General features: G+C 68.8%; 62 protein-coding genes (1 of these 62 only partly in view). 3 read left to right on the top strand and 59 right to left on the bottom strand.

All coding sequences use genetic code 11. The annotated features are described in order from the left end of the window. The 30 genes from ABT170_RS13695 to ABT170_RS13550 form a co-directional block, all read right to left on the bottom strand. Window positions 1–169 carry the beginning of a hypothetical protein gene (locus tag ABT170_RS13695; RefSeq protein ID WP_351866827.1) on the bottom strand. 1,259 nt of this gene lie to the left of the window's left edge, so the window shows 169 of its 1,428 coding nt (coding positions 1–169); it begins with the start codon at window positions 167–169; its stop codon lies off the left edge, out of view. A 185-nt stretch (window positions 170–354) separates the two neighbouring features. After that, window positions 355–1,200, bottom strand: a complete 846-nt coding sequence (locus ABT170_RS13690) for an N-6 DNA methylase (RefSeq protein WP_351866824.1) — start codon at window positions 1,198–1,200, stop codon at window positions 355–357. Between the two features lie 131 nt (window positions 1,201–1,331). Next, window positions 1,332–1,952 carry a cell envelope biogenesis protein OmpA gene (locus ABT170_RS13685; protein ID WP_351866821.1) on the bottom strand — a complete coding sequence of 207 codons (621 nt, stop codon included), beginning with the start codon at window positions 1,950–1,952 and terminating at the stop codon, window positions 1,332–1,334. Window positions 1,953–2,318: 366 nt separating this feature from the next. Beyond that, window positions 2,319–2,525: a hypothetical protein gene (locus tag ABT170_RS13680; protein ID WP_351866818.1), complete on the bottom strand. Its 207-nt coding sequence runs from the start codon at window positions 2,523–2,525 to the stop codon at window positions 2,319–2,321. Between the two features lie 236 nt (window positions 2,526–2,761). After that, window positions 2,762–3,268 (bottom strand): hypothetical protein, encoded by a 507-nt coding sequence (locus ABT170_RS13675; RefSeq protein WP_351866815.1) that lies wholly within the window; start codon window positions 3,266–3,268, stop codon window positions 2,762–2,764. Window positions 3,269–3,681: 413 nt separating this feature from the next. Beyond that, entirely contained in the window at window positions 3,682–4,386 is a 705-nt protein-coding gene (locus tag ABT170_RS13670; protein WP_351866813.1) for a hypothetical protein, read from the bottom strand. A gap of 251 nt (window positions 4,387–4,637) precedes the next feature. Next, window positions 4,638–6,944: an AAA family ATPase gene (locus ABT170_RS13665; RefSeq protein ID WP_351866810.1), complete on the bottom strand. Its 2,307-nt coding sequence runs from the start codon at window positions 6,942–6,944 to the stop codon at window positions 4,638–4,640. Further along, a complete protein-coding gene (locus ABT170_RS13660) occupies window positions 6,941–7,552 on the bottom strand; it encodes a hypothetical protein (protein WP_351866807.1) in 612 nt (203 codons plus the stop codon). The genes ABT170_RS13665 and ABT170_RS13660 overlap by 4 nt, the downstream gene beginning before the upstream one ends. Before the next feature lie 269 nt (window positions 7,553–7,821). Beyond that, window positions 7,822–8,700 (bottom strand): sortase, encoded by an 879-nt coding sequence (locus tag ABT170_RS13655; RefSeq protein WP_351866804.1) that lies wholly within the window; start codon window positions 8,698–8,700, stop codon window positions 7,822–7,824. Window positions 8,701–8,791: 91 nt separating this feature from the next. Next, the gene (locus tag ABT170_RS13650) at window positions 8,792–10,048 is read right to left on the bottom strand and encodes a SpaA isopeptide-forming pilin-related protein (RefSeq protein ID WP_351866801.1); all 1,257 of its coding nucleotides are present in this window, start codon (window positions 10,046–10,048) and stop codon (window positions 8,792–8,794) included. A gap of 89 nt (window positions 10,049–10,137) precedes the next feature. After that, the gene (locus tag ABT170_RS13645; RefSeq protein WP_351866798.1) at window positions 10,138–11,457 is read right to left on the bottom strand and encodes a hypothetical protein; all 1,320 of its coding nucleotides are present in this window, start codon (window positions 11,455–11,457) and stop codon (window positions 10,138–10,140) included. Window positions 11,458–11,618: 161 nt separating this feature from the next. Further along, window positions 11,619–12,110, bottom strand: a complete 492-nt coding sequence (locus ABT170_RS13640) for a hypothetical protein (protein WP_351866795.1) — start codon at window positions 12,108–12,110, stop codon at window positions 11,619–11,621. After that, the gene (locus ABT170_RS13635) at window positions 12,107–12,517 is read right to left on the bottom strand and encodes a hypothetical protein (RefSeq protein ID WP_351866792.1); all 411 of its coding nucleotides are present in this window, start codon (window positions 12,515–12,517) and stop codon (window positions 12,107–12,109) included. The genes ABT170_RS13640 and ABT170_RS13635 overlap by 4 nt, the downstream gene beginning before the upstream one ends. A 13-nt stretch (window positions 12,518–12,530) precedes the next feature. Then, on the bottom strand, window positions 12,531–12,950 hold the full coding sequence (locus tag ABT170_RS13630; protein WP_351866789.1) for a hypothetical protein: 420 nt from the start codon (window positions 12,948–12,950) through the stop codon (window positions 12,531–12,533). 276 nt (window positions 12,951–13,226) lie between these two features. Next, window positions 13,227–13,754, bottom strand: a complete 528-nt coding sequence (locus ABT170_RS13625; protein ID WP_332757056.1) for a hypothetical protein — start codon at window positions 13,752–13,754, stop codon at window positions 13,227–13,229. Window positions 13,755–13,981: 227 nt separating this feature from the next. Further along, on the bottom strand, window positions 13,982–14,617 hold the full coding sequence (locus ABT170_RS13620; protein WP_351866786.1) for a hypothetical protein: 636 nt from the start codon (window positions 14,615–14,617) through the stop codon (window positions 13,982–13,984). 206 nt (window positions 14,618–14,823) lie between these two features. After that, the gene (locus ABT170_RS13615) at window positions 14,824–16,857 is read right to left on the bottom strand and encodes a peptidoglycan DD-metalloendopeptidase family protein (protein ID WP_351866783.1); all 2,034 of its coding nucleotides are present in this window, start codon (window positions 16,855–16,857) and stop codon (window positions 14,824–14,826) included. Continuing rightward, the gene (locus ABT170_RS13610) at window positions 16,857–17,477 is read right to left on the bottom strand and encodes a hypothetical protein (RefSeq protein WP_351866780.1); all 621 of its coding nucleotides are present in this window, start codon (window positions 17,475–17,477) and stop codon (window positions 16,857–16,859) included. Before ABT170_RS13610 ends, ABT170_RS13615 begins: the two co-directional genes overlap by 1 nt. 103 nt (window positions 17,478–17,580) lie before the next feature. Beyond that, on the bottom strand, window positions 17,581–17,943 hold the full coding sequence (locus tag ABT170_RS13605) for a hypothetical protein (protein ID WP_325745555.1): 363 nt from the start codon (window positions 17,941–17,943) through the stop codon (window positions 17,581–17,583). Continuing rightward, window positions 17,903–19,063, bottom strand: coding sequence for a DUF2637 domain-containing protein (locus ABT170_RS13600; RefSeq protein ID WP_351866777.1), 1,161 nt, complete (start codon window positions 19,061–19,063; stop codon window positions 17,903–17,905). The genes ABT170_RS13605 and ABT170_RS13600 overlap by 41 nt, the downstream gene beginning before the upstream one ends. 250 nt (window positions 19,064–19,313) lie before the next feature. Further along, entirely contained in the window at window positions 19,314–19,814 is a 501-nt protein-coding gene (locus ABT170_RS13595) for a DUF6884 domain-containing protein (RefSeq protein WP_351866774.1), read from the bottom strand. A 166-nt stretch (window positions 19,815–19,980) separates the two neighbouring features. Further along, window positions 19,981–20,259: a hypothetical protein gene (locus tag ABT170_RS13590; RefSeq protein WP_351866771.1), complete on the bottom strand. Its 279-nt coding sequence runs from the start codon at window positions 20,257–20,259 to the stop codon at window positions 19,981–19,983. A gap of 137 nt (window positions 20,260–20,396) precedes the next feature. Beyond that, window positions 20,397–20,963 (bottom strand): hypothetical protein, encoded by a 567-nt coding sequence (locus ABT170_RS13585; RefSeq protein WP_351866768.1) that lies wholly within the window; start codon window positions 20,961–20,963, stop codon window positions 20,397–20,399. Window positions 20,964–21,372: 409 nt separating this feature from the next. Further along, window positions 21,373–21,915 (bottom strand): hypothetical protein, encoded by a 543-nt coding sequence (locus tag ABT170_RS13580; RefSeq protein WP_351866765.1) that lies wholly within the window; start codon window positions 21,913–21,915, stop codon window positions 21,373–21,375. Between the two features lie 256 nt (window positions 21,916–22,171). Beyond that, window positions 22,172–22,816 carry a bifunctional DNA primase/polymerase gene (locus ABT170_RS13575; protein WP_351866762.1) on the bottom strand — a complete coding sequence of 215 codons (645 nt, stop codon included), beginning with the start codon at window positions 22,814–22,816 and terminating at the stop codon, window positions 22,172–22,174. A 62-nt stretch (window positions 22,817–22,878) separates the two neighbouring features. Further along, entirely contained in the window at window positions 22,879–23,169 is a 291-nt protein-coding gene (locus ABT170_RS13570; protein ID WP_332757046.1) for a hypothetical protein, read from the bottom strand. Window positions 23,170–23,197: 28 nt separating this feature from the next. Next, on the bottom strand, window positions 23,198–24,364 hold the full coding sequence (locus ABT170_RS13565) for a hypothetical protein (RefSeq protein WP_351866759.1): 1,167 nt from the start codon (window positions 24,362–24,364) through the stop codon (window positions 23,198–23,200). A 237-nt stretch (window positions 24,365–24,601) separates the two neighbouring features. Beyond that, complete coding sequence (locus ABT170_RS13560; RefSeq protein WP_332757044.1) at window positions 24,602–24,865, bottom strand: hypothetical protein; 264 nt, start codon at window positions 24,863–24,865, stop codon at window positions 24,602–24,604. Window positions 24,866–25,068: 203 nt separating this feature from the next. After that, complete coding sequence (locus ABT170_RS13555) at window positions 25,069–25,305, bottom strand: DUF3263 domain-containing protein (protein ID WP_332757043.1); 237 nt, start codon at window positions 25,303–25,305, stop codon at window positions 25,069–25,071. Window positions 25,306–25,335: 30 nt separating this feature from the next. Beyond that, complete coding sequence (locus tag ABT170_RS13550) at window positions 25,336–25,584, bottom strand: hypothetical protein (protein ID WP_351866755.1); 249 nt, start codon at window positions 25,582–25,584, stop codon at window positions 25,336–25,338. Window positions 25,585–25,790: 206 nt separating this feature from the next. On the opposite strand from ABT170_RS13550, the gene ABT170_RS13545 reads away from it, so the two are divergent. Continuing rightward, entirely contained in the window at window positions 25,791–26,063 is a 273-nt protein-coding gene (locus tag ABT170_RS13545; protein ID WP_332757041.1) for a hypothetical protein, read from the top strand. Continuing rightward, window positions 26,060–26,380: a hypothetical protein gene (locus ABT170_RS13540; RefSeq protein ID WP_351866752.1), complete on the top strand. Its 321-nt coding sequence runs from the start codon at window positions 26,060–26,062 to the stop codon at window positions 26,378–26,380. The genes ABT170_RS13545 and ABT170_RS13540 overlap by 4 nt, the downstream gene beginning before the upstream one ends. A gap of 31 nt (window positions 26,381–26,411) precedes the next feature. On the opposite strand, the gene ABT170_RS13535 is transcribed toward ABT170_RS13540, so the two are convergent. The 7 genes from ABT170_RS13535 to ABT170_RS13505 all read right to left on the bottom strand — a co-directional run bounded on the left by ABT170_RS13535 (window position 26,412) and on the right by ABT170_RS13505 (window position 33,293). Continuing rightward, a complete protein-coding gene (locus ABT170_RS13535; RefSeq protein ID WP_351866749.1) occupies window positions 26,412–26,717 on the bottom strand; it encodes a hypothetical protein in 306 nt (101 codons plus the stop codon). Window positions 26,718–26,832: 115 nt separating this feature from the next. After that, a complete protein-coding gene (locus ABT170_RS13530; RefSeq protein WP_351866746.1) occupies window positions 26,833–27,111 on the bottom strand; it encodes a hypothetical protein in 279 nt (92 codons plus the stop codon). 266 nt (window positions 27,112–27,377) lie between these two features. Then, window positions 27,378–27,605, bottom strand: a complete 228-nt coding sequence (locus ABT170_RS13525; RefSeq protein WP_351866744.1) for a hypothetical protein — start codon at window positions 27,603–27,605, stop codon at window positions 27,378–27,380. Between the two features lie 248 nt (window positions 27,606–27,853). Further along, entirely contained in the window at window positions 27,854–29,260 is a 1,407-nt protein-coding gene (locus ABT170_RS13520) for a hypothetical protein (RefSeq protein WP_351866741.1), read from the bottom strand. Window positions 29,261–29,649: 389 nt separating this feature from the next. Beyond that, complete coding sequence (locus ABT170_RS13515; RefSeq protein ID WP_351866739.1) at window positions 29,650–30,798, bottom strand: AcrVA2 family anti-CRISPR protein; 1,149 nt, start codon at window positions 30,796–30,798, stop codon at window positions 29,650–29,652. A 190-nt stretch (window positions 30,799–30,988) separates the two neighbouring features. Next, window positions 30,989–31,237, bottom strand: a complete 249-nt coding sequence (locus tag ABT170_RS13510; RefSeq protein ID WP_351866736.1) for a hypothetical protein — start codon at window positions 31,235–31,237, stop codon at window positions 30,989–30,991. 133 nt (window positions 31,238–31,370) lie between these two features. Continuing rightward, on the bottom strand, window positions 31,371–33,293 hold the full coding sequence (locus tag ABT170_RS13505; RefSeq protein WP_351866733.1) for a vWA domain-containing protein: 1,923 nt from the start codon (window positions 33,291–33,293) through the stop codon (window positions 31,371–31,373). Between the two features lie 418 nt (window positions 33,294–33,711). Here ABT170_RS13505 and ABT170_RS13500 point away from each other — a divergent pair, with 418 nt between their 5' ends. Next, complete coding sequence (locus tag ABT170_RS13500) at window positions 33,712–35,022, top strand: ATP-binding protein (RefSeq protein WP_351866730.1); 1,311 nt, start codon at window positions 33,712–33,714, stop codon at window positions 35,020–35,022. An 888-nt stretch (window positions 35,023–35,910) separates the two neighbouring features. Here ABT170_RS13500 and ABT170_RS13495 read toward each other — a convergent pair. The 22 genes from ABT170_RS13495 to ABT170_RS13390 all read right to left on the bottom strand — a co-directional run bounded on the left by ABT170_RS13495 (window position 35,911) and on the right by ABT170_RS13390 (window position 54,646). Continuing rightward, window positions 35,911–36,321, bottom strand: coding sequence for a hypothetical protein (locus ABT170_RS13495; protein WP_351866728.1), 411 nt, complete (start codon window positions 36,319–36,321; stop codon window positions 35,911–35,913). A 369-nt stretch (window positions 36,322–36,690) separates the two neighbouring features. Further along, entirely contained in the window at window positions 36,691–37,428 is a 738-nt protein-coding gene (locus tag ABT170_RS13490) for a hypothetical protein (protein ID WP_351866725.1), read from the bottom strand. A gap of 342 nt (window positions 37,429–37,770) precedes the next feature. Then, window positions 37,771–38,238 carry a hypothetical protein gene (locus tag ABT170_RS13485; RefSeq protein ID WP_351866723.1) on the bottom strand — a complete coding sequence of 156 codons (468 nt, stop codon included), beginning with the start codon at window positions 38,236–38,238 and terminating at the stop codon, window positions 37,771–37,773. A 48-nt stretch (window positions 38,239–38,286) separates the two neighbouring features. Continuing rightward, window positions 38,287–38,562 (bottom strand): hypothetical protein, encoded by a 276-nt coding sequence (locus ABT170_RS13480; protein ID WP_351866720.1) that lies wholly within the window; start codon window positions 38,560–38,562, stop codon window positions 38,287–38,289. Window positions 38,563–38,850: 288 nt separating this feature from the next. Next, complete coding sequence (locus ABT170_RS13475; protein WP_351866718.1) at window positions 38,851–39,777, bottom strand: SRA domain-containing endonuclease; 927 nt, start codon at window positions 39,775–39,777, stop codon at window positions 38,851–38,853. 161 nt (window positions 39,778–39,938) lie between these two features. After that, on the bottom strand, window positions 39,939–40,289 hold the full coding sequence (locus ABT170_RS13470; RefSeq protein WP_351866715.1) for a hypothetical protein: 351 nt from the start codon (window positions 40,287–40,289) through the stop codon (window positions 39,939–39,941). Further along, the gene (locus tag ABT170_RS13465; protein ID WP_351866712.1) at window positions 40,286–40,582 is read right to left on the bottom strand and encodes a hypothetical protein; all 297 of its coding nucleotides are present in this window, start codon (window positions 40,580–40,582) and stop codon (window positions 40,286–40,288) included. Before ABT170_RS13465 ends, ABT170_RS13470 begins: the two co-directional genes overlap by 4 nt. 176 nt (window positions 40,583–40,758) lie before the next feature. Then, entirely contained in the window at window positions 40,759–41,514 is a 756-nt protein-coding gene (locus tag ABT170_RS13460; protein WP_351866710.1) for a hypothetical protein, read from the bottom strand. A gap of 213 nt (window positions 41,515–41,727) precedes the next feature. After that, window positions 41,728–42,423, bottom strand: a complete 696-nt coding sequence (locus tag ABT170_RS13455; protein WP_351866707.1) for a hypothetical protein — start codon at window positions 42,421–42,423, stop codon at window positions 41,728–41,730. Window positions 42,424–42,503: 80 nt separating this feature from the next. After that, entirely contained in the window at window positions 42,504–42,821 is a 318-nt protein-coding gene (locus ABT170_RS13450) for a hypothetical protein (RefSeq protein ID WP_351866704.1), read from the bottom strand. Window positions 42,822–43,877: 1,056 nt separating this feature from the next. After that, complete coding sequence (locus tag ABT170_RS13445) at window positions 43,878–44,441, bottom strand: HAD domain-containing protein (protein WP_351866701.1); 564 nt, start codon at window positions 44,439–44,441, stop codon at window positions 43,878–43,880. Window positions 44,442–44,460: 19 nt separating this feature from the next. Then, window positions 44,461–44,595: a hypothetical protein gene (locus tag ABT170_RS13440; RefSeq protein WP_351866698.1), complete on the bottom strand. Its 135-nt coding sequence runs from the start codon at window positions 44,593–44,595 to the stop codon at window positions 44,461–44,463. A 228-nt stretch (window positions 44,596–44,823) separates the two neighbouring features. After that, entirely contained in the window at window positions 44,824–45,363 is a 540-nt protein-coding gene (locus tag ABT170_RS13435) for a hypothetical protein (RefSeq protein ID WP_351866695.1), read from the bottom strand. Window positions 45,364–45,659: 296 nt separating this feature from the next. Next, entirely contained in the window at window positions 45,660–46,460 is an 801-nt protein-coding gene (locus ABT170_RS13430) for a hypothetical protein (protein WP_351866692.1), read from the bottom strand. Between the two features lie 805 nt (window positions 46,461–47,265). Further along, window positions 47,266–48,129, bottom strand: coding sequence for a hypothetical protein (locus ABT170_RS13425; protein ID WP_351866689.1), 864 nt, complete (start codon window positions 48,127–48,129; stop codon window positions 47,266–47,268). Window positions 48,130–48,554: 425 nt separating this feature from the next. Further along, window positions 48,555–49,118: a hypothetical protein gene (locus ABT170_RS13420; protein WP_351866686.1), complete on the bottom strand. Its 564-nt coding sequence runs from the start codon at window positions 49,116–49,118 to the stop codon at window positions 48,555–48,557. Between the two features lie 366 nt (window positions 49,119–49,484). Then, window positions 49,485–49,784, bottom strand: a complete 300-nt coding sequence (locus ABT170_RS13415) for a hypothetical protein (protein ID WP_351866683.1) — start codon at window positions 49,782–49,784, stop codon at window positions 49,485–49,487. Then, window positions 49,781–50,146, bottom strand: coding sequence for a hypothetical protein (locus ABT170_RS13410; protein ID WP_351866680.1), 366 nt, complete (start codon window positions 50,144–50,146; stop codon window positions 49,781–49,783). Before ABT170_RS13410 ends, ABT170_RS13415 begins: the two co-directional genes overlap by 4 nt. A gap of 114 nt (window positions 50,147–50,260) precedes the next feature. Further along, the gene (locus tag ABT170_RS13405; protein WP_351866677.1) at window positions 50,261–50,605 is read right to left on the bottom strand and encodes a hypothetical protein; all 345 of its coding nucleotides are present in this window, start codon (window positions 50,603–50,605) and stop codon (window positions 50,261–50,263) included. Between the two features lie 151 nt (window positions 50,606–50,756). Next, the gene (locus ABT170_RS13400; protein ID WP_351866675.1) at window positions 50,757–52,004 is read right to left on the bottom strand and encodes a hypothetical protein; all 1,248 of its coding nucleotides are present in this window, start codon (window positions 52,002–52,004) and stop codon (window positions 50,757–50,759) included. Then, window positions 51,994–52,830: a ParA family protein gene (locus ABT170_RS13395; RefSeq protein WP_351866672.1), complete on the bottom strand. Its 837-nt coding sequence runs from the start codon at window positions 52,828–52,830 to the stop codon at window positions 51,994–51,996. The genes ABT170_RS13400 and ABT170_RS13395 overlap by 11 nt, the downstream gene beginning before the upstream one ends. Window positions 52,831–53,908: 1,078 nt before the next feature. Continuing rightward, window positions 53,909–54,646, bottom strand: a complete 738-nt coding sequence (locus ABT170_RS13390; protein WP_351866669.1) for a hypothetical protein — start codon at window positions 54,644–54,646, stop codon at window positions 53,909–53,911. Between the last annotated feature and the right edge of the window lie 554 nt (window positions 54,647–55,200).

Below are 55,200 nucleotides of genomic sequence, written 5' to 3'. Positions count from 1 at the left end.
CCGACGGGTGGAGGTCGGTGAGGGAGATCTGCTGCGGCTCCTGGATGGTCGTCGCGTTCACTGCCTCGGCGTGTGAGGTGCCGACGCCGGTGATGCGAATGCGGGAGCCGCCGTCAGGGCTGCACGACCAGTACACCTGCTCAGGTGCAACGTGGTGGTCAGAGGTCATGGTGGCGGTGCTCCTGTGAGGTCTGCGGTGCTTTCTGGGTGGTGAGCCGTTCGAAGGATGGTTCCGGGCAGCTTAGGAGGAGGTGGTGCCACCTCCTCCTCCTGGCGAGTTTCCGCTGAGCGCTGTCGGCGGGAGAACCTCGCCGGCGGTACGAAGGGAGCTGACGGCCAGCCGCCTGCCGTCGGTCACGCGGGCCAGTGCACCGGCCTGGTTCGCGTGGGGTACAGCACCGGTCTGCGCCGCTGCTCGCTGATAGCCCGGTCGGCGCGCGCCTGGGCGTCCTTCTCGAGTTCGCCCACGTCCTGGAAAGCGTCGCCGCGGGACACGGTGACGTTCGGACCGAGCCGGAAAAGCACGGCGTTGACGGCACAGCACGCGACGTGGATTTCGTCGATGTCGTTCATCCACCACCGGTAGTCGGCGGGATCCTTCCCTTGGAACCGCAGCGTGGCTGCTGCCGCACGGACCATGGTTCCGGTTCCGGCGCACGGCTCGATCAGCCGGGCGCCAGGCGGGACCGGATCGGTGAGGAGGATCTCCGCGTGGTGGTCGGCCGCGATCGCCGGAGTGAAGAACTGGCCGGCCTTCTGCCGGTCGGCGTAGCTCCGCATCCGTTGGACCAGAAGACCGATCAGGTCTTCGCCTTCGCAGCGTGTGAGATCGCTGGCGTACTCCAGCAAGCCGGCACGGACCAGGATGCGGATGTAGTCGCTGAGCCCGCGGATGTCGCCGTCACCCGGCTGGGCGAGCCATTCGTGGAGAGGGCGGGCTGCCTCGGTCAGGACAGGGCTGTAGGCCCACATGTTGTTCCACACCGAACGCAGGACGTCGGTGGCTTCCTGGTCGTCCAGCGGGAGGAGCAACGGACCGTAGTCAGGGCCGGCGGGGGTGTGGGGGGCTGCCAGAGCGAGGGCGGAGAGCGCGCCAACGGCAATCGGCAGCTCGCTGGTACCCCCACGGTTCTCGAACCACCAGGCCAGTGCGTCTCCGATGATCCGACGGGCGTGGTCGGGACCGTTGTCTGGTGCCATGGCGCGGCGTATCGAGGCGGGCGGTATCCCGTAGTGAGTCATGTCGAGGTCTCCGGATGTGTGGCGGTCTGGGGCTCGCGGGGGCTGGCAGAGCCCGGCCCCGGGGCGTAGGCCGCCCGAGGTCGGTGTCGTCAATCGGTGAGGCCGAGCGCGGCCTGCAGCAGGTTGAGCAGCTTGGTTTCCTCGTCGCCGAGGGCCGCTTCGCGCAGGATCCGCTTGCGGAGGATGGGCACGTTCACGTCGATACCGACCGGCCTCTTGGTGCCCTCTGCGGCGATGATCCGGTAGTTCCGACTATCGATCATCCACGCCTCGTACCGGTCGGCGGGGCGGCCGAGCCGGGCAGAGGAGTCGGCCGCAGCAGTCTGGGAGGGGCATGGGCAGGTGGGGTCGGCGCAGGGCCGTCCGGCCGGGTGTGTGGCCATGACAGAACGTGCGCGGTAGCGGCTGGCGGTGCCGTTGAGCATGGGGCAGCTGCTTGCGGCGTACGGGTGGCACTCGGGGTGGATGCCAGGTTCAGGGGAGTAGCCGTGGGCGGCGTCGGCGGGGCGGACAACAGCGATGAAGCGCTCATTCAGGGGATCGCCGCACAGCTGGCACAGTCGGTCCAGGAAGGCCTGGTGCGTCCGCGCGCGGTCCAGGCTGCCGAAGACGGCATGCCCATTGTGGATCAGGGAGACGTACGGGACGACGAGCCCGCCGGAGCGTGGACGGGCGGAGCAGCGCTCAGGTATCGCCGGTGCAGTGGTCATTCGGGGCCCCTCGGTGCGCAGGCCTGGCTTTCCCAGGCCGGTTTCGTATGTGTGCGGCACCGATTAGGTCCTCGTAGCTCCCCCTTGCGCGCGCTGCGGCGAGAACGGCTCCGTCCATCGCAGCGGAGTTATGCCCGGGCGGGGCCGCCCGGCGGACAACTCACTTGTCATCCCGAACGCACGTCAGCCCCGCTCCGGTTTTGGAGCGGGGCTGACGTGCGTTCGGCGACGAGTGTCGTTCAGCACCTGGAAGTGTTGGCAGCGGCGAGGGTGCGCTGGAGCTTATCCGCCTGGTAGGAGCAGACGCGGCAGGTGACGCGCGCATCTGCAGAGAGCCACTCAGCGTCTCCCTCGGGAGCCCGCGCTTTAGACGCTGTCCTCCATCGCGGTGAGCAGGGCCAGCAACTCGTGTGATCTGAGCCGGGTGGCGGCCGCCGCGCCAGTGCGCCGCACCGAATAGGTTCGGTCGCCGACATCGAGCAGGAAGGCCCCTTCGAGCTCGTTGCCGTCGGACTCGGTGACGTTCCAGACGGCACCAGCGGTGCGGACGACGATGCTGCGTCCAGCGGTCACGTGTATCTCCTGGTTGTGCACAGGTGGTCGGTGTCGGCCCTACTAAGCCCGACCCGCGCACTCGACGCCGCGCGGCCGCGAATCTTGAGGCACGTCACCATTGCGTCCATGGCGCTGGACGGTCGCCAGAGGTATCTGGGGTGATGGGCTGGTCTCCGCGGGGAGCGGATACTAGGGCGCGTAACCCGCAGCCCGGTGGGACGGCTGAGTGCCCGCCCCACCGGTGCCTGGGCGGGTTACGGCAGGACGATGAGGCCGTTGGTCAGGAGGGCGACGGCAGCAGACAGCTGCTGGGGCGTCACGAGGACGGCCAGGTGGGCGGAGATCGACTTCTGCCCGTGCGAGGCTGTGTCGAGTGCTGCCTGAACCACACGGCGCACGTCTTCCGTTACGTGCATGTGGGCCTCGGTGTGCGACAGGTCCGCAGCCGTCACCTGACCGCGGCCCATCATCTGGTTGGCTCGGGATGCGACGTCGAGGACGGTGGAGGGATCAGCCGGGCGGGCGGGGGAGAGGGCGGAGATGTTCACGCCGCCGAGGGAGTTGCGGAAGCGGGCCGGGCAGCGCGCGTGGAGGTTGCAGGTGAGTGCAGCAGCGAGGTCGCGCACCGCCGGCAGCCCGTACGTGTTGGCCAGAAGTGTCATGTGACCGAGGGCGGAGTGGAGGTTGCCCTGCTTGATGTGGGCGATGTAGGCGTCGGTGATGGCACGCAGAACGTGAACGGGTGCGGTCGAAGAGGTCAACGGACCAGGCTCCTTGCCATGTGAGTGGGGTTGGGGTCGGCAACGCGCACCGTTCGTCGGCCAGCGGTTCGGCATGAGCGGTGGGTGCGGGCCGTCATTAGGGCCTGGGAACAGGCATTTCGCCGAGCCCTCGCGAGTAGGAGGGCGATCGCTGCGCCTCGGGCCGTGAAGTCGTTCGCTCTTCGCCGGACAGGCGCAGACCGTCGCCTCACTGCTGCTTCATCTGGCCGGCGTGAAGCAGCCCGGTCCGCTGGAGGTCCTGTAAGCGGTCCAGCTTCTGATGAGGTCGAGCTGTTTGCCGCTCTTCCACGCACGGAGGGTCCGCGCGCCGGCGGCGCACCCCGCTTCGGCAGGCGCCTTGGCGCGGGCACCCGGGGCCGAGACCCTGGTCCGGGAGGGCGTCTCCGCGTGAGCTACGCGACCCGATCGACGTGAGCGAAGATCACAGTTCCTTCGGAGTCGACGTCGAAGCCACGTTCGCCAGAGTGGTGGACGAACTGGTACGTCCCTGGGGTGACGTTTACGACGGTGTCGCCCGAGTCGAGCGTTTCAGGGTCCCCGCCCATCGAGAGCCAGTGCTCGTAATCGGCGAGGGCATAGGACCAGATGTCCGTGCAGATCTGGGCCAGGCATGTCTCCTCAGGGATCGATGGAGTCTCGTCGTTGTCGAAGTCGATCCACGGAGTCGCGATGATGTAGCGGTCCTGCTCCGTGCGGTAGAGACCCAGACTGCGATCGCTCGCGGGCCCGAAGGCACATCCGATGGCGGCCATCGCCTTGATGGCTCTGTCCCGGCCAAGTACGCAGTTGTAGTCGACCAGGGCGTCGTCCCCCCAGTTGTAGACGGGGCGCAGGTTGTCGGAGACGAGGAGCTTGCCGGAGGGCACGCTCAGGGTGATCGTCGTAGTGATTCCGTCCGGGTGGGGACAGGGTTCCTGCACGTGGGCGGCTTCTTCGATGACCTCGTAGGTGGCGTGCTGACCGCAGATACGGCAGCCGCCGAACGGGAAGCCTGCGGGGAACATCTCCCCGCGGAACACATGCACCTCCGCTTCGTTGTTCACGAACTGGTGCCCGTTGGTCTCGCTGAACGGCAGTCTCTTGTTCCTGATCGCCATGGGGCGTGGCTCCTTGCGGTGTGGTGTCCTGCCTGGCACTGAACGGACGGGGCCATGCAGGCGCGCTGGTCGATTCGGCTGTGATTAGGCACCCCCCACGTCCTCGGGTCCTCCTCGGCGCGAGATGCGAACACGGCAGGGGACCGCCCCGCCAGGTGGCAACGCCACCTGGCGGCCTTGCTGATGGACAGTTCCGCGGCGCAGGGGTCCGTCTCCTCGTCCTCGGGGACGGGCAGAGCCGAGGGTCCTACTCAGGCCGCTGGGGCGATCATGGTTCCGGTGTTCTCGTCCGGCTGGCTGAGGCTGATGACCTGCTGAGCCACTTCCGTGATCTCCTCGCCGTGCGAGACGACCAGGGCGGGCCAACCGAGTTCGGAGAGGCATGTGAGGACGGCTCGACGGGTGTCTGCGTCGTGAGCTGCGGTGATCTCGTCCGCGATGATCATTCCGATCGCGTTGCCACCTGTGATCTGCTCGGTGATGCCCAGCCGGAAGGCGAGTGCGGCCGTGGCCTTCTCTCCTCCTGAGAGGACCCGGGTGGGGCGTACCGTGCCCTCGGCGGTGTGCACGCGCGGGACGAAGGCGTCATCGATCTCGAAACGCACGTGCCGGTCGGTGATCTGGGTCAGCACGTCAGTGGCCGCCTGAGACACCGCTGCGGTGTACTCGGCCAAGAGGTCGCGTCGGAACTGAGCAAACGCCGCGGCGGCCTCGTGCAGGATGTGCGCCGTATGGAGCTTGTCGGCTTTCGCACGCATCCGGGCTTCGGCAGCCTCATGTGCCTTGGCCAGCACGGTCGCGCGTTCGGCCGCCACCAGGAAGCGGGTGTTCGCCTCGGACGCCTCGGCGGCTGCCTGATTGTGTTCGGCGCGGGCTGCGGTCAGCGCGCCCGTTGCCTCGGCCAGCTCGTTGGCCGTGACGTCGGGGTGTGTGGTTTCCCGCGCGGCCAGGTCGGCGCGCGCAGCCTCCAGCTCAGATTCGGCGTTGGCCAGCTGAGTACGCAGACCGTGTGTGTGCCGAGCCTGGACGAGTTCGGTGCCGAGCTGCTCGATGGCGGCCCGACCGGCTTGGAGTGCCCGCTCAGGGTTCGCCGGGCCGGCGAACCCCGGGAGGTGAACCACCACAGCGCTCACGGCCTCGTCGGCCGCGCGTCGTGCCACCTCGGCCTGCTGCCGGGCGGCAGCCGCCTCAGCGTGCACCGCGTCCAGACGAGTGGACAGTTGCGTGAGTTCCTGGCGCCGAGAGAGCAGCGCATCGTGAAGCTGGACCGCCGCCTCCGCCTTCGCCTTCGCGTTCTTGCCGTCCCTGATGCAGCGCTCCCACTGGACACGCAGATCAGCGACCAAGACCCCCACGTTCCGCAGCGGCTGAACGCAGGTGGGGCAGCAGGCGGACTCGGCCGTGGTCAGCGCCTGTAGTGCCCGGCTGAGGCGGGTGTACTCGCCCTTGAGCGCCCCGCGCCGCTGCTCGTACTCGGTGTGCTGCTGCTTCGCCGATTCGATGCGCCGGTCCAGTTCCGGGTCGGCGAGCCTGTCGACCTCGGCTCGCGTCTGCCGCACTCGGCCGTCGATTGCGGCGGCATGCTTTTCGGCGGCATCGGTCTGTTCGACAGCTCGCTCGGCCGAGTGGACAGCATCCCGCAGGACGTCCAACTGTCGAGTGAGGGCCTCCGGCGTGGGAGTAGTACGGCCGGCCTGGCGCAGCTCCCCGGTCAGAGAGGCCACCCGCCGCTCGCACTGCTGGACCCGCTCATCAGCACGTGCCCGGTTGATCCGCTCCTGCTCCGCCAGCCGGTGCCGCTGCTGTACATCCTGGGCCTGCGACTCGGCGCTGCGCACCCGGTCAGCGGCTTGGCGCGCTGCCTCAGCAAGCTGCTCATGCGTCTCGTGAGCCTCAGCCGCCTGCTGCTGGGCCTCGTCGAGCGCGCGGCGGGCCTCATCGGTCTCCTCACGTGAACCGGGCATGGCGGCCGCCAGTTCCTCGGCCCGGCGGGCCTCGGCGTTCGCGATATCGACCTTCTTCGTAAGGTCGCCAAGCCCGGTCTGCTCTTCAAACAGCTGCTGGACCTGGGCGGGAGTGCCTTCGGCCAGCCCGGTCAGTTCGCCCTGTGCGATGAAGAAGGCCCCGCAGTAGGCCCGGCCGGTCAGTCCGGTCAGCTCGTAGATCTTCATGGTGAGCTTGCTCGGGCTGATCTGCGGTTCGTCCTGGCCAGGGCCGGTGGCTCCGTTGGTCCACCAGCGGGCGTACGCCTCCTCTCGTACGCCGCCCCGGTGGTTGCGCTGCCGCAGACCCCGAAGGGCCGTGTACCGCTGCCCGTTGAAGATGAAGTCGACTTCGGCTTCGCACGGCTCACCGTCCGCGCCGGAGCGGCGCATGTCGGCCTGCTTCAGTCCTCCGGGGACCTCGCCGTACAGCGCCCACACCATGGCGGACAGGAAGGTCGACTTCCCCGAGCCGACCGGCCCGTGCAGGGCGGTGATGCCGGTGTCGGGGATGGTGATCTCGCCGTGCCGGACCGAGCGGATGTTGCGGACGCGTATCCGGATGGGGGTGATCATGCGACTGCTCCGTCTGTGGGGCGGATGTTGACGCGCAGAACGGTGCTGGAGTCCTGCCCGGGAGGCGTCTGGATCCGGGGTGCGGCGAAGTGGAGGGTGCGCAGCGCCGACACCAGCTTCAGCTGCGGGGCGTCGCACTGGTGGTGCTCGGAACCGTCCACGTACTCGCCGTCCGCGAGCGCGAGGCTCCCGGCGTGAGCCCAGGCCGCGTCGTCGGCGGCGACCCGGGTGGTCTCCGCGTCGGGACCGTTGGCGTACACGATCAGGGCAGGGGCGTTGCACGGGCAGGACCAGGCGTAAGTGCACACCAGAAGGATCGGAGTCGGGTCGTCCACGCTGGCGTGGCCCAGCAAAGTGGTTGTCTGCGCGTGCGGCTTCCACACACCGCTCTGGTACTCGTCCTCGTCCACCGCCTGCATGTGCCGCTTCGAGCCCGGGGCAGCGTTGCTCATCCAGCCGACGGCGCGCAGCTGCCCCCGGTCGGGGTGCCGGGTGACGAGCTCTACTTCGAAGACCCGAGCCTGCCCGAGCGCCTGGTGGGCGGCGGCGTCGGTGTAGGTGCGGAACGGCTCGAAGAAGTTGCTGGTGATCGTCAGGCTGGGAGACATGCCGGGTCCTTCGGGGCAGGGTCGCGAGGTGATGCCCGAAGATCACCATTTGGCGAGGTGCGGCGCGAGAATCCGCGAATCTGGCTCTGTGGTCTCCGGCACCATCGTCGTCGAACCGTCCGCCTCACCTCTCGCTGCGGACCGGGAAGTGAGTGGTCAGCACGACAATGAGGCCGAGACCGACCATGGCCCCGGTGCCGAAGCCGGCCCTGGCCGTCCAGCAGAGGGCCGGCCAGGGCGTCGGGACCGCGCGGGGCAATCGGACACCGTCATCGGACGGAGGTTCCTCCGCTTGATCGGACGAGGTCGGCGGTGACGACGACACGCTTGGACGAGCCGTTGGCCGGCCAGCACGTGACGAGCGTCAGCACCGGCTTGGTGGGAGTGGCAGCGGGCTTGCCCGGTACCTGGGCGATGACGTTCACGTTGCTCGGGTCTACGGTCTGAACGGAGGCCACCTTGTACGTGTAGGTGACGCGGTTCGCCGTCGTGACGGAGATGGCCGCACCGGGCGCGATGCGGTCGATGTTCTTGAAGGCGGGGCTTGCCACGCCTGAGCGGTGGCCGGCTATGGCGTAGTTCCCGATCTGCCCGGGACGTTCTGTCCCGGGGAAGTGCCCGACGCCAGCTCGTAGCTGTCGGCTGGTCACACCCTCGTAGACGGGCTGGGCCCAGTCGTTGCCGAGCGCCGGGATGCGCAGGACTTCGGTGACTTCACCACCGCCCCCTGTGGTGGGGTTTCCGCCGACGCTGTGGGGGCCGCTGCCTTTCGGGTTGGAGGAGGACCAGGTGTCCAGTACGGCGGATGCGTCGGACTGGGCCTTGACCGTCCGGTCCGGCACCTTCGGGTCGCCACCGACGGGCTCGTCGACCGCAGGTTCGTCGGGGGTGGCGGAAGCGGCAGAGGAAGTGAGCGGATCCGGGACGGTCGATGCCGGCTCGGTGGGGGCGATCTTCTGGGTAGCGGCAGGCTGGTGTGCGCGGGTGGACGGCTCATCGTCCCCGCGGGTCACCAGGAGTGCGGTGGTTGCGAGGCCTGCGACGGTGACGGCGGCGATGCCCGCGGCCAGTGCTCGTCGGGTTCGGCGCGGTCGGGTGGTCGGCTGTGCTGTGGGAAGGCTGCCGGGGCTGTGTGGTGCGTCGGACACGTGCGCTCCAAGGACGGGTCAGTGGGGGCGCGGGCCGGGACGTGGACGTCCCGGCCCGCAGCGTCGGCGAGTGAGAGCCGTCAGGTTGTGGTCACGCGCCGGTCTTCGGCAGCTCGGTGATGTCCACGGGCCGCGGCTTCGGCTTCTCGGGCTGGGGGATCTTGACGTCGATGACGCTGACGTCGGAGGTCTTGCCGTCCACGACGGTCACGTTCTGGTCCACGGCCAGCTGGTAGCCCTCCACGGCCTGGACCTCGTGGATGGTGTAGGTGCCCGGCGGGAGATTGTCGACCTGCCAGAGGCCCTGGCTGTTGGTGGTTCCCTTGGCCACCGTCTTGTTGGCCTCGTCCTTGACTTCGAACTGGACCCCGGACAGCGGCTTCTTGGTGTCGCTGGCGGTCTTGAGGAGCTTGATGCTCCCCTTCAGCGCGTTGACGGTGATCTTGAGCTGGGCTTCGGCGCTCGTGGTGCCGCCAGCGACGAGCATCCGCTGTGCCTTGTCGTTGGCGGGCAGATGGGCGATCAGCGTCGAAGCGGGCAGGTTCTTGGCCACCGCCTTCAGCTCGACGGTCCCTGCCTTGGCGGGTGTGATGGTGGCTGTGGCGACGCCTTCGTCGTTCGTGGTGACGGTGCCCGCGCCGGCGACGGCGCCCGCCCCGTTGAGCTGGATCTGGACGCCGGGGACCTTCTGCCCGGACGCGGCGGTGACGTCCAGCGTGATGGTGGTCTTCTCGCCGGGCTTGAAGGCGGCGGGGGTGTGCACGTTGACCTTGTACGGTCCGGCCAGCTTGCCCGCCTCGGTGATGAACCCCTCTGCCTTGGTCTTCACCTCCTTCGGAACGTTGGGGTACGAGACCCGCTCCAGCGCCCGCTTGCCGTTGGGCAGGGCGTACGTGCTGCCCTGCTCGAGGAAGCTGTACACGGCCGCGTCGACGGCCGCGGCCTGGCTGTCGCTGGCGGTGTCCCCGTACTTGGACAGCACGTACGCCGCGCGGGCGGTGTTCTCCTTGGAGACCTGCCGACCGGTGGCCTTCGAGGTCCAGGTGGTGACCTCGGTGGCCTTGCCGTACTGGCCGCCGGCTGCTGGACCGGCGAGGGTCGGGTCGGCGCAGTAGGCCCGGCCGGTGATGCCGCTGACCGGGGCCCCCGGCGCTCCGTACGCACCGAGGTGGGAGGCGTCCGGCTTGTTGAGGTCATCGGGGATGGCAAAGCCGGGGCCCCATTTGTCCGCTGCGACCGCGCTGGGGGCGGCGCACAGGGCGGTCGCGCCGACCAGGAGGGCTGTGGCGAGAACGGTCGAGCGGCGCAGCGTCCGGCCCGGCGCCGGGCGGCGTGTGTTCAGGGTCAAGGCGCTTCTCCTTGCCAGTGGGGCCGCAGTTCAGCCCCGTCTGCTGCGCAGCATCGTCGGCAAAGCGGACACCTCCGCCCGGGACGGGTTCAGTCGGTGATCGCAGCCTCGCTCGACGAGGCGGAGGTGGGGGTGATCTCCTTGGCCCATTGCAGGGCCTTGGTGCGGACCGGCTCGGCGATGACGTCGGGGATGCCCATGCGCCGGGTCAGCTCGGCACTGCGGGTTTCGAATTCCGTGCCGTAGTCCGTGATCCGCCCTGTGATCAGGCGCTGCCTTCCCGCTGTGCTGTCCGCGTCCTGCGCCTGGGTGGGGTGGGGGTAGTCGATCTGCCAGGACGCGGCGGCAGAGGCGAGGCGGCTCCATCGCGGCTGGAGCGCTCGCAGAGCCGCTCGCTGGCCGGGGGTGGTGCCGCTGATGCGCTGGCGGACGATCGCCCCGGCGTCCCCGGTGAGCTTCGCGCTTTCGGCGTCTTCCAGTTCCAGCGCGGCGATGCGGTCGGTGATGAGCTGGTCGATGTCCTCGGTGGTCAGCTCGGCGGCGTCGATGACGGGAAGATCGTGCTGAGGCCGCTGCCAGATGGTGCGGGCTTCGACGTGGACGCGGCCGGTGTCCTCGATGGTGACGTGAAGCCAGCCGCGCGGGCCGAGGTCGTCGGAGAAGCCCCGGGTCAGGGAGGAGCCGGTGTACCAGACCTGCCCGGGACCGTCGTGGTCATGACCGGGTACAGCGCCGAGGGAGTGGTAGTGCGAGAGCAGCAGCGCGTCCCATCCGCGGTGGGCCCACTCCAGGGGGATGGGGCGCTCTTGCCCCTCGGGGTTGATGCAGTGGTAGAGACGGCCGTCGGCTTCGAACGTGCCGTGGCAGACGAAGAGGTTCACGTGGCCGGGCAGCGGGACGGGGTCGATGTGGATACCGGCGTCGGCCAGGGAGCGGTCCAGGCCGTAATGGGACACTGCGTGGATGGCGAGGCCGTCGGTCGGCTGGTGGATCTCGTACAGGCCCGGATAGGGGCCGGTGCCGTCGCCCGGGCCACGGCGGGGGTCGGGGTAGACCGCGTGCATGCCGAGATCGGGTCGGTGCATCGTGCCCATGGCGGAGATGTCGGTTCCCGCGCCGGCGCAGTGGTTGCCGCTGTTGCCCAGGCCCCAGATGTTGGCTCGGGCCCGCAGGTCGTCAACGCGGTTGGCGTGTTCGACGTCGCGCGGCAGGGGCCGGGCCCGGTGGGTGAGGTCGCCCCCGTCGATGATGCCCTGCACCCCGGCGTCGAGCATGGCGCGCATGGTCAGGTCGTGGGCGAGATGCCCGTCGACAACGCGCTGGTTCCAGCGTGTCTGAGGGTGCAGTCGCATCCGGGGGTTGTGGTAGCCGAGGTGCTGGCAGCCTCGGATTCCCAGGGTGTAGGCCACAGTGGGTGCCCTTTCTGGTGTGGGTCCCGCCTGCGCTGTGGCGGGGCATGAACCGGGCGGTTCGTGCCCGTGACAGTGCACCGTGCCGGACATCTGGGCACGCGGCCGCGAAACTTCTCCCGGCGGCGCCTTGGCGGTGAGGGCCGCTGCCGATGGGGCTCTTACGCCGGGCGCGCCGTTGTGTCTCCGGAAGCGGAACGCTGGCGCCAGGTGATGAGTCTCAGGATCTGGTTGGCCAGCTTTTCGGCTTCGGCATCCGGCAACTGCACTTCGATCTGGCGGCATGCCGCCGTCTTCGGACCGTCCGTGATTTCGACGGTGAAGCAGATGTGATTGTGTGCCTGTCCCTCCGCCGCGGCATGGCGCAGCAGTTCCTCTTCGGTCATCTGCTCGGGGGCCGATGCACGGGAGGCGGCAGATACCTGGGTGGCGAACGCGCGGGGGAAGGCGAAGCTCGTCACCTTGGCGAGCCAGGGACGCCCGCCTCCACGGGGGCGGCGCTGTCGACGATCGATGTCGATCTCCAGCAGGCTCAGTTCGACAGCCTCGGTGATCTGGGCAACGGTGGTGCCCTTCTTCCGGGACAGGGCCAGGAGCTCACGCAGTGCGGTCTCGGCGAGCAGAGTCGGCGGAGTGGCGTGCCCGTTTTTCACCGTGCCGGTTCTTCGAGCTGGCGCGCCCTGGCTGTGAGGGGACTCCCGGATGGCTGGGTGGAGTCGAAGTTGGCCAGCTTGGCCCGGAGCTCGTCCTTCTCCACGTGCTTCCAGTGGATGCGGCCGCTGTCGTGCCGGTACTGCTCGGCGTAGTGCTCGCCGCCCGCTCCGGTGCCCGCCGGCCAGTGCTCCACGATGGTCACCTGGAAGGGCTGGCGCAGCCCTTCCAGGGTGAGGCGGATCGCGGCAGCGGCCGTCTCGATGCTCATCGTGGGTTCGGTGGTCTCGGTGACCACAGCGAGGATCTGCTGCTCGTCCAGCTGCCATATGCGGCACGGACGCCACACGAGCTGGTTGTCGTTGCCGAGGTAGCAGACTGGCGTCGAGTCGATCAGAGGGGCTAGCACCGCGGTCTTCCTCCTACTGGGGGGCTGAGAGCCCGTACTCTGCGGCGTTCTCCCCGTCGTACGCCTGCGCCGGCGAATCTGCGGTGCGCGGGTCCGCTGCGGCCGCCGGGACGCCGACGGCGGATATCTGCAGCGCCTCGTCCACCAAGTCCCGGACGGCCTCCAGGTTCTTGCGCAGGTCTGCGATCTCACCAGCCGGGCACACCGTGAGGACAGCCAGGCTGGCTTCGATGCCGGCGCGGGCTTCCGTCAGCCTTTCGGGGCTGGCACCCACGCTCTTGTCGGAAGCCAGATCGGTCACTGTCTTGAGGTTCCGCTTGATGCGGGCGGTGACCGCGCGCAGGGCAGCTTCGATGGCCTTGGGCTGACCAGCCGCGAGGAGCGCGTCCCGCTCTGTCGGGTCGAACTGGACGAGCTGTACGGGCTGAGGCATGAGACAGGTCCTAACCGTCGGAGTAGACGCCGTCGGGTGACCCCGAGGCGGCGCCTACTCTGCCTCCCGATCCGGACAACCCCTTCGAGGCGCCGTGGCTCCGGTGATGCATGATGCATCGGCTCGTTCAGGGTGGCTTCCCGGTCGAACCCGGCAGGAGGCGGAGCGTATGTATGGCCGTCACGGAGAACCCAGGCTGTCGCGCGGCCACGCGACAGCCTGGGTTTCCTGGTCTGCTGCCTCTCACCTGCTCTGCAAGAGACAGCTTCGGGGTGGTCAGCTGGCGGTGAGCACGTAGATGTGCGTGTGAAGGGCGGCGTCAGCGACGGCGTAGCGGGCGAAGAGACGGCCGGTGGCCCGGTGGTAGGTGATGGACGCTCGCTGATGCCTGGCCAGGGTGCCCTGCAGGGATGCGCGTACGGAGGCCAGATTGAGCGGAGTCGGGTTGCCCCGCAGGACGCCGTGATCGTTCCCCAGGAACGACTGCACGCCGTTGAGGGAGGCGGTGTACAGCACCGCTCCGGTGGCCGGGCGGAAAACCAGCGCGTCGAGGGCTTCGCGTGTGGCGCAGCTGGTGCCCGGCAGCGGCCGGTAAACGGTCGGGAACGCGGGAGCGTATGTGCCGTCCTCCGACGCGAGGGCTGCTCGGATCGCGTCGTCGGAGCGGCTGATGTGCTGGTCGTCCAGAGTGCCCCACTGTCCTGCGTGGCGCAGGCCCCGGCGCCACGTTGTCCCGCTGGAGCTGACGATGTCGCCGTCGGTGAAGCGCATCGCCACGAGGTTGGTGTGGGAAGCGGTGGTCATCTTCGGCTCCGTTCGTCGCTGGGGTGATGTGGTGCAGCGTGCCGCCGTTCAGCGCCGTTTCCCATCCAGGGCGAAAACAGAGAAGGCCAGGGGTGCGCTTCGCGGAGTGATTCGTTACTTGCGCACCTGACTCGACGCCTTGTCACGCTTGTAGGTATGTGCGGGCCCTCCGCTTGCCAAGTGCTGCTCATAGGTGCGCGCACCGCACTTGCACACGATCTCGTCCATCACAGGAGGCCGAGTGTGGGCAGCGGGCCAAGGCCGTCATGGCGTAGGAGAAGGGCTTGTTCACCGTCGGCCCACCCCCAGCAGCGGACAGTGTCCCGGTGTTCGTCGGTGGCTCGCACCTGGATCCGCCGTCGCCAGCCGAACAGACGGTCTCGCTCGAGGTCGGGGCCGAGAACCATCAGGCGCGTTCCGAGGCTGTAGACGAGTTCGTCGCCCGCCTTGACGTGCTCAAGGAGCGCGGCCTCGACGTACTTCAGGGCGAAGTCGTAGTGCATGTAGAGATTGGCCCGGCGGTGCCAGGCCGCGACAGACCGGGCGTCCGCCCCGGTGCCCGGTACAGGCATGCTCAGCAGCGTGCGCTGGTTGCGAAGGTACGCGGCCCGGTGTGTGGCAGGCAGGGTGGCGGTAGAGAGCAGTTCCGTCACCTGAAGCCTGAGGCCTCGGTTGTCAGTCTGGAGCAGGGCCACCTGGACGCCGAAGGGGGTGGAGTAGACCCGGTGAACGAATCCGGTGGCCCGGTGCGGGCCGGTGGCCTTCTGTCCGACCCACGGCGCACGGTCGTCCTGGCACAGGACGGGGCGGCTCAGGTGCATGGGGTCGTTGAGAGGCAAGGGTTCGGATACCGCCAGGCTCATGGTCTCTCCAGTGTCGGGCTGCCGTGTTCGACCGAAGGTCACCAGCTGTGCCTCGGCAACGCGAAGTGCAGCGAATCGGCATCCGTCGTGGGGGATGTGAGGTCTGCCGCCGGCCCTCCTGGGCCGGCGGCTGCTGCCAGCACGTCGGCTCACCTCGGGTGAGCCGACGCATCGGTCCGCGTAGTCCGCGGTCTCCTGTGGCTGCATCAGTGAGCTTCGCTGGTACCGCCGTTCGGCCCGACTGCCGTGGTGCCGGAGGGGATCTCGACGCGGTAGAACCCGATCAGCGGGTCCTTCTGCTCGGCCCAGGACCCGAATTTCACGGGGGACTTGCTGTTGGCGGCGTGGATGACCTTCTTGGTGGCCGGGTCCCAGACCATGGCGACGTGGATGGGGTTGGCCTCTGTGCCGAAGAAGACGAGGTCGCCCGCCTGCACCTGGTCGGCCGGGACCTTGTGTTTGGACAGCTTGGGGAGCTGGGCGGTGGTGTCCCCTCCGATGTTGAGCTTGCCGCCGGTGGCCTGGTAGTAGGCCCACTGGGTGAAGGAGCTGCAGTCGAAGTCTGCCGGGTGGTCGCCCTGGAGACGGCGGGCACCGTACAGGTAGGTCTTGCCGAGACCGGTCTGTGCCCAGGCGAGAGCCGCGCGTACGACCTCGGAGTCTGCTGCCGGCAGGGGCCCGGTGGCGCCGGCGCCGTCGGGGATGACGATCGCACCGCCCGAGTCGGCGGCGCAGGCCTGGGCCTGGTCCTGGGCCTCGGCGTACTGATCATTGCCGTAGGTGGGCGAGGCCGTCGTCTTGCCGCTCATCCAGTCCTTGGGGTTGACCGGGCCCGGGCCGTTGTTCTGGCCGGGCCTGTGGGGATCGCGGACACCGGGCAGGCGGACTTCCCAGTGCAGGTGGGCACCGGTCACGTTGCCGGTGGCGCCGACGTTGCCGATGTGCTCCCCGCGCTTCACTTCCATGCCGACGCGGGTGCCGAACGTCGACTGGTGGGCGTACCAGGTCTGGACTCCGCCCGCGTGTTCGATCTTGGTGAGGTTGCCGTAAGCGCCCCCGTCCCCGACGAAGATCACCTTGCCGTCGGCCGGAGCGTAGAAGCGGACACCACTCGGGGCAGCGAGGTCTATGCCGGTGTGGCCGGCCGACCACCGCCCGCCGCTCTGTCCGAACTCTGCGGTGAAGGTGAAGGTGCCCTGCTTCATGGGCCACTGCCACCCGGCCGAATTGACGCCGGAGGGCCCGCCGCTGGACGGGGTGCCGCTGCCCGGCGTGGGGGTGGAGGCCTGCGTTGCCGGGGTGGTGGATGTCCCGGGGGCAGAATCGAGCGGAGGCGTTGACCAGCTCTTGGCCGGAGCGGACTTGATCTGTGCCGCGTTGGTGACCTTGGCGTTGAAGTCGTTGACCGGCTCGGGGATGCCGGAGGGCTTACCGAGCGTCGGGAAGGACGGGTTCTTCTTGATCGTGTCGGCGAGGTGCTTCTGCCAACGCTCGATCATGGTGGTGTCGCTGGAGAAGACGCCCCGGTAGCGGGCGGACTGGGTGGTGACGACCCGCATGTAGGTGGTGTTGGACACCGTGGAGCCGGAGTACCGGCGCAGCGCGTTCCAGGAGTCGGTCTCGGCCTTGAGGGCGTGGATGTAGTTGGCTGCGGCGAAGGCCGCATCCTCCACGTTATAGCGGTCCTTGACGCCGTCCCCGTTGCCGTCGCCGCCGTATGCGGCCCACGCTGGGTCGCCGAACTGAACGATTCCCTTGTAGCCCGCGCCGTTGTCTCCGCCGGGAGCGGCGGAGGGGTCCTGCCCGTAGCGGGTCTCCTGGTACATCTGGCCGGCGATCAGCGTCCAGTCGAGTCCTGGGTACCGGGCGGCGGCCCGGATCGAGGCGAGCATCATCCGCGGGGGTATCTCCGCCCGTGCGGTGTCGGAGGGGAGGTACATGCCTTTGCCGGGCATGATCGGGTTGTAGGCACCGCCACCGGGGACTCCGGTCGAGCCCTGCTGTGCTGAGGCGTCGTCCAGGCATGCGGCCTCCGCGGACTTCGATCCCAGGACTCCGACGATCGCGCCGAACGCGGTGAGGAATGCGACGGCGACAGCGCAGAAGGCGGCGATCCCAACGAGCAGCCACCACTTCCAGCGCTTGCCTCCCCCGTTCCTGCCTGCGGCACGCGCCGCCGCCCGCCGGGCGGCGGCCGCCGCTATCTTCCGGGCGGCGAGCGCGGCGATGGGGGCGGCCATCAGCTGTTCTCCGTGGTGCCCGCGTCGCCGACGCCGGCGAGCTGCAGGCCGGAGATCTTCCACTCGCCCTTGGTGTAGGTCGCGGTGATCTGGAAGTCGGTGCTCTGGCTGGTCTGCTCTTCCTGGTGGAGGCGGACAGTGGTGGAGGCGAGGGTGGTCACCGACCGGCCGGCGCCGTCGACGGGCGCGTTGCTGATCACGGTGTCGCGCTTGAGGTCGGCTGTGGCGGTGGAGGAGCACTTCGTCCGCTCGCACTCGGCCCACGCCCGCCCGGTGGGCAGGGTGGTCTGGTCGACGATGGCCGGTGAACCGTCGGTGAGCTCGCGGGCCTTGGCCGTCCAGGCGGCGGCGTCCGTGCGGTAGGTGTATGTGCCGAGGGTGGTCAGGTACTCGCGCATCACCGTGTGGGCGGCCGCGAGTTCTTGGGGTTCGATGACGGCTGGGACGGAGTCGACCGTCCCGGCCGGCGTACTGGGTTCGCTCGTGGTGTCCGGCGCGGGAGCGGTGGTGTCCTTCTTCTCCCCCTCGGGGCTGCTGCGGTTGAGGGCGACCGCCAGGCCGACGAAGGCGGCCAGGGCGATTAGGGCGGCGGCGATGATGACGGCGCGGCGTCGTTCCACGGGGACTCCCTGGGACGGTCGGGGGCGTTGACGCCCGCGACCGTAGGGAGCAAACCGGACACCTCCTGGGGAGCTCGTGCGGCAGCTGCTTCAGGCAGTGTTCTCAGGCTGCTGCGGCTCCACGGGTGGGCCACCACTCGTCGTGGTCTTCCTGCCGGCACAGGGCACAGCGGCCGTCGTGTTCGGTGGTCATCCCGCAGGCGCAGTTGCTGATCGGTCGTACGTCGACCGGCAGCTCCTCGCCACGCAGCGCAGCGAGACATGCCGGACAGAGCCCGTCGGGGAGATCGGTGCCGGCGGCCAGGCGGAGAGCCTCGTCGGGGACGACGGCCAGGCGTCCGCAGGAGGTGGGGAGCAGGGCGCCGGGAGGCGGGGCACCGAGAGATGCCGGCGTGGGGAGGATGTGCCGGTACCGGGGATCTGCGTCAGCGTGGGGGCTGTACGGATTGGGTGCGATGGAACTCATGGGGGCTCTTCTCATGCGGTGCGGGTGAGGGGGCGGCGTCAGCGGGAGTGCCAGTAGCGGTGTCGATCGTTTCGGAGGCTTGGAACTCGCCCTCCTCGGTGGGGTCGGGGACGACTTTCAAGCGGCTGCGCTCTTTGCGGAGCGCGGTGATGTAGACCCGCACGGTGTTCTCGGTCAGCCCGAGGCTGGGCGCGAGACGCTGGGCCAGCTTCCGGGCGGACAGGTCCGCATCTGGCGAGGTCAGGGCGTCGTAAGCCGTCTTTACAGCGGCGCGACCGTCTGCGGGTGGAGCAGGGGGTTCTTCCTCCTGGGGGGACGACGGCGGGTCTCCCTGCGCGGCGGTCAGGGTGCCTTCAGGCCGGTCGGGGGGTGGTGGTTCCTCCTGCGGGGTGGCGCTCGGCGGGGCGGCCGGCGGCGGATCGGCCTGCGAGGTGGTCGGGGCGCCTTCGGACCGGTCGGGGGGCGGGGCCGGAAGTTCGGGTGCGTTGGATCGCTGCAGGACCGGTGGGGCATCGGCCTGCACAGGAACGCCGTACTTCGCCAGCCGCAACGGCATCAGGGCCTCGATGGGTGCTGTGCGCCGCCAGGCGGGCCCGTACCGCACTTCCAGCCCTGCTTCGTAGATCAGTCGGTCTTGCTCGAGCTTGATGACCTGGTCGTAGGAGCGAAGCTCCCAGAGCTTCATCCGACGCCACATCCGGAACGTGGGCACCGGCGACAGGATCCACCGGGTCAGCCGGACGCCTTCCATGTGCCGGTCGGCCGTGATGTCCGCGATGCGCCCGACCGCATGTCGGGCGGCTTCGACTGTCACGACGAACAGGACGGGGATGACGGCGTGCATGGCTGTGCCGAGCGGGTCCGGCCACGCCGCCGCGGCGTTGAAGGCGATGGTGGCGGCGGTCAGGAGCCACGCCGTCTGCCGGAGCAGCGGGAACGGGATTCTGATCCAGCTCAGCAGCAGATCGAGCGCGAGCAAGACCACGATCCCCGCGTCGACGCCGATCGGGTACAGGCGCGCGAAGTCGCCGAACCCCTTGGCCTCCGCTAGGTCTTGGACAGCCGCGTAGGAGCCGATGAAGCCGATCAGAGCGATGATCAGGCCGCCGCCGGTGATCACAGCGACGAGAAGAGCGTGAGCGCGTGGGGCCCGGGTGGGCTGCGGCTGCTCTACGTCGGGCGGGGTCACTGGCGGACTCCCAACGGTTCTGTGGCCCTGGCTGTCTCGCGTGGGGTAAGGCCGCAGGTGCCGAGATCGCCGCGGTGATCAGTACGGGTGGTCATGCGGCGCACGGTAGGAAGCGAAGCGGACACCTCCTGTGGAGCCGGCGCGCGGCAGGGTTCTCTCTGGCCGGTCGGCGTCCGTGTGGTCAGTCCTGGCGACGGTGATCGCGCAGGAGGGCTGCGGCTTCCTCCCACCACTGGCGCCGAAGCTCCGGTTGTTCGGCTACCGCCCGGCACTGTCCGCGCTGCGTTCCCATGCCGCCGGTGAGCGGCCGCAGGCACTGCGGGATCGCGGGAAGGAGCCTGTGGGCGTAGCGCTTGCCGCCGAGGAAGATGACCTCAGCGCTGTGCAGGCCGAACGTGTCGGCCTGCTGGCGGAGGTGGTCGCTGGTTACTGAGGAAGGGTGATCGATCGTCATCTCGTATGGGACGAGGGGCTGGCTGACCGTGACAAGCCCGTGCAACGCTGAGGCGATCAGGATCTGGGAGGGGCTGCTGGTGAGTGCTTCTGCGGCTGCGCGCAGCGAACGGTGGTAGTGCCCGATGTAGAGCTTCCCGGCCGGCACTTCTTGCAGGTTGCCGTCGGGCTTGGACTTACGGGCACCGCAGCTGATGATCACGATGCGACGGCGGGGCGGGATGGGCATCAGCGTCTGTCCAGGCAGGTGTGCCGGGTGGGGCTGACGGCGTAGGCGACCGCCACGATGCCGATCAGGGCTGTGACCATCATCGCGGCGAGGGCAACGAGGCTCATGAAGGTGGGGCTTTCTCCTCGGCGGGCCCGCGCGTAGGTGCGGGCCCGCCCGGCGTGGATCAGGCGGCCTGGACGACCGGCGGCTGCGGCAGAGGCTCGAACTCGGCAGCGGTACGGAGCTGATACCAGCGGTGGTCGTCGAGGACGATCTTGTAGATGCCGAGCAGCGCGTTCACCTCCACGAGGCGCGCGCCGGGCTCCTCCAGAGCCTTCCAGGCCGTGCCCGAGAGCACCGTCTTTCCGGCGTACTCGTTGTCGAGGCCGTAGTAGCGGACGTCGGTGAGCCGTTCGCTCAGGCGGCTGATGAGAAGCTCGTCGTTGGTGTCGATCGTGCGCATGGATGTGGTCTTCTCTCGGTTGGTGGGGACGGCGCCTGGCTCGGCGCTCGTTGGCCGGTCTGTGGTGACGCCGGGGAACGTATGCCGGAGGCTGGGTGCCTACGGAGCGCGCGCGAATCCGAGCAGTCGGCTGTTGCTCAGCTTGTCGCCGCTGCCCTTTCCTCACGCAGAAGCTGGATGCGGGCGGCTTCCGCCCGGGGGCCGTGGACGATTCGGGCGAGCTGAGCGATACAGAGCCGGGCTCGCTCCAGGGTCGCCAGGGGGGCCACGACGGTGACCGCCCGACCATCCACGTCGACCCGGAAGGTCTTCTCGCCGATGCGCCGCACCGTATAGCGGTGACCGGACAGGTCGCTCACAGTCCACCGGCCGTCGCCGTCCCCCTCAAGCTGTACGACGCTGCGGATCAGGTCCAGCGGGGTGAGTGCAGGATGTACGAGGTCGACGTGCTCTCCGAAGGCATCCGACGCCATCCGCCGGGTGACGTAGTCACCAAGACGGCCACAGCCCTGCTCGGGGCATGTCAGCCGGTAGGGCTGGGATGCGGGCCCGGTCTTACGGATCTGCGGTTGCAGCGGAAGTTGTGGCGCCGCCTGCTGTGACTTCTCGTCGACCGGATCTGCGCCGTCCTCTTCGTTCGCCGCGTCGGCGGCGTCCGTGTCAGCCGAGGAGGGGTGCGTCGGGCAGGCGTTGGTGTCGCGCACGAACTCGAGCTGGACGCGGGCATCCAGCTGTTGGTCGAAGTGGCATCCCGCGTTCTTGCACTGGGCCCGGTACTCACGTCCGGGGCAGTCCTCGCCCTTCCGGTGAGGACAAGGCTCGCCGTTGGCGTGCACGGGCTTAATGCCGGCGCGGTGACGGCCCTTCACGAGATGCCGGGCGTCGGCTGCAAGGGTGGGAGCGTGAACGCTTCGCGGCTCCGTGTACCTGCCGTTGTCGTTGGAACGGGCGGGCATGTCAGTTCTTCCTTGTGGTCCGGTCGTTGCGGTAGGCGGTCTCAGAGGCGCCTTCGCATATGGGGGCGTCGCAGCAGGTGGTCCTGCCGCTGCTGTTGAGGGTGATGTCGGTTTCCCCGCAGTCGCCGCAATGCGGGGTGAAGCCGCAGGGAGGCACTCAGGCCCCCTTCTTTGCGGGCAGGGGGACCGGTGTGAAGGCATTGACGTAGTCGATCCGGCCGCCGGCCGCCGAGCCTTCGGCGACCGGCCCTCCCACGGAACACAGGGTCTGCAGTACGTCGGCCGACAGCGGCTTCGGGACGCCGTCCAGGACGACCCATCCCTGGAGGGTGCTGTGTCCGTCCGCGTGGACGGTGCAGGCGGTGATGCCTGCCGAGTGGCTCGGGCCGTGGGCTGCGAGGAGGAGGAACGCCGCGCGGGCCAGGTCCGGGCCCAGATGACGGTCGTGACCGGGTGTCGGCGCGGTGATGACGAGGGTGTCACCCGGGAGGTCGGTGAAGACCTTGAGGGTGTGCTCGCCGTCTCCGAGCTGGTGGACCATGCCGCGCAGCAGCCCTTCCTGCATGCGTCCGAACAAGGCGACGTACAGGTCTGCCGGAAGGTTCTGGCGGGCTGCCTCGAGTCCGATGGCGTCTCCGCACCGGCGGAGCGCCTGCCGGGTCTCCGCGTGGTGGTCGTCTGCTGCCGGGCCGGTGTCCATGGCGGTTGCCTTCTCTGTCGGGGTTGGTGGGTCGCGGGGTGCCGACCGGAAGCTACGCAGAGCGCCGGCGAGGTCGAGAGGTCCGGCGAATTCGACCTCCCGACAGGCCAGGAGGCGGTCGAAACCAGCCCGTCGGCCCGCCTCGGGGGTGTGCGCTCACAGGGGGGATGCCGGACAGGGCGGCTGAGGGGCGGTAGGTACGAAAAGGCCCCGGCAGGTGTCTGCCGGGGCCGGGGGAACCGGAGGATGTGCCGGATCAGCCGAGAGGTAGAGCTTCCTGCTGCGTGGCGGCTCGTCCGGGGCACGTACGAGACGAGGCAGCGGCGGGGAGTTTCCGGGCCAGGTAGTCGGGCCAGGCACTGACCGGCCCGGGATGGGCGATCTCGTACGTGCCTTCGGCGGTGGTGCTGACCGGCAGAGGAACGAACGAGTCCGCCGACCGGATCGCGACGTGCCAGCCCAGCGGGCTGTCTGCCCCCAGGCTGGCTTGGGGGCAGCGGCCGTGGGGATGGGTGAAGTACAGCTGGAGGCCGCGTCCGGGCGTGAGTACCGAGAACGTCTCGACGGGGAACCGCGCTCCCTCTTTGTCGGTCAGGTCGGCCAGGATGTCCGCGCCGTCCTGGATACCTGGGGAGCGGTGACGCAGCGGCGGGAGTTCCCCGTTGGCCGGCACCAGGTCGAGGACGAGGAGGCCGGACGGGCAGGGAGCGAGTCCGACGTTGTACGGCCCGTGGTCCCAGGCGGCGTTGATCTTGTCGGTGTCGGAGGTCGCCTTCTGCTGCCAGTTCTGGACAGCGGGCGTGGTGGTGCCGGGCCGGAGTGGGAATACCCGCCAACCTCGGGCGGCGGCCGCGAGCGCGGCGGACTTGAGCGTCTGTCGGGGTGGGTGGTCGGTGCTCACGGTAGAGGGCTTTCTGGCGTCGGCAGCCGCGCGGCCGTCGCACTGACGGCCGCGCGACCTCTTCATCGGGCGGTGGGGCTCTGCGTCTGCTGGGGAAACACGGTGCGCACGGCATCGGCCAGGGCTCGTCCCAGCCACTGGGCGGCCCGCCGGAAGGTGCCGGGGAAGAAGTAGAGGAGCACGCTCACGGAGCCGACGAAGCACACGAGCGACAGGTGTGCGGTCACCCACGCGACCGTGATCATCACAGCACTGACGATCATGCACAGAGTCTCGAAGAGCAGCATCGTCGCGTTGGGGAAGGCGATGGCCAGGAGGCCGAGTGCGAGGAGAAGTCCGAGCTTCGAGCGCATGAATGTCACCTTTCGGGGATTCCGGCAGTCAGGCGGTCGGCACCGCCGATGCAAAGTCCGGGTCTGCGGAGAACGCTCCGAGGGCCTGTTGAGCCTTGATGTGGGCGGCTACCGCCCAGCTCTTGATCCTTTGGACCTCGTAGGACTGTTCGTGGTCGCTGACCTGTGCCCGGAGCTTCGCAGTGCCCACCTCCACCCGCCGAAGGTCGGCGAAAAGGTTGGGCGTCCGTGCTTGCTCCAGCCGGCCGACCAACTCCATCAGGCTCCGAATCTCGGGCGTAGGGCCGAGCCGGCGCTGGACAGTCGCGATGTCGTCTGCGATGTCGGCCATCCGGATCCGGAGCTTGTGGCGGTAAGGCCGCGGCGTCGGCCGGGTACGACCGGCGGGCCAGAGGAATCCGACGTCCTCCATGTCCTGGCTGCTGACGAACAGCGGATCGGCGTACGAGCCTCCGGGGCCGGCCAGGGATACGACCACGCAGCCGTTACCCAGCCGGGTAACGGCCAGCACCTCCGCGGCCGGGCGCCACGCTCGCGGGTACAGCGTTCCGTCTTCGGCCCGGCCGTACATCGGGGTACGGATGATGTCGTCCTCGCCGAGATCGTCCCAGTCGCCCCATGTCCATCCTTCGGGCACTGCAGTGCGCGCGGCGTCCTGCTGTTGCTGACGTGCAGCGGATTCAGCGGCAAGGTCTCCGAGCCACACGAGGTCTCCGGCGGCTTCGCGGCGCGTGTCGAACTCTGGGCCGGAAGAACCCGTGCCCGCCCGCTGGTACCGCCACTTCCTGCCTCCGCCACGCCGGCTGACGATGCCGAGCTCACCGAGGCCGTCCGCTGCTACCACGTACGTGTAGGAGCCACTGCTGCTGCGGATGAGAGGCCCGAACTTCGCACGGGCCTGGTTGTCAGCCTTGCGCTGGATCTCCTGGTTCTGGAACGCCGCCCGCGCGGCGTCGTCCGCGCGCTGCTTCTGAACTCGCTCGAGCTCCCTGAGGCGACCGACGAGAGCACAGACGGCGATGCGGCTCGGTTCACCGCGGGGTATGTGGGGCCCTTCACCAGTGGCCAGGAGATGCCGTCGGTCCCACTGGAGGAGAGCAGCGATCTCGTCCGTGATGGACGTGTCGTCGAGCTCAGCAGCCGGCGTGACTGATGCGGGCATGGGCGGGACGGCTGCTGGTGCGGCTGTACTCATGGAAGGCTTCTTCCGATGCGGGGAGGGCTGTTCTGTGGCCAGAGCTGACCAGAGGGCACCCCCGCGGTGGCCGCTGCGGCGAATCCGGCGCCGCACGGGCAGACGGATCCGCATAGGCCCGGGCGCCGCCCGCTCCTTCAGCTTGGGGAAGGCCGGACAGGTCCCGCGGTCGGCGAAACGGGCAGCACCTGCGAGCCCGGGAGCCTGGCTTCTGCCAGGCTCCCGGGCGGGCTCGCTTCAGATCCGGCGCGCGCGGACCTCCAAGATGCCTGGTGCCCGGTGCGCCCAGACGGCGCCATCGGGGACCAGCACGCTGTGTGTGTTCAGCAGCAGCGTCGCTGCCGTGTCGGTCGGTGGCTCGGGCGAAGCCTCGTCCCTGCTGCAGACGGAGAAACGGGTGCGCTGATCGTCGTAGATCTCCAAGCTCCATTGTCCTGAGGCGCGGATGAGGCGGACAGTGACGAGATCGGCAGAGGATGCTGCGGAGGTGATGGTGTTCAACCGAGAAGGCCTTTCCCTCTGGGCAAACGGACGTCGGCGAGGTTAGGGGCAGCCACTTTCAGGGAGCGCCCCCACGCGAATCAGGGACGCTCCGGTCGCGGGGTCCTGCTTGGTGCCTCAGCGACATGCTGCGAAGCGAACCGGTCAGCAGCGGCGGACCGTGCTGGTGGTCTGCTTCGCGAGGCAGACCACCAGCACGGTCATCACGGGGTGGGGTACGCGTGTCGCCCGTGCCGTTCCCGCAGGGCTGTGATCGTTGCCGGGGCATGGTGCGTGGCCGAAGGGTCGTCCAGCACGTCCTGGAGGACGCTCCAGTACGTGGCGGTCGGCAGACCAAGGCGGTCTTGGATGTACGCGTCCTGCGCGGAGGTGTCTCCCAGCTCGGTGACATGGGTGGCAGAGGCGAGGACGAGGAGGGCGTCGCCGGTCAGTGCGTTCATGAGCTCCCTTCTCCGTAGTGGGCTCCCGCGTCAGCTGGCGGCAGGCGTGGCGGGGTTGTTCTGGCAAAGGTCCATGGCGTCGCCGGGTTCCTCGGTGCCGCCGGCCCAGCCGACACGAGTGCCGTCGGGGGTGGTGCTGTAGCCGTAGCAGTGCCACCCGGCGTGGGTGGCACCGGGAAGATTCCAGTCGTGGGCGGCGTGCTCGGTGGTGCCGTCGTTCGTGCACTGAGCGGGAAACCGGCCGCAAGGGAGGGCGGGGGCGTAGATCGTGAGGGTCATGCGGGTGGCGTGCTCCCAGTGGTCGGTGGGGCTGGTCGGGGTTGCGCCACCGAAGCTAGACGTCAGAGGGCGCATCCTCGGAAAGCTGGCGAATTCGGGCGGCTGGTGGCGTTCACTGGAAGGGGTGGGCCAGCGGGCCATATCCTCGAAGGCGCGCCTGCTGGCGGGGAGCGAACCGATCCACCGCCCGGACAAGGAGGGTCTCCATGACTGCGCAGCCCGTAGAGCCGGCACCGCGGCACCCCCGCAAGACGCTGCGCGGAATCCGGGAGGCTCTGCCTACCGATCAGGTGGCGGCGTTCGAGACCGAACGCGACGGCCTCGACCTGGACGACCTCACGCGCGTCGCTGCCTTCAGGGACAAGTGGTGGGCTCGGGCGGTGACCGCTCGCGATGCGCAGCTGGATTCGGACAGCGACGCCGGCATGGCTGGCGACCTGGACCTCGCGGAGCCGTGGTCGCTGGCGAGTGGCCAGTGAGCGAGAACGACGGCCGTCCTTCACAACCGCCGGGAACGTGGCCGTGGGCCCCGTCCAAGCAGGCCCGCGCCCAGTACGAGGAGCTGACCAATCACCCCGCCGCCCCGACGCCGCAGGATGCCGTCGACGCGATGATCCGACGGATCATCGCCGATCCGTACCGGGCAGGGTCGACTCGTTCGCCGAGCCGGCCTGAGTGGGACCGGGTGGCGGCGGAGGGCTCCTTGGTGATCCCCTACCAGGTCCATGATCCGGAGCGGAATACGCAGGCCAAGCAGCGTTTCGTGATCATCCTCCGCATCGTGTGGGCGGACTGACGCCGAGCGGTGCCATGCGGCCTTCTCACGTCTAGAGGTCGCTGAGCCTGGGCCTGTGCCGCTCAGCCAGGTCTTGCAGCCACTGCGGAGTCTCGTCGGGCTCGTAGGTTCCCAGCATCTGCCAGCCGGACGCCCGATCGTCACCGATGCGGCCTTCCGGGCCGAGGCGATAGCCGGTCACAGCGGCCTTGAACGGCATGTAGGCCGCCTCACCGGTCCGTTTGCGGTACTCGATGACGACCGCCTCCGGGTCGAGGACGTATGCCACGTCGGCGCCGTCCATCACCACATACGCGGGAGCGCCGGAAACGATCATGTACCGCGTGACATCGGTCATCGTGACCGTAGCGGTGACCTGCAACATCTCTCCCTCGGCCGGTCCGTTCGATCGGGAAGCAGCGGAGCCCGGGCCCGGCAGGAACGGGATGTCGTCCCTGCCGGGCCCGGGACTGTCAGGCCTTGTCGGTCTTCTGCGGCATGACGGCCGCGACGGAGTCGGCAATCGCGCGGGCCAGCCAGCGGGTCGCCCTGGGAATGGCGGTGGGGTTCGTGCGGGCCAGCACAGCGACCGCGCCGATGCAGCAGATGAAGGCCAGGTGAGCCTTGACCAGTGCTACGACGACCAGCACGGCGCTGATCACGGAGCAGACGATGCTGAAGAGGACCATGCCCAGGCTCGGGAGCGCCGCCCACAGGAGACCGAGTGTCAGGATCAGGGCGAGCTTACGCATGATGTGTCCTCCGGGGTCGGGTCGCTTTGACGAGGTGGAGATTCGCACCGCACGGCCTGATCTCCTCAGCGCGCGCGAAACCGGGGAGAGCCGCTTGAAGGGCGGGTGAGCGGGGTGAGGTGTTTCGAGCCGAAGCCCTTGCTGGGCCGTGGGCGTTCCGGCCGGGGCCAGACGGCGTGGGCAGGTGCCCATGGTTCAGGGGAGAGCGGACAGCGGAGGGCAGGCCTGTGGAGCGCGGTGCACGTGGGCCGCGCTCCGACGGTGACTCAGGCGCCGTAGGGCGGACGGCCGGGGCAGCCGTACGCGGAAGGCGCCAGGTCGACGAGTGCGTTCCACTCTCCGATGGCGTCGCACACGGTGCACCGGCCCATGGGGGCCTGGTCGTCGATGTGCTGCTGACCGATGGGGAGCACGCGGTGCGGGCGGGTAAGGTCCGGGGTCCGCACGGTGGAGATGACGACCTCGTCAGTGGGCTGCAGTATCGCCGTGCTCATGTGGCGCTCCTTCGGTCCGGGCTGCTCTTGATCAGCCGCTGTCTTGTGGAGCTGAAGGTAGGCAGCCTCGGCGGACGACCCGTCGGCCCCGCGAAAGTCCCCTTCCGGATGTCCGGCAGCACACGTCCGCAGCTGCGCGTCGGTGTCACGTACTGCCGGACAGCGCGCTCGACTGGAGCGCGCTGGCTCCCGCCCGGGCAGGCGGGAGCCGTCTGGGAAGATGATCTGCATCTGGCTCACCGCAGGATTCACCCTGGCCGTACGGCCGGTGTCGATCGTCGCTGATCACCGAGGGCTGCCCGCGGGCCTATTGAGTCGCGGCCGCGGGCGTTCAGCATCCTGGGAGAGCTCAGCCTTCGTCTGCCCACGTCTGCTCGACCAGCTCCGCCGCGCGCCTCCTGCTTGGCGATGGTCACCGACGGGTCCGACTGGATATCCGGCAGCGTGCGGAGAGGCGCGAGGAGCTCGCGGTACTGCGCGGCGCGCTTGCGGTGCTCGGCCGCCTTCCGGGTCAGCTTCTGCTGTTGTTCGCGCAGCTCCTTCAGCTGCTGCCGTGTGGCAGTGAGAAGCGCCGGGGCGCGGTCCTTGGCAGCGGCCAGGTGCAGGGCCTCTGCGTCCGGCCGCGCGAGATACCGCAACGCGAGTGCTCGAAGCACACCGGACGCCCGTCGTTCGGTGGCCACCGGTGCGGAGCAGCCGGTGGTGGGAGAGAGCCGTATGCGGGCCGGCAGTCGCTCGGGGGTGGTCAGGGTGATGCGTCCCGTGTCGCCGCTGCTGCTCCAGCCGCCGCTCAGTCGGATGGTGTTGATGGTCGGTTCGTCGCGTGCTTCATGGCCGTAGCGGCTGGTCGGGATCCCGTACGTGATGTTGATCCCTTCCGGCCAGGGGGTGTTGTTGTACCGGTAGCGCTCCACGGTGAACGATCCGGCGACCCTGGCGCCCTGGACGTTGTAGACCACGCTGCCAGGCCGTGTGCCGGCCGGGGCGGGGGTCTCTCGTACGGTCAGGATGCCCATCTGGTGACCGTGACGGTCGAAGAACGGCACCTTCACCGGGGTCGGGTCTGCTGGAAGGACAGCGCCGGCCCGCCGGCGCAGGATGCCGGTGAGCTGGTTGACCGTTCGGCGGGCCGAGACTCGCTGGGCGGTCACTTTCTGGATTTCGGCCTCGAGCTGGTCGGCCTGCTGCTCCTCGTACCTTGCGTGCTCGTCTGCTCGGGCGACCGCAGCCGCCAGCTTCAGCTCGGCGACATCGTCGCGGCCGCGCCACATCTCCAGGAGGCAGCGGACCACGGCTTCGGTACGTCGGCGGGTGCCGTCCGGCAGTCGTTCGGTGAGGAACGTCCGGCCGGAGGCTACGGCGTACGGGCCCAGGAAGTAGCGCGTCGGGATGGTATCCGGGTCGAGCCCGGCGGTGTGGCCATGGACGCCGACCCGGTAGACGACGGGCTCGTCGGGCCGCGGTGTGTAGTACGTCTGCGGCTCGAGTCCGTCGCCGTACTGCACCTGGACCGTCGTGGGCAGCACGGTGCCACCTCGCTTGGCCTCCGGGGCCACGATGAAGGTGCCCTTGATGTGCGGTCCGGTGACCTTGAATCGGACCCGCCCGTGGGGCAGAACGGTGTCGAGGATGGTCAGCGTGCCGATGCCAGGCACGCCAACCGTGCGGGGCGTATGTGTCGGCACAGACATGGTCAAGGCTCCAAGGCGGATCGAGTGGGTTCAGCGCCCTCGGGCGCCACCGCGATCTGCGCGGCCGGCCTCGGGGCGGGAGCGAAGGTACGAGGAGGACCTCAGGTGCGCACGGCACGGCGAATCAGCGCCTGCGATCACAGAAGGCGGGCCGTCCACAGCCCGCGGACGGGGCGCCCTTCCGGGCGGCTCTCACCTTCTGATCGGTACAACTGGGCGCCGCCGGTTCGCGGAGCCAGCGGGGTGCAGGGACGGCACGAGGAGGCGGGGACGGACAGGCCTGTCCGTCCCAGATCAGGTCCTCGACGGCCGCCAGCCCCGGTGTTCCTCCCGGGGCTGGCGGCGTAAGCCGGTCACGCCGCGTACGCCAACGCCTTCGACGGTTTCCCGGTGTGGCTGCGCAGACCGCGCCTGCGGAGCGGATCGTGCCGTTGCGGGTCCACCGGGACGACCATGGTGATCGGGTCTACGTCTTCTGGCAGCAGATGGAAGTTGACCCAGTGCGGTTCGACGAACATCGTGACCTCCTGAGTCCGCTTCGGGCCGGTCCAGTAGCGGTGGAAGTGCCCGGCCCGCTGGTGCGGCGCTCGCTGCACTCCGGAGGGCACACCATCGCCTTCCGTAACCCTTCCAGCAGCACGCCTGGCCGCGTGGAGGCGAGGACCCACGCGCCAGCCGACCTCAACGAAGAAGGGGTCCCGGTCGCGCGGCGCAGGCCTCTTGCGCTTCTTGCGGGTGGGCTTGACGACGAGAGGTTCGACGACGTCCCGGTTGTCGCAGCACAGGTACACCAAGATGCTGAGAGCGGGCTTCAACAGGGCCTCGAACAGGGCAAGGACCGGCTTCTCTTCAGGGGTGCGCGCCCATCGGGCTTCCGCTCGCGCTGCGGCGAAGCCGACCGCCTGCTTCAAGGTGAACTGTCGCAGTCCGGTGGGGATGTGGAGGCGTATGTACGTCTGGTGCCGCACCTCTCCGGTGTCGTCGTCGAGCAGGTCGATGACGAAGAGCAGACCGAGGCCCTCGATGTCTTCGTCGGTGTACGTCTGCCGCTCGGGCAGTTGGTTGTACCCGTGGACGAAGAAGCCTCGCACCAGCCCGTCCGACTTCTGGTAGCGGATCGGCCACGGGTCCGGGAGGACGACCAGCGGATTGATGTAGGGCAGGTGGTCGAAGATCCTGCCGGGCAGTTCCTTGTACGTCGACCGATACAGCTCGGCGGCCAGGTGCTCGTTCACATCGAACGTCACCCGACCGCGCCGGGCCCACATCCGGTAGATGCCGACGTGAGAGGCCTCGTCGATCAGGTCGGCCTGGTCCGCAAGGGTGAAGCGAGCCGGAACGTAACGCGGCGGGGTGACCACGCGGCCGCCGGAGAGCTGGTCGAGAACGGGAGCGATCCACACGTGGTTCGAGCGGAGCTGGTCCTCGCGGGCCTTCAGCTCCTGAACGAAGACCTCGTTGATGTCGTGGGTGCGCAGTGCTCGTGCGTGAGAGTTCGGCATGGCTCTACCTGGTCGTCGGCGGCGGGGGTCCACGGAGCCGCCCGGAGGCGGGACCGTGGCCGAAAGCTACGAACGCGGCGGTAGAAGCTCATCTGGTCGCGAATGCCGGGCGGCGGAGGGCGGGCTGGAGCTGGTCACCGGCCTGTGTCAGGACAGGCCGGGCGCTGCTCAAGGCGTCCGTCCGCCGCCGTCAGCTGGTGTGTTCGTCGCGGGTCTGGACCGCTGCTCCGACGATCACGAAGGTCACGGGCACCACGGCGGGCAGCCAGATCCACCCGTCGGCTCCGCGCACCCAGTCCGTGAGCGTCAGGGCGCCTACGCCGAACACGATGAAGCTGAGGTAGCCGGCGTTCATCAGGTGCCGGCCCTGACCCCGCAGAAGTCTGGGGTGGTGCCGGGCATGAGTTCGGGGAACGTCTGGGTCCTTGGGTGGGGTCACGGTGGCTACTCCTGTTCGTGGCGTCCGTCCGCCGACTGTCGCGGCCGCAGCGGACAGCGCAGCCCGCGCCGGCTGACTGGCTGGACGGGCGCGGAAAAGCGAGGGGGCCGCTCGTGCGGCCCCCTCGGGGTGGTCAGGCGTTGGTCAGCGCGCGGGCGAGCGCACGGCCCACGATGGGCCCGAAGTTCGTGGGGTCGCTCAGGTACTCGACGTGAGCGCCGTTGGGAGCCCAGCCGCCGTCCTTGACGCTCAGCCACAGCAGCAGCACGCCCGCGCGGGTGAGGTGGTCGGCCGCCCGCTGCACATCCGGCGTGTTGGGCAGGTCCCCATCGGTGATGACCACCGCGACACGCGCGCCGGACTTGCCGGTGAGGTTCAGCGCACCGTCCAGCGCGTAGAGGGACTGGCCGCAGCCGTCAGAGCCGCCGCCCATGACCGGCACGGGGACGGTGAGGGGCCGCTTACCCGGCTTGATCAGGGCTGTGGCTATGTCGGAGCGGTTGTACCCGTTCCAGGCGACGGAGGCAACGGTGCCCGCCAGACGCGGAGACGCCACGGCGTGGGCAAGAGCCCATCCGGTCGAGGCAACCGGCCCGATCCAGGGGCCCATCGAGCCCGACACGTCCAGGCTGATGCCGACCGTGAGAGGCGGGTTCTCCTCCTGACGGCGAGAGGTGCGCTGCCACGGCAGGGCCGACACCTCCGTGCGAGCCCGGATCTGCGCCTCGCGGCGTACGACCTCCCGCATGACCATGCGTCCGGGCGGGGCGCTGACGGCGCGTGTCGTGCGGTTCACATCCCGGTACTGGGCCTTGCCCAGAGCGTTGAGCAGCGCGCGGGCCTGGCGCTGCTGGCTCTCGTCGGGCTTAACCTGCTGAACCCTGATCTGCCGGAAGCCGACGCCGCCGTCGGTAAACACGTTCTGCGCAGCCTTCTGCGCAGCCTGGTGGCCGCTGTAGTCCGGCCGCTTCGGGAGGGCAACAACCGCGATCTTCGCGTGCGCCGATTCCACAGCGGCGCGAGTGATCTGGTCGACAACGCGCTCCGCCACAGACGGGGTGCTCTGCTGGTCGCCGTTGCCGTCGCCGTTGCCGCCACTGCCGCCGCTGCCGTTCTCGGCCTGGGAGGGGTCGCCCCAGGTGACTGCGCCGCACGGCATCATGACGGTGATCGGATCGCTATCGTTCTGCCCGTCCTCGGCGTCGCCCGAGCCTCCCTGCCCAGTGCCTCCCGACGGGGAGCCGGTGCCCTGCCCTCCCTGGCCCTGCCCTCCCTGGCCCTGGCCGCTGCCGCCCTCTTCGCCGTTCTGCTGGTCGTCGTCCGTGTCGTCCTGCGCGAGGCGGGCAACGCGTGCTCCCAGGGCGAGAAGCCCGTCCTGGTCGTCGTCGTCCAGGTCGAACAGCTCACGGAAGATGCCGTTCAGCTCCGCCATCACAGCGTCACCGAGGATTCCCGTCACCTGATCGGTGACCGGCTGCACCTCATCGTCGTCCAGCACCCCACCGGCCGCGCGGCCCAGGATGAGCACTGCCTGGTGCACTGCGCCCGGCACCGACTTGTCATCGTGCCCGCCGCTGACACCGGTCAGAAGAACGTGGCGGGTAGAAGCCCGCAGCCACGCCCGGTCGCCCGGCCGGTCCTGAATCAGCCGGTGCTCGATGCGGGGCTCTTCCAGGATCGTGGCCCAGCGGACGGCCGACGCGCTGTGCTGCCGGGTGGGAGCGAACTTGGTGTGCTTGGCGTGCGCGGCCTCGTGGGCGATGGCACCGGCGAACGCCGGGTGTGCACAGCGGTCGGCCCACGCGTTCGGGTCGATCAGCGCCGGGTTCGGCTGGCCCTCAAGGAGCTGGTCCGGGGCGAAGCGGCCCTCGGCGAGCGCCGGGTAGAACTCCGCGTACTTGCTCTCCGGAGCGCCAGGGTGAACGACAGCGATCACGTCGTCACGTTCCGAGACGGCCGAGAGCCATTCGCCGGTACGAGCCGACAGGCCAAGCCATGCCGGGTGCGTCACGTCGTCCCAGGGGGAGGTCACGGGCGCTTTGGTGCGGGCGGTCATCGCGGGGCCTTTCAGTCGGCGGTTCGTTGCGCCCTGATTGGGCCACCGCCCACGGCCTCGGAACGACTCGCCGCGAATCCAAGATTCTGAAGGTGGAAAAGGCCTTGTGGCGCCTGGGATGCGCCGCGGACAGCACCGCCGCAAGCTCGGCGGAACCCTCCCGCCGGCTGCCGTCGGTGGCGTCTGGCCACCGACGTGGATCGTGGATCGTGCCTGAAGAACGACGCGTGACTCACAGCCCGCTGAGCTGCCCAAAGCCGCTGAAGCTCGGAAGTCGGCAGGCCGTTGACGGGCTTACAACGAGCGCCTGAAAGGACCCAACTTGCGCCGGACAGCCCGAAGTTGGGCGTTTGCCGGGGTTCTCATAAGTTCAGGGCATCGCAAGATCCCTTCCCGAACGAGACACCCGGAGATCCCCATGTTCCTTCTCGGTTTCAAGGTCCAGGACCTCACCAGCGCGCAGCAGAAGACGTACGTCGCCGTTGCGACGTCCAACGGCTACTGCCACACGGCGAGCGCTGGGCACACCCAGCCGGTGTACCGGCGGGCCGGTGCCTACGGTGAAACCGGCACGAGCAACCCGAACGAGCTGGCCAAGCTTGCCTGGGGGGCGCTCCGGAGCAAGTGGGCCGACAAGCACGGCCGCAAGAACTACACCAACATTCTGATTCAGCCGATCGTCATCGAGGACTCGGGCCTGAGCGAGGAAGACTCCAAGGACCCCCGCAAGACCATCGAGTACTTCGAGGTGGAGTCGAAGAGCCCGTCCGGTGCCCACGTTCGCGCCGATGAGCCGCGCACCCTCGCGCAGATGTTCGTGAAGCGTCAGCTCTCCCAGGCTGCGCAGCCTGCCACGGCGGCCCCCCGTGCTCAGGTTGCCGACCAGCGCGACGCCATGATCAAGGGTGAGCGGGAGTACTACCGGCCCAACGGCCAGATCTACCGGCCGCGTGACCTGGGCGGCCACCACGACGTGGCGCTGCTCAAGCACCTGCGCACTGCCGGTATCCCGGTGCGGCTGTACGGCCTGCCCGGTACCGGCAAGTCCGCACTGGCGGAGGCTGCTTTCGGCCGGGACCTGATCACGATCAACGGTCACGGTGACATGACCGTCTCCCACTTCGTGGGCTCCTACCTGCCGCAGAACGATGGCACGTTCAAGTGGTCCGACGGCCCGCTGACCCGCGCGATGAAGGAGGGGCGTCCGCTGTTCGTCGACGAGATCACCCGTATCCCGTCTGAGGTTCTGGCCGTGCTGTATTCGGTTCTCGACGGGCGCGGGACGCTCAGCCTCGATGACAAGCCGGACGCGCCGGTGGTGACGGCCGCGCCGGGGTTCTATGCGCTGTGCGGCTACAACCCCGAGGGCATCGGCGTGCGGCAGCTCGATGACGCCCTGGTGTCCCGCTTCGCGGTCCCGGTGGAGGTCACCACCGATCTCGACGCGGCCAAGGCTCTGGGCGTCCCGGCGAAGTTCATCAGGCTCGCGGAGAACCTGCGCACGAAGGATGCCAAGGACCGTGAGGACGGTGGTACTGGGGTGTGGGTTCCCCAGATGCGTGAGCTGCTGCTCGCCTCGACGGTGGCCAAGACGGCGGGCGTGATGTTCGCGGCATCGGTCATCGTGGGTCAGTGCCCCCGGCCGGAGGACGTGCCGACGGTGACCGATGTGGCCTCGAAGGTCTTCGGTGTGACCGTCAAGGCCCTGGCTCTGGGAGGCCAGGTCTGATCGTGGAACCAACCCGCTGTTGCGGGCCCCGTTCAAGCGGGGCCCGCAACAGCGGGTTGGTTCCAGGCCGGCCGCCGGACAGCACCAGCACTTGGGCGCATGGGGTGCGCCACTCCTCAATACGGTGGCCCCGCTCTCGGTGGGCACCCCTTCGGCGAGGAGGGCGCGCCCTTGCTCGCTGGGCAGCCATGACCGAGGAGGAGCGGACCATGACCAGCCGGGGCTCAGACATGGCTGACGCCGGTACCCAGAGCGCTCTCGATACCGGCGTCAATCCTCTACGCCGCTCGATCAGGCCATGACGGAGCGCTTCCTGCTGGCCTTACCGTAACGACCCAACCAGGGGATGACCAGCGCACCTCTACGGCCCCGAGGATCTAGGCCGCCCCAGCCTCAGCAGCGGCAAGCCCCCGGCCGGACCTATCCGAATCTGTTGGGGCACCGCTGTGCCCCGGCCGGCCTGTTTTCTGGTGGTCTTCGGTACTCGGTGTCCGGGTGGAAGGCAGCTCGGTCGGGACGCGGTGACGGTTGCCTCGCTGCGCGGTCGTGATCAGGACGTGGCCCGATGCAAGGTGACCAGGTGGGCTCAGCGCGCGGGCGGCACCTCCAAGACGCGTCAGCGCCGAGTACGGCTAGGCAGCATGGACAGACTGTATGTAACCACCGTGGTTACAGGGGCTTCCGGATGGACGATGTAGTGCGCTTCGCTCAAGGGCCCCCAGGCCGGCCAGCCCTGTGGAGGCGGCCAGCCCCGGGTGTCACTCACCTGCGGATACAAGGCAGGACAGGTGGCGGGGCGGTAGTGGGCCCCTGTACGGACCCTCTGCAGGTGCACAACGATGCCCGGCGCCAGCGGGAGGTTTCCTGCCGGCGCCGGGCATCACGTCGTCACGATAGGGCGGCCACCACGGCATCCAGATCGACGACTTGCAGTCCGGTTGTTGGGTCTCGCGCCCAGAGCGTCGGCAGCAGTTCCTCGATGTCCTGGCCGAGGTGAGTGCACCAGCCTTCGAGGTCCGATCGGGCGTCGTCGTCCAGACACGCCCGCCAGCGGCCTGCCTGCTCGGATTCCTGAAGCCAGATCCGCCCGGCCTCTGTCCGGCCCGTGTAGGTCTTCATGCTGACGGTGAAGCCCAGCTGGAGGTATCGAGCTGCGGGATGGTCAGCGCGGATGCGGGCGGTGATGAGGCCGAGGCTGGCCAGAGCAAGACGTGCCCGAGCCTGCCGGACCTGCTCGGCGTCCTGCTCCACCGCGGCAAGGAGGGCATCTGTGTCGAGTGGAGCGGGCTGCGAAGGCATGGTGTGGGGCTCCTCGTAAGGGATTGGGGCTGCCCGAAGGGCGCTCGGGAGAGCGAGACGGCAGACCCGGGGGCCGTCAGGCGACGGCCCCCGGGTCTGCCGTCAGCTCCAGGTGATCGGCTGACCGGTGCCCTGCGTGCGGCTTGCCAGCGTGTGCAGACGTCGCATCGCAGAGAGCCGCACCGCACCCTTGGCGCTTCGGTCTTAGCCGGCCTGTGCCTCGTGCCGTGGGCGCCGATGTCTGGACAGGTCGACCGGCGGGAGGTGAGTCACCGAGCCTCCCACCCGTGCGGCACAGTGAGTGGCGGAGGCTCCGGGCGTACCGAGGTACGCCCGGAGCCGGTGCAGGTCACTTCCGCAGGCGACGCGTCACTTCCGCAGGCGACGCGTCACGTCCGAGAGGTGGGTTTCCCAGCGCGAGCTGCCGAGAGGCCCGGATATCTCACGCTTCTGGAGGTCGTACGGGTAGACGCGGACCTCCGCGCTGAACAGGCGGGCCAGAGTGACGACGTCGTCCAGGAGCGCGGCCTCGTTCTCCTCTTCCGACGCCCACGCGGGACGGCAGACCAGGTAGGCCCATTCCCGCCCCTCGCCGAACGGCCACCCTCCGTACCAGCGCAGCTCACCGGAGGGCAGGAACCCCCAGACCTCCTTGAAGTTCTCCCAGTACGCCTCAACGGTCGCCAGAGGGTGGGTTGCGTACCGCTCGCGGTGGATGACCGCGCGGGGCCGGTCGAGCATCCAGGTGATGCCCTGGGTGTTGTTGCCGAGCCCGCAACCGTCGAAGTCGTCGACCGGGGCGGTGACCGTCCATACCTCCTCTTCCGTCCAGGGGCCGCCGTCCATGCCCGGGCGCTGGGCGGGGCCGATGCCACCGACGACGACGGTCTCCGTGCCGTCCCCGTTGTCGCGGACGAACGCGGTGTTGGTCGCTCCTTCGTCGTTCAGCGCCCGGAAGCCAGGGCCGGGCGTCCAGGTCGGCGCGTCACCGAATGCGTTGGGCGGGAAGATGAGCGCCACTCCGACCGTGCCGCGATCATCTCGGTCGGTGGTCTTCCACGACTGGTTGATCGTCCGTTCGATGCGACGGCGAAGGCTGCGCTTCATTGGTCCGCTCCTGGAAGGTGTTGGTGACTCGGTGGCCGGTGCGAGCTGGCGGTGAGGAAGTTACGAGCTCGCCAGGCACGTGCCGAGCTGCCGCGAAACCAACTGAGGGAGTGCGGCCGCGGACCTGTCCGGCAGGGGGGCGGGCCGAGGTGAGGGCGCGGGCGCATGGTGGACAGGACTCATGTCCGCTTCATGGAGCCGCCCGGTGAGCACGCGGCCGGCGGCTGGGCGTCCACCCATGCGGATATGAGGCACACTCCCAGGCCGGGGGGGGTGGCCCCCGGCCTGGCAGGTGGCCAGCGCTCAAGCAGATAAGCAGATGCCGGGACCGGCACGGGGTCGTCAGCAGTAGAAGCGTCGGGCCCTCAGTGAGCGGGCGGCGTACGGCACAGCCGCGTCCTGGTGCAGCTCGGCGACGTGGCGCAGCGCTTGGGCCCGGGCTTCCTCTGGAGTGCGTGTGATGCCGCTTCGTGTGCAGTCGTAGGACAGCCGGGCGTCGGTGCGGTTCCCGTTGGGGATCGGCACGCTGAATACGTGGATGCCGCATGCCCACCCGTATGGGTGGGAGTGGTTGAAACGGTGCCGGTAGGCGACTGCCAGCGGCCCGGGAGCGCCAGGCTGGGTGAGCCACGCGCTGATGATGTCACCGCGGTCGGGGTGGAGCACGTGCGCGGTGACCAGCCGCCACGACAGGGCGAGGGCGGGCCACCGCTCAGGCGGCAGCGGATGGTCGGTGACCAGCGGAGGAACGGCAGGGAACTCGGGCCAGTCGGTGGGGGCCCCGTGGGGACGTGTGAGGGTGTCGGGCATAGGTGCAGAGCTTTCGGGTCGCGGGTCTCAGCGCTGTGTCGCTGCGGTTCAGAGGTACGCCGCCAACGCGGTGATGATGTCGGCCTGTTCGGCGAGCAGGTCGGCGACGTCTTCCTCGATGGCGGAGAGGGTGACGGGGTCCTTGGTCTTCTCGCAGTGCCCCTGGATGGCAGCCAGGTCGTTCAGCACGCACTCGTAGTCGTAGAAGGAGGTGGGCCTGCCGTCGCTTGCGCTGCTGGTGGCTCCAGCAGCGATCAGGGCACCCGTCAGCGCTGCCGAAAGCCCGGTCCACGGGGCGCTGTAGCAGAGGGTCAGGCAGGCCATGTCGGCTCCTTCGTCTTCGGTGGGCTCGTCGGCGTTCGGCGATGCTGCGCACGGTAGGAGCCAGACAGCGGCTGATCACGTGCCCGCGAAATGCGCGGACGCCGGATCCGGGAGGCGCCGGGACGCTGCCCTCGAGGGCAGCGTCCGGACCGGACAGGACTGGGTTGCTGACCAGGACGCGCCGGCCTCCCACATCGTGTGCGCGGGGCCAGCCGATCCGGGGATCGACGCCGCTGCGCGCCGACCTGGGCAATGCGATGGGGCGCAGTGCTCAGGTCGGCGCGGAGCCTAGTCACGGACGAGAGCGTCCGGTTCTGCCCTCTCGAATCCGCCCGGACTCGGCCAGACCACGGTGATGCCGTTCCGGCCGCACAGGTCGGCAAGGTCGGGGCGCGGGCGGGACGGAAGGAGCATGACTCGACGCGGGGTTGGGCTGAAGAACCGGCGCATGTCCAGGAGTTCACCGAAGGCTGCGCGTACATACGTCCGGGCGACACTCCCCGCGCACGCGACGATCTCGTTGGTGCTGTGATCAACCAGGTCGACGGGCAGGGGGATGAGCTCCAGGGCCGGAGTGACCGTGTGACGGCGGACGTCATGGCCCATCGACCGCAGGTGGGAGCTGTAACTGCGGAGCAGCTGCTCCGCGACGTCCTCCATGAACGTGCGCTCACGTCCCCGTTCGTCGCCCGGCCGGGGGCGGAAGGGAACGTCGAGGTCACGCTCCTGAACGATCGTGTGATGGCTGAGCGGGTCCACGGTGAAGACACCGCTGGGTGGAGGAGTTCCGTCCTCGGGCGCGAGCCGGAAGACGTAGCCGGTGCGGTGAGGCTGGTCCGGGACGCCGATGACCGGCAGCGACGTCCGCACATAGGGGACGTCGCTGTCGAGCCGGTAGGCGCCGAGGTAGCGGACTGAGGGGCCGGGCACCGTGGAGAACAGCCGCAGGGTGCGGCCCTCGTTCTGCGCGTGGTCGGCGAGAGCACGGTTGCCGTTCTTGATCACCTGTTCCCGGTCTCCCTGTCCTTCTCCCTGGAAGTGGTAGTGATCCCCGGTCCAGCCGTCGTGCTGACTGTCGTGGGCTCCTGGCGACGTGAAAAGGCAGATGTTCGGCGTCGTCTTGCTCGGGCTGATGCGGCCGTGGGGTCGACCGCCGATGAGCTGGTGAAGGTCGGACCGGCTGATGGTGGCGCCGGGACTGAGAGGGAAGGTCATGGCAGGTCCTTGCCTGGGAACGGGGGAACGTCCGGGACCGTAGGCAAGAAGGTGTCGGTGTCACGACTGCTGGCGAATCGCTCCTGCCCGTGGGCTCAGACCCAGCCGCGTTCGGACAACGAGAGCCGGTCCTGTTCACGGCGTCGGCGGCCGCTGTCTACCTATCCCTGCGGCGCGACGGTGGCAACGTCGTCGGTGTGCCGAGAGCAGAGAAAGCCCAGAGCGCTGCTCACGTAGTCGGCACTGTGCAGGCCGGCGAGGTCTGTCAGGACGGCGGAGCCGGCCGGCTCCGCCGAGGGCGTCAGCGTCCACCTTCTGACGCCCTCGGCGTTGTCCATGGCGACGGTGAACCGTGGGCCATGCGGGCACGTCACCTCGATGTCGTTGAGGAATGACCACACTTCCCAGCCCTGCGGGGCCAGAACCTTGTGCAGGGTGTCGGCCAGCGCGTCCAGCGGGTGCGGGGGCTGCGGAGCGGGGCGCTGCTCAGGGCTGAGGAACCAAGTGCTCATGTCGCGCTCCAGTGACTGCCGATGGCTGCCAGGAGGCGCACTGCCTGACCTGCGGCAACGTGATCATCAGGGGTGGTCGCTGCGGTCTCGATCACGTCCTCCGGGCGAAGGGGGGTGAAAGCGGCCTCCTGCTCGGTGGGGAAGTCGGCAAGGTCCACGAAGCGGCTGGGGTCGTAGTCGGGGTAGTCGAAGTCCTGCACACAGATGGGGATGACACTGCCGCTGTTGCTCAGGTAACGGCGGTAGTGGACTTCGCGCTTCCATCTGGCAGGGCCGGTCATGTCGAGCGGCATCGCGGTGCTCCTGATTGGTGATCTTGGTGTGGGTCAGAAGCTACGAGCGACACGGGGAACGATGCGCGGTTCGGCGAGATGAGGTGCCGGAGCCTGCTCGCTACCTGCGGCGCAGGCCCGCCGACGCGGACACCTGCGGACTGCCCGGGCGGGCAGCCCAGCCGCCGCCCGGGCTGTCACTGTTCGAGCAAGGCCATGCACTTCTCGGCTTCCTCGAACTGCTCCTCGGTGATCAGGCTCGCCGCCTGAAGGCCCAGGAGGTAAGTGCGCAGTCGGCCCTTCGAGGCCAGCCAGCCGCTCAGCGAACCGGCGCCGTCGCTGCCGCCGAAGTCGGCCCAGTACACGAGCTGGTCCCCTGCGATCTTGTTCAGCCGCTCGACCAGCTCACGACGGGACTCTCGCCGTGCCACGATCTGGTCCCATATCGCCTTCGCGGCGGCCCGCTCCTCGCTTTCCTCGGCTTCGGCCGCCTCGTAGGTCCGTTCCCACTCCCCGAAGAGGTGGTGGCCGGTGATCTGCTCCCGCAGGGCATCCATCGGTCCGAGCCGGCCGATCTGGCGCTTCGCAGCGGGGATGTAGAACTGCCTGGAGGGTGCGTCCTTCACCCACGGTTCACCGAGCCGGGCCAGATCGGGCGTCCCGTTCCAGGTCCCATCAGGCACTGCGACCGGGCGGACTCGTACCGTCCTGGCGCCGGTGGAGACCACTCGCCACACTCGGGTGCCGGCTTCGCGCACGGCGTCGCGCGCGCTGAGGTCCGTCAGCGTGGCCGCATCCGGTCCAGCGCCGAGGGTCACGATGAGGTCGTCGTCCTGGAGCTGCTGCGCTGACGTGACACTGCTGATGCCCGGCGTGGGTGCCGTCGGCCAGAGGTCCAGCCAGACCTGGTGGGTGAGAGCCGCGGCAGCGTCCGACGCCTTGGAGTGGATCACGGGGGTTCCTAGCGGGTGAGGGGTGGATGTGTTGGCGCAGCGGACGTTAGCGGGCGGCATGGCGCGCCCCGCGCTCGCGCGAGTTGAGGCCGGGTCCGCCGGCGGCCGTGCCGTCGCGGGCCTGGAGCCGGCGGACAGGAACGCTGGCCAACAGATACCGCGCGGGCCCCTCTTTCGGTCAGTACCGGAAGGGGTCCGCGCGGTCCCTGCTGGTCAGCGGATGAAGTCGGCTCCGACGATCACGTGGTCCGCGGGCAGGTTGTCGAGGTAGGCGTTGACGCGCTGGTGGTACTCGGCGGCCGCCGTCTCGGGAGCCTGGGGGTCCGCCCAGGTCGGGCTGACAAGCCACGTCCCGTCGAGCTGAAGCAGGCTGTTCCCTGTGACGGCCTGGACGCGGGCACGCTCCACGAACGCATCCCGGTCCAACGCGGCCAGGGCCTCCTGATCAGCCCAGGAAAGCCGCGCGTCCGCCAGACTGACGGCGACCTTGATGTGCGGTTGCTCCCTGAAAGCGAGCCCGGCGTACACGGAGTCCTTGGCGTCAGAAAGGTAGTCGGCGAGCGGCCTGACCGGCGGCATGGTGGCTACGGCCTGGGTCCAGGTGTCGTGCAGGCGCGCGGCACGATCAGCGGCCCGAGTACGGCACGCGTGCAGGTCGAGAAGGCCGACCGGGCCGCCCGCGTAACGGGTGGTGGTGCCGCCGCTGACGCGTATGAGCTGCGGGTGGTTCGGGTCGGCTCCGTTCCGCAGAGGGAAGGTCCCGGCGTATTGGTTCTCGGGGTGGGTGACCAGCACCCGTTCCCAGCCGCCAGGCAGGTCCCAGAGGGTGTCTTCGGCCTCGTTGGCGAGGTCGCTCGCGGTAGCGTCCGGCTCCGGGGCCAGGTGAACGAGGGCGTGCTGACTGCTCACTTACTGCTTCCGTTCGGTCGAGAGTCGCGGGGTCTCCGCCCGCCGCCGGGTACGGCCCGGCGGCGGGCGCGGGGGGCGTGTCAGGCGGTCGGCAGGGCGTGGTGCCGGTACGACAGGCTGCGAAGCGCGGTTGCCACGTCGGCGGTCAGGTCGGCGTCCGGGGTCTCCCGCACGGTCTGGGCGGGGATGGTGCGGCGGACCGGCACGAGCGTCCAGGAGATGTCGGTGTAGCTGTAGTCCAGCGGCGTGATGTTGATGCGGTCGCACAGCGGGGTGGTAGCAAGGATGTGGTCGAAGCGCGCGGTGATCGTCCAGCTGCTGCCGAGGGCGTTCTGCAGGGCGGTGGCCAGGGTGTCGATGGTGGCCGTCTGCGTGGTCTGCGTGGCGGTCTCGGTCATCGCTTCTCTCCTTCGTGCGGTCAGCCCGTGGCGGCTGGCACGACAGAAGTTAGGTTTTACAGCGGTCTGGCTCGATTTCTCGCGAATCTGCCGCTATGCGGTGACCGAAGCCGAGGCAGACGAGGAGCGGAAAGCCCCAGCTCGCAGCCGCAGGCGGGGGTGCGCCGGAGCGGACAGCGATTGGCCGCGTCACCTACTCGTTCAGCGCTCAGCCTGTCGAGGTCGCACGCCGCCTCTTGGCGGCTCCGATGACCACCTGGAGGCGTTGATCCGCTGGCACTGACCGTGCACACGGACACCCGGCACGTCTCGAACGTTGACGTACCGGGTTTGACCATGGCGGGGGCGGTGACGGGCACCAGGGAGGCCCAAGCACTCCCCGCTCGGCGCGGGTGGGGGCGGCGTGAGCGGCGATGCTCTGTCAGGGATTGCCGACGCTTAGGCCGCCGACGGCTTCGGGTTGCCCGTCCAACGAGGGTGCGTCATCCGGTGAATCTCCTTACGACACTTGCGGCACACGTGCGTGTCGATCGACCGCGTATGAGCGAGGCGGCGCAGACGGCGGCTGTGGAAGTCCGCGAGCGGGCGGTGGCTGCCGTAGGTGCGCAGGTGGCCGCTCCTCTGCCACATCGCCGCCGACCAGCCGAATCCGAAACGGACCTGCGCCGGGACGGGGGGCATCTCGACAAGAGCCCCGCACAGTGCCGGCGAGCGCGTCCAATGCCCGCTGTTGTTCTCGTATCCCAGGGGCAGGGCGTGGAGAAGTCCACGTGCGCCGCGGCCACTGTGAAGGAGCGCAGCAGTGTCGCTCTTCGTCATCCCGATCTCCTCGTGCGTTCAGTTCGTGGTGACTGGCACGGCGGAAGTTAGGTGCGCGGGAGGCACCGATCCCATCTCCCGCGAGACGTGGGAACGCGCTCTATGTGCCCGGCGTACTCCGGCCCAGGCCGCGACGATCACGGCCTGGGCCAAGGGCGTTGCCAGTGGCGGACATCTGCTCCCGGGTCGACCGCCGTCATAAGGCGTCGCGCGGTAGCCGTCGGTAGCGCCAGCGGCTCATCGGACTGCCCCGGTCGGCGCGGTGGGCTCGGTCAACGTGTCGGCCCACTGGGCGAGCGCCTCGAAGTCGTCCAGGTCCAGTCCGACGGCGGGGTCTATGTCGTACAGCAGCGCCGCCCCGGTGTGGTGCTGCTGGACGTAGTCTCGGTCGGCTGCGCTGAGCTGGTCATCGAGCCAGACGAACGGGCGGCCAGCGGCGTGACGGATGACGTCGGCGGTCTTGAAGTATGTGCCGTCCGGGCCGTACCCGCCTCGGGTGCTCCAAGTGACGACGGGTAGCTCGGGCAGGCCGATCCGCGGGCTGACGTACGTGTTCGCCTCGTCCTCCCATGTTGTGGCCCAGATCAGCTCATACGGAAGGTCGAGGAGTTCCTCTCCGTGGTCCGGGTGCAGCCACACCGGTACGTGGGGGACGTCGCGGGGGCGCAGGTGCGGGTGCTGGTCGATCCAGCAGGTGGGGCGCAGGTAGTGACGTACGAACCCGTGGTCCTCAGAGGCGGGGCCAGATTTGAACGGGTTCAAAACTCCATCGATGTCGATGAAAAGCAGAGGTCGGGACACGATCGCTCCGTGGGCGCGGCTAGTAGGGACGCTCGTACGGGCTCATCCCGTTGGGGCAGGTCGGGGTGCACGGCATCCCCACCGGCGCCTGGCAGTCCTCGCACGGCTCCTCGTCGTCGTAGGGCTCGTGGGGCTCGTAGAGCTTCGGCAGCATCGGACTCGATTCCAGTGATGGGGGCGGGTGCGGTGCTGAAGGTAGATGTGCGGCAGCGCCCAGCCGACTGCTGGCGAATCCTGCTCACCACTACGCGAGAGCCGCCGGCCCACGCACGCCGGATACCAGGTGGCACATGGCCACCGCGGGGCGGCACGCCGCGGTAAGGAGGACAGCAAACGAGAGGGTGCGCCGAGCTCGGCGCACCCTCGGTCTGGGGACGGTCGGTTACCGCGCGCGGCTCTCCCACGGGCTCGATCCGCGCGCCGGTGCCGTCACTCCCGGCACTTCGACGATCTCGTCGTCTGCGTCCGTCAGCGGCGGGTACTCCAGCCGGTCACCCGCGAAGTCGAAGAGGAACACACGGCCATGTCCGTGATAGCCGAACACCTGGTAGTACTCGGGGCTCTCCCCAGCGGGTGGACAGGCCGGCGTCTGGCCAGCCGCGCACTGCCACATCGCCGCCTCGGGGCAGAGCTCCCTGCCGTAGGCGTTGTCAGCCGGGGACTGGACGTGGCCGCACGTCCCGCAGCGGAAGCGCCATTGGGTCCAGTCATCGGTGCCGTGAATCCAGCGGCCGTACCGTGACCACACGCCATCGGCGAGCATGGTCCTGGCCGGGGCCACCCTGGTCACTCTCGTGCCGCGCCGAACTTGAGCGCGTGCATCGGTGTAGGAGAGGCCGTGGTCGTTCACGAGTTGCTGCCGCGCGGCCCTTTGGACCTTGCGGTTGCGCTGGGGCATGTCCTTGGCTTTCCCGGCTCCCATGCCGCCGACGAAGGCAGAGTCGATCCAACGGATGCAACGCTGGGTCAGTGACGTCCCCGGCCGGGCCGGAACTCCTTGCGGCCGCATCCCGGACGGCATGGGCGCTGACGGGTGTGCCAGGCAGGCGTTGAACTGCCTGCGGGTACGGTAACGCCCGCCGTCTTCCAGTGGGCGCCGCTTGCCCCGCCGGCCGTCGGCGCGTCCGGGTGAACGTACCGGACGCCCGTTGACCGCAGCGCGCGCAGCCCGTAGATCCAAGCTGCTGCGCACTGCGGTCACCCTCTGACCGTCTTGGCTCAGTAGCCGAGGACCTCAACATGGAGAAGAGCCTCGGCATACACGTCGTCCGCCATAGTCCCGATGGCGTTCAGGCCTGCCAGGTACGTCCTCAAGCGCCCTTCACCGGCGAACCATTCGTTGACCTTGGGGCCTCCCCAAGGCTCGTACCATCCGACCAGTTCCTCACCGGCGGCCTCGTTCAAGCTGCGGACCGCTTCACGCTGCGGGCGCACCTGCTCCGCACGCCGCTCGTGCTCTGCTTTCCAGGCCGCCCTCTCCTCGTCCGCTTCAATCTTGGCGGCGGCGTGGGAAGCCTTCCACTGCTCGAACTGCGGGTGCCCGGCGAGGCGCTCTCGCAGGTCGGTCACCGCGCCCAGGCGCCCGATCTGCCGACGGGTGGTGTTCAGCCTCAGCGTCCGCTCGGCTGCGTCCTTGCGGGGCGTGCCGAAGCGGGAGATGACGCACGAACTCCAGTAGCCCGTGGGCTTGGTGCACTCGACGACGGTCAGCGTGCGTGCCGTCTTGGACGTCACCCGGGCTATGACAGCTTCCCGGCAGAAGACGGCCTCACGAGCGGTCCACATCCCCAGGAGGTCGAACAGAGTACGGCTGGTCTCGTCGTAGATCAGCACCAGGTCATCGACCTCTACGTCGGATGCCGAGGCGACCTGGGTGAGCCGGTCCTTCTGCAGGGGCCTGTCGTCCGGGTGGCGTCGGGCCCACGTGGGCTTGAGGTCGTCGGCGTGAGGCCACAGCTCGCTGACGATCTTCGAAGCGAGCTGGCCAGCCTGGACGCGAGCGGAGTTGGGGACGTTCATGGTGTTCCTTCCGGTTCGGAGCGCCTCGGTAGGCGCCGTGACGAGGTGGAAGGTAGGTACGTCGGCCTGGAAAGCCGCAGGTCGCGCGAACCCTGTCGGGCACGGGCGGAGGCGGCTTCGTCACCGTAGAAGTGGGGCGTTCGAGCCTCGGAAGCCACCTGACCAGGGGTTTCCAGCAAGGTGGTGCAGGGCCTCTGAACTGGCGGTTTCCTCTGTACGAGGTGGCGCCTGAGGTCTCCCGCGGCCGTCGACGCGTCGTGCGGCACCTAGCTGTACGTCCAGCAACAGGCTTGCCCACCTGAGGTAGCTCGAGGGATCGCGGATCCCGGCCGCGGCAGGCGAACACGGCCGCACGTCCCTGGAAGATCCGACCGTCGACGTTCGCATCACGTAGGCCCGGGCGGCAGGAACGTCGGAGCGGCGGTGCGAAGGACCGAGCGGCGCCGGGGGGGGGGAGGGCGCACGCTGGCTGGTTCGCACCGCCGCGTTCGGGGCCTGGTTCAAATCCGGGCGGAAGAGGACCAGGAGGATGTGCTGGGATCTGCTCCGCCCGGTCCGTCCGGGCGGCCCAACAGGAGTGAAGGTAGCCCTGCGGGACGCACGACCCCAGCTCTCGCGAATCTGCCGACTAGGCGATCGGCTCGTATCCACTCCCGGCAGCCGGCAGGCAGCACCGCGGTGCTGCCGGCGTGGACAGCGCCGGTCACCTGAAGGACGCGCGGGCGCTCCCCGGTGCAGCCCACAAAAGCGGCTCCACCGGACCGTTGGAACCAGACCGGTGGAGCCGCTGAGAGGGTTGGTGCTGTTACTGCCGCGCGGGAAGCAGGCCGGCGATGGCCAGCTGGTCCCGAACGAGGTCGTACTCATCGTCGGTGAACTTGCCCAGCGCGTGCAGTCCCGCCAGGTGGACCCGCAGGTTCCACGCGTCCTGCAAGAAGCGGCGGTGGTACGAGAACACGACCTGCCCCTGGGTGTCCAGGCAGAACAGATCGAAGCCGACGGCCCGATTGACGACGTCACCGATCTTCAGGAGCGCCTCCTGCCGCCTCGCTTCGTCGGCCTGACGCTTCAGGGCCTCTTCCTGCACACCCCGCTGGACGTCCTTGGCGTTCTCGTACGCCTGCTTCCACTCGTCGTACAGGGCATGTTCCCTGATCCGCTGCCGAACCTCCTCCACGGTCCCGAGGCGGCCGATGCGACGGGTCTTGGTCTTCAGCGTGAGCGTCGTGGGGATGAAGTCGTAGGCCCGCTCGGCGAAGTTGGCGAGGTCACACTCCCAGCCGTCGGCGGGCGTCGGGACCGAAACGACTGAGATCGTCTTGGCGGTGGTGGAAACGACCCGCGCCACCCTGCGGGTCACGTGATCAAGGCCCATCACTTCTCGGCCGGTCAGGACTCCCAGGATGTCGTAGGAGGTGTGGGAGGACCCCGCCGTATCGATGACGACCACGAGGTCATCGGCCTTCACGTGAGTGGTCTCGGAGACTGCCGGAATGCGTACCTCTTCCTTCGGCACGGCTCCGAGCATGATCCGACTGCGAGGCGTGTCTCGCGGCACGGAATCGTCGGGCCACAGGCCCGGCCACAGACGGGAAGAGACCCGGCTGACCTCGCCGTACGCCTGACGCAGCTTGTGTCCGTACGCCGGATCGTTCAGCAGACTCTGCACGCGCGGTACTCCTTCGAACGGGGCCACGGACCGGTCGCCGTGGCCTGACGTCCCGAAAGCTAGGAGCGGCCGGCCGCAAGTCAGCACTCGCGGCGAATCCTCTACCACTGCCTGGTCACAGCTCCCCCTTAGCTGATCGCTGGGTAGCGTGACTGACGCCCGCAACTGAGCCATCGGGGCTACGCGCTCTCCGCCGGCCCCCCGTTCCGCCTCGTCCAGCACCTCCAGGGCCGGACAGACCCCGCACGTTGCGCGGCCGATGGCTCTGAGCACTACTCGCAGATCGCTGCACGCCAAGAGGGCCCCAAGGCGCCCGGACCACCGCTGCCAATCCCTGCGTTAACGGCAGGCGCGCAACGGCTGAGTGGCGGGTCCGAGATCCGTGGGATCCGGGGCCCGCCACTCACCTGCGGCCAACCACGCATCTACGAGACGGCGTTGATGACCTCGGGGCCGTAGACCGCCTCCAGGCGACGGAGAGCTTTGTCCCTCTCCTTCAAGACATAATCCGTCCGCTCGTACGGGTCCAGCTCCAGGTCAGCTCCGGCAGCCCACAGAGGGCCAACCACCGCTGCGATCTCTGCCGCAGCAGCGGCCCAGTCCGCATTGGCATTTGCCGGAACGTCTAGGAAGAGCAGAGTCGGATGCGGCTGGTACGGGCCGTGCAGCAGCTTCCCCGTCTTCTGGGCCAGCTCGTCTGCTCGGCTGCGGAGGTCCTCGTTCGGGCACTGCCCGGTGATGAACTGTTCCCTCACCTCGATGCCGAACTCCGTCAACTCGGCTACCCGCTCAGCCGAGTACTGGAAGTCCCGGTGCAGGCGGGCGCACGTGTCATCGCCGGGGAGGAACCGGCTGACGACTTGGCCATCACGCCACTCGTACCCTGCGCCGAGCACTACAAGGATCTGATGCAGAGCTTCCGTGCGGTGCGGGTAGCCGCAGGGGTAGCGCTCGATCAGTTGACGAACGGTTTCGTTGACGCTGGCCATGGGTGGGCTCCTGGAGTCCTTGGTGCGGGGCGGTGTGCGGGGAGACAGCGGCAGGTTCACCGTCGTCGCTGGCCTGTCGCGGTGACAGGTAAGCACCGCGTCGGTGCCCTCCCCAGAGGTGGCGAGTTGCCTTATGAGGCGCGGCCGGCGGCGTGCAGCAAGACCCAGACGCCGGCTCCGTACGGTCTTCGGACGGTGCGGACAGCAGGGCTCACGAGGGAGGCCGCGGTCGAGCGCCCGAACGACCTGCCGCCCCGCACCGTGAGGGGGTCACGGTGCGGGGCGGCAGTCATCGACCGGCTGAGGGGGAGGCCGGTCGGCGGTGCCGCGCCCGCAGGGGGATGCAGGGCGCGGCTGGTCAGGAGGTCAGGTCGTGAAGATCAGCGTAGGGAACCGGCGCTCGATCAAGCGCCAGGCCCACGAGGAGACCTGAGCAGCCTGATGGGGTTCGACTCCAGACTCCCAGCGCAGAGCGCCGGTCAGGCCGTACATGATCACGACAGCCCGGATGGCACCTTCGATCTGCTCCTGGGTCAGGTCGACGGGCAGGGAATCCGTGTGGCCGCCGTAGGCGTAGCAGAGCAGCGCGTGCACGTCGTTGGGGCCGAGTGCGAGCGCGCCGACGTCCAGCCGCAGCCGGTGGTCGGCGCCGACGGTGGCCGTCACAGCGCTGCCTGCACGTCGATGCTGGCGGGCAGAGTGACGGTGACGTCCACCCGGACGCCCTTCCACTGCGCCACCACGGTGTGCGTGCGCACGAGGCGTCCGTACATCTCCACCGGGGCGCAACTCGTGACCTCGCCGCCCAGCGCCTTCACGTACGCCTGGAACGCCTCCAGCGTCTCGTGTTCACGCTGGAGGTACCCGTACAGCGCCCGGTCGTCCTCCGGCTGCGGGATCGGGATCGACCAGTGCGGCGTCGGCAGCTCCGGGAACTCGGTGAGGAGCTGCGACAGTGCGAACGCGACGGCACGCTGGTGGCCTGCCGGGGTGGTCTCCCTGATCGTCTCGGTGTACGCGGTGGTCATCGCTGCTCCTGGATCGTTCGGTTGCTGACGACCCAGAAGGTAGGAAGCGGAGCGGCCACAGTCCCGTTCCCGCGAATCCGGCGACTCCTCAGCCCAGAGTCGAGGTCCGCTTTCTCAGTCCGGCGGCAGTTGACTGCCGGACCTGTCGCCCTTGCGGTGGTCCAGGTCGGGGGCGTAGCCCTCCGCTCGCAGGAAGGCGTCGAGAACGGCCGCAACGAGGTTGCCCACGCCGAGGCCGCCGCGTTCGACGTTGTACGCGTTGAGGCGGCGCTTCAGCTCTAGCTGCTCAGGGACGGCGTAGTTCAGCTGCTCCCTATCCACTCCCCGGCGCATCAGGAGGGCTTCAGTCTCGGGATGCGGGCTGAAATCCGTGACTGCACCACCCTCGCGCTCTTCCTGGGCTTTCAGGGCGTCGGCCAGCTCCTGGGCTTTGCGGGCCAGGGATACTCTGCGCGGCACTTCTTTCCTTCCACGTAGGGACACCTAGGGATACGGCTATGGAAACGGCTATAATTCTAGGCGTTCGGACGGATGAAAGCCTAGTACTACCTAGCGACGAATGCCCGCCACCTCAGCAGGTGGCGGGCATTCGTCCTTCCATAAGACCTGGTCAGAACCGCATGACCCTCAGCCACCGGTCAAGGGCGACCGTGACGATGTCGGCAGGGGGCATCTTTTCCAGCCGGTTCAGGACTCGGTACATGGCCAGCCGATGGTTCAGTTGCAGGTCCCTCGGCACCTGTGACTTGAGAGATTCGCGCGTGATGAACCGCTCGTTGAGCACCACTTCAGCCGGACGGATGTCCTCAGGGGTGCCGTGCCCGGTGTATCGGTTCCACGGCGGCAGCATGTCGTCGGCCGACGCCTTGCCACCTCGAAGGAACCAGTCCACGGCCACGGCGACCAGGTCGGCCGGCGGGATGTGGTTTATCCGGGACACGACCTTGAGCAGCTGCAGTCGGTGAGGGATCTGCAGCTCTGCAGGCACCGATGCGTTCAGTGCCTCCCTGGTGATGAACCGCTGGTTCAGGATCTCCTCAGCTCGAGGGAACCCCTCGTTGACAGGCGGGGGAACATGCCGGTCCCACTGGCTCGTGACGGCGACAGGGGCCTGCGCCGAGCGGCGTTCGAGCGCGGCGCCGGGGGTGTCCCCGCTGGCACCTTGGGCGCCGTCAGCCGCCGCTTCATCGGCCGCCTGATGCCCGGTCGCAGGCTCCGCCACAGCCGGCTGGGCTGCCTCTACCCGAGGCGGGACAGCAGCAGCCTTCTCCTGGGCATCAGCCACACGATCACCGTCGGAGCTCTTGGGCGCCTGCTGCGCTTCTGGAGTCCGCGCTTGCACCGGGATGTCAGCAGAACTCGGGGAGCCTCCGCCCTGAGCAGAGGTATCCCCGGCGTCCGTATTGTCGACCGGCAGCGCCGCCCCCTCCGCCGCCGGGGCAGCAGTCGCCACTGCCGCCCCTTCGTCGCCGGGACTGTGCTCCATCTGCTCCTGTGCGGGCGCTTCCTCCGGCCCCGAGGTCGTGACCCGCTGACGCCCGGTATCTGCGCCTTCGACGTTCGTCACCTCAGAATCAGCAGCCGGCACGCTGACCGGCTGCTCCGCCGCCGCCTGGGCGACGGAGCGTCCGCCGTTCTGCTCCGCCGGGGCAACGCCAGCATCCCCTGTATCGCTGGAGCCTTCCGCGGCAGATGCCTTCGGAAACTTCGGCGGCGGCGGAGTCCGTCGTGCCGTCTCAACGGGGGCCTCGGCCACCTTGGTGGTGCCTTGGGTTGCAGCAGCCGTCTTCTTGGCGCCCTTACGGGCTCGCAGCGCAGCCATGCCAGCCTGCGGCTGCGTCGACAATTCATCGGCCATACTTCTCCACCGCCTCCGCGACAGCCTTCATCTCCTCGACGAACGGCGCCGTCCGCTTGGACACCGGGCTCGCACAGATGGGCACCCGAAGCCGACGCTGCGGGATCCAGTAGTAGTCACCCACGGCAGGACCGATCTCAGCCTTGTTCTCCTCTGCGAGGCGCTCAAGCTCGTCGAGCAGCCAAGCGGCAGGGCTCCGCCCGACCTTGTACGGGATGAGCAGGAGAGGGTAGTCCGGCAGGTTCTTCAGAAGGCCCTCCAAGGCACGGAGCTCCTCATTTCCCAGCACAGCCGGTACGACGGTCACACGAGCAGCCGCCATCGCCCCGTAGGTGGACTCACTTCCGCCCGGGTGGGTGTCGACCACCAGGCGCCGCTTCAGGTCACGCGACCACTGCAGCAACGACTCGGCCACCGCCTCGGACCGCGGCTGGTTGCGCTCGAAGTCGGTGTGGCCAGGAATGAGGTCCGGCTTCCGGCCTCGACCGGACAGGGGCTTAGGCGTCTCGCCAGTCTGGAATGCCCGAATGAGAGGCGATTTGAGCCTGGCCTCTTCGAAGTAGCCCCATCCACGGGTCACCCCGCCCCAGTCCCACTCGAAGTCGGTGAGAACGCCGTCCAGGAGCCAGGCCAGCTCCTTGGCGGTGCGGCTCTTACCCACGCCTCCCTTGAAGCCGGCCACAGTGACAACGTCCGGCTCCTGCTCCGGCGGCACGTACGCACCGCCGGCGTCAGTCGACTCCCCCTCCTCATCATGGCCCTCGTGCTGAGCGGGAATGGCGGTCGCGCCTTCGGCGGTCGCGTCTTTCAAAGTCTCGCTGGTCATGCGTTGCCACCCCTCGTGAGGTGGCTATCGTTGGTCTTCACGACTCTTGCTCCTTGCAGACGGTTGAGGGTCGAGCACCTTGCGCCCGTTGGGGAAATGCCTCCCCGGCGGGCGCTGTGCGTTTCAGGGGCGACGAGAGCGCGCTCGCGCCTCCCCTGACGGGCTCTATCTTGCCGGACAGCGGCCCGGCATCTGGAACCGGTACAGCGCTGCTTGTGAGTTTTAGTGCACCAGCGGCGCTGAAACCAGCCTGGACAGCCCGCCCCCAAGGTAGCTGTCAGCCGCAGCCCGGCGTGGGTTGCCGCGCGAACCGATCCGACTACAGGTGGCAATAACCGGCCTGAAATGGTCACTTCCATCCGCAAGCATCACTTAGTCGCACAAACTCCTGGATACCAGCAACCAAGCATGCGTCACATCTGCCGACAGTCGACACGGGTGGCAAACCACCGTTGACGGTTGACAACCGGATATCTGCCAACCCAGCGGGCCCCGCCACCATCCACGGTCGCCACAGCTGTCAACGTCCGGCGTGGCAAATGCGGCGACGCCCCTACCCGAAGCATCAGCGTTGCCAAGGGTCCCGAGGCGCCCCTGTCGGTGTTCCTCCCTCATGGATGGAACTGCCGCGACTGGATACCCATGGGTGCCCGCATTGCATCCGGCGCCGCCGCACGGCAGGAAACCGCCTGTCAGCTCATCTGACAACACCTGCCAGCTGCGGCGGCGGTTGGCTACGCCCTTGCCATCGCTGCCAACTGCCGCCCGCCAACCGAACCGCAAGCAGCCAGACTCGGTATCCAGGCGCAACCGGGTCGGCCCAGGACAACTGTCTCCCGCGGGAGACAGTGTGGCGTTCCAGCTACTCCGGCAATCCGTCATTGGCAGCGGGTATCCAGCCCAGCCGCGAGGGCATATCCGGGCGACCTCCCTCGCAACGGCTACTCCGCCGCCGTATCCGGTGCGCTCCGGATACGGGTATCCATCCCCTCATCGCGGTCTCTTCCTTGTCGGACAACTGTCTCCCGTGGGAGACAGCGAGTGTCTCCCACGCCACCTACGCAGACTGCGCGGCACCTCAGGTCCGCCGCGCCGCCGCCTCGGCCTCCGCGAGATGCCGCAACGCAACCTCGTCGGAGGCCGGCGGCACCCCTTCCAGTGCTGCCTGGGCGCGGATGTCCCTGACCACTTGGCGGAGATGCGCGGCCGTGCTCGCCTGCTCCGAAGGCGTCTCGTCGTTGCCATCGAGGTGCCAAGCGAGGTCGTCCCACCACTCATCCAAGTCCTCAACTTCAAGGAACGACGACCGCAAAGACAACAGATTGAGCGCGGCCTGGCGGACCCGAGCGTGCCCCGAGGTGACCCGCCGGGTCTCTTCCGCTTCCTGGGCCGCCCGCGCCTTTGCCAGGCGGGGAGTGCGCAGCTCCCACTTCGTCTGAATGGCCAGGCGCAGTCGCTGCAGTCGAAGGGCAGCACCCCCGCGGGACTCGATGCCCAGGATGACGCCCATCTCCCGGCCCTTGAGCCCGTTTCGGAAGCAAGCCTCGAGCACAGCGACCTCCTGGACGTCGACCAGCTCACGCAACCGCCGGATCAGCCGGAGACGGTCGAGGTTGTTCTCCCGCAGGGCTACCCGGGCGTCGGCAAGTTGCTTCTCTTCTTCCTTCGTCCGCTTCCTCAGAGGCTCCAGGCGGTGCACCGGCCGCTCCATGACCTCTTCCCGCTCCCGGAGATAGACCAGGACGCCGAAGAGGTCCTCCGGCGCAGGGAACAGCTCCAGGTCGCGATCGCCGGCCTGCCGGTGACGCTTCCTCACACGCTCGACGACAGGTGCTGTAGCTCGATCCCTCAGGGGTTCTGGCGTTCCTCGTGGCATGGCCAACAGCATGCCGGTTTGTCTTCACAGTAATGACACGCCTCTCCGGAAACGCCCACAGCGGGAAAGCTGACCTCCTCTTGCGCATTCGGTCACACGTGCGATCAGGAGGAGGTTTCTGCAGCTCAACGGCTACCCGGACAGCCTGGCCACCGAACTCCCAATCGCTCCGGACAGCTCCCACCACCCGGAGCCGGACAGCCCGCCACCGAACGCCGCTGACCGCCCCCGTCCTCCGCAGCCAGCCACGCTCGCAGCAGCAGCCCCTCCTCCCCCCGCACCCCCCTTCCACCCCCTCCGCCCAGCACCCCGCCTCCGGTCTCCCCAGGCGCACCGACGAGGCCTCCTGGCGCTGGCCTCCGGCGCTCACGCCTCCGCCATGCCCGGAGCGCCACAAGGCGCTCCGGGCGGGCGGTGGTGGGGGGGGGCGGCGGGGGGGGGGGGCCGCGGGGGGGGGGCCGCGACAGGACAGACCGCCACGCGGGGGGGCGCGT

The organism is Streptomyces sp. NPDC001787 (assembly GCF_040297465.1).
Classification (GTDB): Bacteria; Actinomycetota; Actinomycetes; order Streptomycetales; family Streptomycetaceae; genus Streptomyces.
Note: the sequence above shows the minus strand (reverse complement) of the source record. Positions and strands in the feature narration are given on the sequence as shown.

Bases quoted from the DNA above. Each gene is read 5' to 3' on its own strand.
- ABT170_RS13690 (WP_351866824.1), bottom strand. From the start codon at position 1,200: ATGGCACCAGACAACGGTCCCGACCACGCCCGTCGGATCATCGGAGAC.
- ABT170_RS13685 (WP_351866821.1), bottom strand. From the start codon at position 1,952: ATGACCACTGCACCGGCGATACCTGAGCGCTGCTCCGCCCGTCCACGC.
- ABT170_RS13670 (WP_351866813.1), bottom strand. From the start codon at position 4,386: ATGGCGATCAGGAACAAGAGACTGCCGTTCAGCGAGACCAACGGGCAC.
- ABT170_RS13665 (WP_351866810.1), bottom strand. From the start codon at position 6,944: ATGATCACCCCCATCCGGATACGCGTCCGCAACATCCGCTCGGTCCGG.
- ABT170_RS13660 (WP_351866807.1), bottom strand. From the start codon at position 7,552: ATGTCTCCCAGCCTGACGATCACCAGCAACTTCTTCGAGCCGTTCCGC.
- ABT170_RS13630 (WP_351866789.1), bottom strand. From the start codon at position 12,950: ATGCCTCAGCCCGTACAGCTCGTCCAGTTCGACCCGACAGAGCGGGAC.
- ABT170_RS13625 (WP_332757056.1), bottom strand. From the start codon at position 13,754: ATGACCACCGCTTCCCACACCAACCTCGTGGCGATGCGCTTCACCGAC.
- ABT170_RS13620 (WP_351866786.1), bottom strand. From the start codon at position 14,617: ATGAGCCTGGCGGTATCCGAACCCTTGCCTCTCAACGACCCCATGCAC.
- ABT170_RS13615 (WP_351866783.1), bottom strand. From the start codon at position 16,857: ATGGCCGCCCCCATCGCCGCGCTCGCCGCCCGGAAGATAGCGGCGGCC.
- ABT170_RS13605 (WP_325745555.1), bottom strand. From the start codon at position 17,943: ATGAGTTCCATCGCACCCAATCCGTACAGCCCCCACGCTGACGCAGAT.
- ABT170_RS13595 (WP_351866774.1), bottom strand. From the start codon at position 19,814: ATGCCCATCCCGCCCCGCCGTCGCATCGTGATCATCAGCTGCGGTGCC.
- ABT170_RS13590 (WP_351866771.1), bottom strand. From the start codon at position 20,259: ATGCGCACGATCGACACCAACGACGAGCTTCTCATCAGCCGCCTGAGC.
- ABT170_RS13580 (WP_351866765.1), bottom strand. From the start codon at position 21,915: ATGGACACCGGCCCGGCAGCAGACGACCACCACGCGGAGACCCGGCAG.
- ABT170_RS13570 (WP_332757046.1), bottom strand. From the start codon at position 23,169: ATGCGCTCGAAGCTCGGACTTCTCCTCGCACTCGGCCTCCTGGCCATC.
- ABT170_RS13565 (WP_351866759.1), bottom strand. From the start codon at position 24,364: ATGAGTACAGCCGCACCAGCAGCCGTCCCGCCCATGCCCGCATCAGTC.
- ABT170_RS13555 (WP_332757043.1), bottom strand. From the start codon at position 25,305: ATGAACGCACTGACCGGCGACGCCCTCCTCGTCCTCGCCTCTGCCACC.
- ABT170_RS13550 (WP_351866755.1), bottom strand. From the start codon at position 25,584: ATGACCCTCACGATCTACGCCCCCGCCCTCCCTTGCGGCCGGTTTCCC.
- ABT170_RS13545 (WP_332757041.1), top strand. From the start codon at position 25,791: ATGACTGCGCAGCCCGTAGAGCCGGCACCGCGGCACCCCCGCAAGACG.
- ABT170_RS13535 (WP_351866749.1), bottom strand. From the start codon at position 26,717: ATGACCGATGTCACGCGGTACATGATCGTTTCCGGCGCTCCCGCGTAT.
- ABT170_RS13530 (WP_351866746.1), bottom strand. From the start codon at position 27,111: ATGCGTAAGCTCGCCCTGATCCTGACACTCGGTCTCCTGTGGGCGGCG.
- ABT170_RS13525 (WP_351866744.1), bottom strand. From the start codon at position 27,605: ATGAGCACGGCGATACTGCAGCCCACTGACGAGGTCGTCATCTCCACC.
- ABT170_RS13515 (WP_351866739.1), bottom strand. From the start codon at position 30,798: ATGCCGAACTCTCACGCACGAGCACTGCGCACCCACGACATCAACGAG.
- ABT170_RS13505 (WP_351866733.1), bottom strand. From the start codon at position 33,293: ATGACCGCCCGCACCAAAGCGCCCGTGACCTCCCCCTGGGACGACGTG.
- ABT170_RS13500 (WP_351866730.1), top strand. From the start codon at position 33,712: ATGTTCCTTCTCGGTTTCAAGGTCCAGGACCTCACCAGCGCGCAGCAG.
- ABT170_RS13495 (WP_351866728.1), bottom strand. From the start codon at position 36,321: ATGCCTTCGCAGCCCGCTCCACTCGACACAGATGCCCTCCTTGCCGCG.
- ABT170_RS13490 (WP_351866725.1), bottom strand. From the start codon at position 37,428: ATGAAGCGCAGCCTTCGCCGTCGCATCGAACGGACGATCAACCAGTCG.
- ABT170_RS13485 (WP_351866723.1), bottom strand. From the start codon at position 38,238: ATGCCCGACACCCTCACACGTCCCCACGGGGCCCCCACCGACTGGCCC.
- ABT170_RS13480 (WP_351866720.1), bottom strand. From the start codon at position 38,562: ATGGCCTGCCTGACCCTCTGCTACAGCGCCCCGTGGACCGGGCTTTCG.
- ABT170_RS13475 (WP_351866718.1), bottom strand. From the start codon at position 39,777: ATGACCTTCCCTCTCAGTCCCGGCGCCACCATCAGCCGGTCCGACCTT.
- ABT170_RS13470 (WP_351866715.1), bottom strand. From the start codon at position 40,289: ATGAGCACTTGGTTCCTCAGCCCTGAGCAGCGCCCCGCTCCGCAGCCC.
- ABT170_RS13465 (WP_351866712.1), bottom strand. From the start codon at position 40,582: ATGCCGCTCGACATGACCGGCCCTGCCAGATGGAAGCGCGAAGTCCAC.
- ABT170_RS13450 (WP_351866704.1), bottom strand. From the start codon at position 42,821: ATGACCGAGACCGCCACGCAGACCACGCAGACGGCCACCATCGACACC.
- ABT170_RS13440 (WP_351866698.1), bottom strand. From the start codon at position 44,595: ATGCTGCCGAAGCTCTACGAGCCCCACGAGCCCTACGACGACGAGGAG.
- ABT170_RS13435 (WP_351866695.1), bottom strand. From the start codon at position 45,363: ATGGGAGCCGGGAAAGCCAAGGACATGCCCCAGCGCAACCGCAAGGTC.
- ABT170_RS13430 (WP_351866692.1), bottom strand. From the start codon at position 46,460: ATGAACGTCCCCAACTCCGCTCGCGTCCAGGCTGGCCAGCTCGCTTCG.
- ABT170_RS13420 (WP_351866686.1), bottom strand. From the start codon at position 49,118: ATGGCCAGCGTCAACGAAACCGTTCGTCAACTGATCGAGCGCTACCCC.
- ABT170_RS13410 (WP_351866680.1), bottom strand. From the start codon at position 50,146: ATGACCACCGCGTACACCGAGACGATCAGGGAGACCACCCCGGCAGGC.
- ABT170_RS13400 (WP_351866675.1), bottom strand. From the start codon at position 52,004: ATGGCCGATGAATTGTCGACGCAGCCGCAGGCTGGCATGGCTGCGCTG.
- ABT170_RS13395 (WP_351866672.1), bottom strand. From the start codon at position 52,830: ATGACCAGCGAGACTTTGAAAGACGCGACCGCCGAAGGCGCGACCGCC.